The following is a 57671-nucleotide window of genomic DNA, read 5'->3' as shown; positions in this document are numbered from 1 at the left end:
AATATTCTCTTCCATATTCAGGCATCCATTGTGTATCAAAATAGAGTGCTAATTTTTCTGCCAAAGTTGTTTTGCCAGTTGAAGGTGCACCAAGTAGCACCACTTTCGTAATCAAATCCATATAGACTTTAGGATCAATGAATTTTCTACTTTTAAAGTGATTTTTTCTAATTTCTGTAGCGGATATAGGAATGATATTTCGACTAACATCAACCTGTCGATTTATGGCATTCAAGGCCGTACTCATGTGCTCGCCATAAGGTTCACTCGAATAAAAATGTGAGATGTTGCGATTACCCAAAATTGTTGAGACATACTCTTCTTGAATTTTCATAATCTCAGCAGTATAACCACTATCATTAGGCGAATTTACACCTTCAATGACAGTGATTTTTGGATATATTTCACGTATCCAACCAGCTCTGGTTGCTAAAGGAATATTTATTATAGGATCATCGTAAATAAGCACTATCAATTCATCAACCTCATTAATAGCTGTTTCAATTAATAGCTGATGACCTTTATGAAAAGGGGCAAACTTACCCAATGTCAATCCAATTTTATGTTCGTCTCTCATACGCAAATTCTTCATTATATGCTTTTTTCCATTCCAAGTAACCAATTATAGCCATAATCAAAAAAAGCACATACAAAACTGTTGTAAAGTATAAACCTTTATAACAATATATGGTAATGCCAACCACATCGACTACTATCCAAAATAGCCATGAAGCTAATACTTTTTTTATCATCAAATATTGAGCAACTAAGCTTGCAACCATTATAAAAGCATCCGCATAAGGATAGGACGCATCGGTTTTTGATTGCATACTATAGCCTAAAAATAGGGACGCTACAACTGTTAAGCCAATCCAAAAAGTTGCGTTTGTCACCAATGTTACGCGTAAAGCACTTTGATTGGAACCACCATACTTCCAATTGTACCAGCCGTATACTTGCAGAAATATATAAATAAAATGCAAAATCATATCTGAATATAATTTTGCTGTATAGAAAACAAAGCAATATAGTATCACCTGAATTAAACCAAAATACCAACACCAGATATTTTGTTTGATAGTAAAATAAACGGCCAAAAAACCGAAAACTGCGCCAAATAGTTCTAAAGTTGTATCCATAATATATGGTGATAAAGATATAATAATGAATCAAACTTTTAATGGATAACAAATAACATTTGAATAATCAGCACCATTTTATTGATGAACTTATTTAAATCATTAATTTCAATTGAATGCGAAAATAAAAAAGTTGGAAAGAATTAAGGTCCATTTTATGAATATTCAACATCTTTCTAAATATGGGCCAAATGACATGAATTCCTGAAAATATTTTTTTATGGAAAAAAAAATAAAAAAACTTCTCAATTTCTTGAGAAATTTTGTCGAGTGTCAAGGACAGCAATCGAACACTTACTAGCTGTTTTGACATTTTTTGAAGCCTTATGGTAATCCCGTTAAACATTTAAAAGCTAATTAGAACAAAGTAATTTTTATAATTAGTCTTGTTTGTCTTTCCTCAGACTTATAAGAACCCTTCGGGGAGTAGGTCATTTTAGTTAATCATTTCTTAATCCCTTAAGAAAGTCATCTGTATTGATATAAATTCGTTCTGTGAATTCGTATGAAATAAGTTATGTTTTAAAAAAACAACTAATTTTCATCGTATCCCAAAACAAATCTAAAGAATAACTTTTATAATAAAAAATTGATTTATACAACACTTTTAAATATTGCCATTTTTCAAGGAATAGTCTTGGGCTTAGTTATTTTAAGGTCTTCTTTATTTAATAGTAATTCAAATAAATATCTGGCATACTTGCTATTTACACTTTCTATTCTTTTACTGAATTATGTTTTTGAATTAGAAGAAGTATATACTCTCTATCCTTTTCTACACTTTATTGACAATGTTGAGTGGGCATTACTATTGCCTGCATTTCTATTCCTATATATTGTAAATCGGATTGATGATACTGTAAAAAGCAAACAAAAAATTTATTTATGTTTTATTCCATTTGCTTATTCCGCTGTACTTAACATTACAAACGATCTTGATCGTGTTGCAGGAATTTATACCATTCCAGAACCAGGTATCGTTATAATACAAATGCTTAGTCTAATTCATCTTTTTTTTGTCTTTATATTCATCCCTTTCCTGCTGATTTACTCTTATTTTATGATAAGACATTTAAAGGATTCAGAAGAAAAAAAATGGGTAGTAACCTTATTAACCCTTTTTTCTTCATTGTTATTCTTTTGGCTTATTACCTGGTTAGTCGGCATATTTCTTCAATATGACATTTCTTCTACTATGAGAATCGTGGCTATATCTGCAACATTCATTATTCATTGGACAGCATATATAGGTATTTACAAGTACAAACTTGCAAATAACAAGGATGCCATCTATACTTTTCTAAATAAAGATTTAGCTATTTCGTGCAGTAATTCGCAAATTATAGAAAATAACAGCCCAGAAGAATATCGGGAATCTATCTCGGTAGATAATCATTATTTTCAGAAACTTGATCTTCTTTGCAAGGAAGATCATATCTATACCGATTGTACATTGAATAGAGAAAAAATTGCTGAAAAACTAGGTATAAGTGCCGGATATGTTTCACAAATCGTAAACACGGTAACAGGAGACAACTTTGCCAATTACATCAATCAACATCGAGTTGAAGCTGTCAAGGAAATGATATCAAATTCTGAATATGAAAAATATAATCTATTGACGATGGGATTAGAATCAGGTTTTACTTCAAAAACCACTTTTTATAAAGCTTTTAAAAAAGCTACTGGTCAAACACCAAATGAGTATCGGAATTCTAACAAATAAGTACCGATTTATACAATTTGAAGTTTTTGGCACCTTTTCTAGTTCTTCTTGTGTGAATTTTGCAATTCAATAATTAAAATTCAATTTTTATGAAAAAAATTTTATTACTAGCTGTTGTTACAGTTTTAGGATTTACAAATGTTAATGCTCAAGAAATTAAATTTGGAGCTAAAGGAGGTTTAAACTTTGCTTCGATCAGCGGGAATAATTCCACTGGTAGTGATATGGTAACATCATTTAATTTTGGTGTTTTATCAGAAATTTCAATTTCAGATAAATTTTCTTTTCAACCTGAATTAATGTATTCTGGTCAGGGATATAGTTTCAATGATAATACAATTGCCTTAAGTTATCTCAACATTCCTTTAATGGGAAAATATTATTTAACAAAAGGATTGAGTATTGAAGCTGGACCACAAATTGGGTATTTACTTTCGGCCAAAAATGAAAGCACAAACGTAAAAGATACGTTTAAGAAAGTTGACTTCGCTGCTAATTTAGGAATTGGTTACAAACTAGAAAACGGACTTAATTTTGGAGCAAGATATAATTTTGGATTATCAAACATTAATAATTTAGATAATTCTTCCAGTAAATATAAAAACAGAGTATTTCAATTATCTGTTGGTTATTTCTTTTTCTAAAACTTAATGATTTCAACACTTTTATACCCTTGGACTGCCATAAAAACAGCAGCTTTTTTTTCGCCAATTTGATTTTTACCGGTTTTGCCTACTATAATTTTTTTAATATGGTAGAGGTTAAAAATTAAAAATGTAAATAATTAAACATAAAATCCTTATTCAAAAAAGAATAAGGATTTTCATCCTTTATGCCATTTCGTTTGATTTGCAAAATTTTAATTTTTCGGTTTAAAGCAAAAAAAAACTTCTCAATTTCTTAAGAAGTTTTGTGGGCGATGAGGGGTTCGAACCCCCGACCCCCTCGGTGTAAACGAGGTGCTCTGAACCAGCTGAGCTAATCGCCCTAAACAATGCAGTTATTTTCATTTCCTTATTGCGAGTGCAAATATACAGCTAGAAATCGTATCTGCAAGCAAAATAGTAAAAAAAATTAATAAAATATTGACTCTATTTGCTTTCATGCTCTACTATAGCACTTTATATTAAGCATGAAACGCTGCTATTTTTTTGTATTGATTAGTTATAGTCATACATTTGCGATATAAACAACATATAATGGCCAGGTTCAAAGAAAACGATTTACCAAAATCAAAAATTACTGCAAGTTCACTCCAAAAAGCAACTGTAATATTTCAATATGCAGGAAATCACCGTTGGAAATTTTATGTAGGTTTAATTTTTTTATTATTTACAGGAGCCACTGCTCTTGCCTTTCCTAAATTAATGGGAATGCTTATCGATTGTGTAAAAAATAAAGACAACTCTCAGGCTAACATGATTGCGGGAGGTTTAATTATAATCTTATTTCTTCAATCGATTTTTTCGTTTTTTAGATTGTATTTATTTGTCAATTTCACTGAAAATACATTGGCTAATCTTAGAGTAGCACTTTACAGTAATTTAGTAAAACTGCCAATGTCTTTCTTTTCCCAAAAACGTGTTGGCGAATTAAATAGCCGAATCAGTTCTGATATAACCCAAATACAAGATACTTTAACATCGACCATAGCCGAATTTTTAAGACAATTTATTTTAATTATTGGTGGCGTTCTTTTATTGGCAAACGAAAGTATCAAATTAACGTTATTGATGTTATCCGTAGTTCCGCTTGTTGCAGTTGCTGCTGTTATTTTTGGGCGATTCATCAGGAAATATTCAAAAAACGTTCAGGATAAAGTTGCCGAAAGTCAGGTAGTTGTTGAAGAAACTATGCAAGGCATCAGTATTGTTAAGGCTTTTGCCAATGAATGGTACGAAATTGCCCGCTACAACGGAAAAATAAAGGAAGTCGTTAAGATTGCTATTAAAGGTGGAAAATACCGAGGTTACTTTGCTTCATTTATTATCTTCTGTCTTTTCGGAGCTATTGTAGTTGTAGTTTGGTTCGGTGTTCGATTGAGCATCAGCGGTGAAATGAGTGTGGGACAATTGATTTCTTTTGTTTTGTATTCTACATTTGTAGGTGCTTCTTTTGGAGGAATCGCTGAACTTTATGCCCAAATCCAAAAAGCAATTGGAGCAACGGAACGTGTTTTTGAATTATTAGATGAAACTCCTGAAAAAATTAATTCAGTTCGTGATCTTGCTACAATTGAAAAAATAAAAGGAAATGTCACTTTCAAGAATGTAGCGTTCAGTTACCATTCGAGAAAAGAAATTAAAGTATTGAAAGACGTCAGTTTTACGGCTAACTTTGGTCAAAAAATAGCGATCGTTGGTCCAAGTGGAACCGGAAAATCGACTATTGCTTCGCTTTTATTGCGTTTTTACAATATTGATGAAGGAGAAATATTAGTTGACGGAAAAAATATTTATGATTTTGATTTAGAAAGTCTGCGAGGAAATATGAGTATTGTACCGCAAGACGTGATATTATTTGGCGGAACCATAAGAGAAAATATTGCTTATGGAAAACCAAATGCCACCGAAGAAGAAATTCTTACTGCTTCAAAACAAGCCAATGCTTATAATTTTATTGAAAGTTTCCCTGAAAAATTTGAAACAATTGTGGGCGAAAGAGGAATTAAACTTTCTGGAGGACAACGACAACGTATTGCCATTGCCAGAGCTTTATTGAAAAACCCAAGTATTTTGATTTTGGATGAAGCTACATCATCATTAGACAGTGAAAGCGAAAAACTGGTTCAGGAAGCACTTGAAATTCTGATGCAAGGAAGAACCAGTATCATAATTGCACACCGTCTTTCAACAATTCGTAGTGCAGATCAAATTTTAGTTTTGGATAAAGGAAAAATTACAGAGCAAGGAACACATCAAGAATTAATAGCTTTAGAAAATGGTATCTATAAAAATTTAAGCAATTTACAATTCAGCAATTCTTAAATTTTATTTCTAATTTGACAAAAAAAACTCCATTCAGTACATACTGAATGGAGTTTTTTTATGAATTTAAATTTACCTGAATAACTAAAAACTGATGTCTACTTCCCTTTTCTTCGGTTGCGTTCTGCTTTTATCATCTCTAATTCACGACTCGTTTGTCCCGCTACCGAAGTATTTTCTTCAGCACGACGAATCAAATACGGCATCACATCTTTAACTGGACCAAAAGGCAAATATTTTGCTACATTATACCCATTAGCAGCTAGATTGTAGCTGATATTGTCGCTCATCCCGTACAACTGACCAAACCAGATTCTGTCATCGTTTGTTTTAATTCCTTTTTCCTGCATCAATTCCATTAAAGTATACGTACTTAACTCATTGTGGGTTCCTGCAAAAATAGACATCAAATCTAAATTATCAATCATATAGTGAACAGCGGCATCGTAATTTTCATCAGTAGCTTCTTTTGAAGCGCATATTGGTGATGGGTATCCTTTTTCTTCGGCACGAACAACTTCTTTTTCCATGTAAGCACCACGAACTAATTTCATTCCAATGAAGAATCCGTCTTTTTTGGCTTGTTCGTGTAATTTTTTCAAGTAATCCAAACGATCCCAACGATACATTTGCAACGTATTGAAAACAATAGCTTTTTCTTTGTTGTATTTGCGCATCATTTCAGTCACCAAATCATCTGCAGCGTCTTGCATCCAACTTTCTTCACCATCGATTAAAAGAGCAACATTTTTGGAATGAGCATCTTTACAAACCAAATCAAAACGGGCCACTACTCTATTCCATTCTGCTTGTTCTTCTGGAGTTAATGTTTGTTTTTCTCCTAATTTCTCATATAATTCAAAACGACCAAAACCGGTTGGTTTAAAAACAGCAAAAGGTATAGCCAAACGTTCTTTTGCAAATTCGATGGTTTTTAACGTCATTTCAAGAGCCGCATCAAACTGATCTTCCTCTTCTTTTCCTTCCACAGAATAATCCAAAACAGATGAAACGCCTTTTGTATACATTTTATCCACAACCGAAAGACAGTCCACTTCATTTACACCTCCACAAAAATGGTCAAAAACAGTAGCGCGAATCAAACCTTCTACAGGAAGATTGGCTTTTAAAGCAAAATTTGTAACCGCAGTTCCGATGCGGACTAGAGGCTGATTAGCAATCATTTTGAAAAGAAAATAAGCTCTATCCAATTCGGTATCACTTTTTAATGAAAATGCAACTTGCGTATTATTGAATATTTTTTTCATTATTTGTTAATTTTTTATGCAAATATAATTAGAGTTTTGAATATTATTTTAAAAAACTATTATTAAAAAAAGAAAAACGCATTTTAAAAAAAGTCAAAAACTAATTCTCTCACTAAAATAACACTAATTCAATATTTAACCAATTTTTGATTTTTATCAACTTCAAAGCAATAAATATGATAAATAATTCTAAACAATTTACTATTCAATTACAATCGATTAAATTCTTTTTTTTGATTACTTGGCAACAATATGGTAATAAACCTTTTAAAATTTAGCAAATACACAACATCAAAGGATTATTATTAAATTTCTGTATTTTGAAAAAACTATCTTTAAATAAAATAAATAATCTATAGATTTGCTTTGAAGAAATAACAAATTAAAAAATATGAAAAAACAAATTAATGCAAGTATTCCTCTGAACTCAGAAGTAGCATCTCAAAATAATGTCTATTATGATTTTATGTCATTGTTGTTTTTAGCTTGCTATTTGTTAATGGATTTTTTACCGGATTTTAAGAGTATCGAAATTATTGGAACACAATACTTTTACATTTCAATATTAAATTTGATTATCGCTCTTTTTATATTTAAAAATCCTACTTTTATAAATCAAAGTTTATATACAATTTTACAGAAAAGTCATCTTCTTAAAATTTACATTTTATTTATTCTTTTAAGCGGAATTTCATTCTTTTCGACTAAAAATTTATCCTTAACTATAGTCAGCTTTATCGAAATATTGGTAGTTTTTATCATGTTTCTAAACGTATTAGCTATTGTATCTAATAGATTACATTTAATTTACAGAATTTCCATACTTGTCGGTATTAGTGTAGTACTTCAAACTGTACTACAACTTAGTGATATCCTAAAAGAAGCGGGGTCTGTCATCAATGCACTATCAAAACTAAAGGGTAATACCGGAAATATAAATATCTTCGCAGCTAGTTTAAATATAAAAATTCCTTTTCTTTTAATTGGAGCTATCCATTTTTCAAATTGGAAAAAATGGTTTCTAATTTTTTCATTATTTTTAGCAACATTTACGATTTTTTTGATAAGTGCAAGGGCTGCATATTTGGCTTTGTTTTTTGAGCTATTACTATTTATCATCTTTTATTTAAAACTATACTCCTTAAAAAAAATTACAGTTCTCAATGTAGTTTACTTGCTAATCCCAATGCTATTGAGTTTAATTTTCGCAAATATTGTTTTTAAAGTTAATAATGGTACTGGTCGATATGAGTCTGTTGGTAGTCGAGTTGTTCAAATAGCCAGTACGAATGAAGCGTCAGTAAGTGCCAGATTTACATATTGGAATAATGCGCTAATTCTAATAAATAAATCGCCTTTTACTGGAATTGGTTTGGGTAATTGGAAGATTGAAAGTATTCCTTATGAGAAGACATCAATTGATGACGGCTTCATCTCTTCACATACTCACAATGATTTTTTGGAAATAGCAGCTGAGACCGGTGTTTTTAATGGATTAGTTTATTTGTCATTATTTATAATTGCATTTTTTATAAACATGAAGGCGATTTTAAGTAAAAGTGATCCAAATAATAAGATTATAGCACTTTTAGCCGTATTAATTTTAACGGGATACTTTATAGATGCCTTTTTTAATTTCCCTTTGTACAGACCTACAATGCAATTTGGTTTTGTTTTGTTTTTAGTTTTTACAATAGTGAATACTTTAAAAACGGATGAAGTCAATACTGTGAGAATAACACGTCAATTTTCAATCGGAATTATCATATTAAGTTTGATTACCGTTTATATTACTTTTTTAACTTTAAAAGCATACCGTTTAGAATACGCAATTAAATACGATAAAAACCCGGTCCAAACATCAGAGGATATATTAAAAAATTTACCTCAATTACCGAATGTAGGAATTTATTCAGAACCCTTTTATGAGCATTTAGCAATAGCCTATTTTAGAGAAGAAAAGTATGAAAATGCAAAAAAATACTTTTATTTATCAAATAAAATAAATCCTTATATAGGTGTATCAAATTGGTATTTGCATAAAATTGAAAAAATAAATGGAAATTTTGACACCGCTTACGAATATATAAAAACAGCTTTTTATTCCAGACCGCGAACAACTAATTTTTATTTAGATGCCCTCAAAATGGCCTCATTAAAAAAAGATACCTCAGAAATATTCAAAATTCATGAATTATTTACTAAATATAGAAGTATGCCCAGTAATTGGAAGAATACCGCTTCTGCTTTATCAATATCTAAATACGATACAAATAAAATAATTACTTTTGTTAACCAAGGTTTAAAAATTTATCCTACCGATACTACTCTTTTAAATAGAAAAACAAGATTAATAAAACGTAAAGAATCTACTAACGCAAATAATACATTTATTAATGGACTACCCGCAGAATCTACCGCTAAAATAAATTATATGGTTGAAGCAAAAAAAATGGGTGATGCACAGCAATTTGAGAAAGCAATTGTATTATATAATAAAGCATTTAAGGAAAATCCTGAAAAAGTAGTAATTTTGCAGGATATTGCGGTTTGTTATTATCAACTCGATAAACCTGAAATTGCAATCAATTATTTAGAAAGAATATTAAATAATCCACGTTTAAATGATGGTAAAACAGAATACTTGTTATCTGGATGCTATTTCAAAATAAAGGATAAAACAAATGGATGCAATTATTTAAATATTGCTTTTAACAAAAAATACCCTAACACAGAACAACTACTAAATCAATTCTGCAAATAACTACAAAACTAAGATGCAATCAATTCAAGCCAACAGTTACCCAATACATTTCAACGAAAAAGGATACGAAGCATTAAACCTTCATTTAAAAGAAAATAAATACTCCAACCTATTTATAATTGTAGACAGCAATACTAATGAGTTTTGCTTACCTAATTTCCTACCATATCTGGAAACAGAACTTACTATTGAAATTATAGAATTTGATGCCGGTGAAGAAAATAAAAATATTGAGACTTGCGTCCAAATTTGGAATGTACTCACGGAACTTGGTGCTGACAGAAAAAGCCTTGTGATTAATCTTGGTGGAGGTGTTGTTACTGATTTAGGTGGTTTTGTAGCTTCAACATTCAAGCGTGGAGTTGATTTTATTCATATTCCTACTACGCTACTATCAATGGTTGATGCTTCTGTTGGAGGGAAAAACGGGGTCGATTTAGGGAATTTAAAAAACCAAATTGGTGTTATAAATGTTCCAATAATGGTTCTTATTGACACCCAATATCTTGAAACGGTGCCTCAAAATGAAATGCGTTCCGGTCTTGCCGAAATGTTAAAACACGGTTTGATATATGATAAGAAATATTGGGTGCAATTTTTAGATTTAAAATCTATAGATTTTGCTGATTTTGATTCGTTAATTTACCGTTCTGTTGAAATAAAAAATGAAATTGTAATTCAAGATCCTACCGAAAAAAATATTCGAAAAGCATTGAATTTTGGTCACACCTTAGGACATGCCATTGAAAGCTACTTTCTAGAAAATGAAAATAAAACTACTCTGTTGCACGGAGAAGCCATTGCTGTTGGGATGGTCTTGGAAAGTTTTATTTCATTGGATAAAAAACTAATCAATAAAGCAGAATATTCTGAGATAAAATCCTGTATTAAGGCTGTATATGACGACATCCTTTTTGAAGAAAATGATATTGAACCAATCTTGGAATTACTGATTCACGACAAAAAAAATGAGTATGGTAACATTCAGTTTGCATTAATTGAAGGTATCGGAAAAATAAAAATCAATCAATCAGTTGAAAATGAATTAATTCTTAGGGCTTTTGAGGATTATAAATCTTAATTATTTTTTATAAAAAGCATTGCATTGCGTATATAATATTTTTTACATTTGCACCAATGAAAAAAAGTCAAAACAAGCGAAATTATAGTTCTAATAAAACTCGAAACAATATGTCTTTTCTAAGGATATTGAAGCGGTTTTATTCTATTAAAGGAAACTTTAGTTTTGATGTTTTCCAATACTTAAAAGCAGACCACGAGAAGCTTCAAATCGTATATGCAAATATTCGGGTTTGAATTATAGGTTACTTTATTTTTACAATATTCTAATCTATAATTATGACATCTAATGAATACAAAATATTCTGATTTAATCAATCAAACCTACTATTTTCCGCAAGAAGAATTTACATTAAACAAAGATAATCTTCAATTTCACAATATCGATTTGATGAAATTGGTGGAACAATACGGGACACCATTAAAATTCACTTATTTGCCTCAAATTTCCAACAACATTAACAAAGCCAAAAGTTGGTTTCGTAAATCGATGGAAAAAAATAAATATGAGGCAAAATATTATTACTGTTATTGCACTAAAAGTTCTCATTTTGAATATATTATGAACGAAGCGTTCAAAAATAACATTCATATTGAAACTTCTTCTGCTTTTGATATTAACATCGTAGAAAACCTTTTGGCAAATGGTAAAATTAACAAAAGTACCTATGTAATTTGTAATGGTTTCAAAAGAGATCAATACATCGATAATATTGCACGATTGATTAATAATGGTCATAAAAACACCATTCCAATCATTGATAATTTTGAAGAACTTGATTTACTTCAGGGACAAATAAAAAGTAAATTCAAAATTGGAATTCGTATTGCGGCTGAAGAGGAACCGAAATTTGAGTTTTACACTTCCAGACTAGGAATTGGTTACAAAAATATTGTTCCATTTTATAAGAGAGAAATTAAGGAAAATAAAAAATTGGAACTGAAAATGTTGCACTTTTTTATCAATACAGGAATTAACGACAATGCTTATTACTGGAATGAATTAGTAAAATGTATTAAGGTTTATGTAGCATTAAAAAAAGAATGTCCTTCCCTTGACGGATTAAATATTGGTGGTGGTTTTCCAATAAAGAACTCATTGGCATTTGAATACGATTATCAATACATGATTGATGAAATCATCAATCAGATCAAAATAGCTTGCGACGAAGCTGAAGTTGATGTTCCTAATATTTTTACTGAATTTGGCTCCTATACTGTAGGCGAAAGTGGTGGAGCGATTTATCAGATTTTGTATCAAAAACAACAAAATGACAGAGAAAAATGGAATATGATTGATTCCTCTTTCATTACTACTTTACCAGATACTTGGGCAATCAACAAACGTTTTATCATGCTGGCAGTCAATCGCTGGAATGATACCTACGAGCGGGTTTTATTAGGCGGAATGACGTGCGACAGCGATGATTATTACAATTCAGAGCAAAATATGAATGCTATTTATTTGCCAAAATACAACAAAGAAAAACCATTATATATTGGATTTTTTAATACAGGAGCTTACCAAGAAACCATTGGAGGTTATGGTGGTTTACATCACTGCTTGATTCCGCAACCTAAACATATTTTAATAGACAGAGACGAAAATGGTATTTTGGCCACTGAGGTTTTTTCAGAGCAACAAACCTCTGAAGACGTTTTAAAAATATTGGGTTACGACAAAAAATAAATTACCAACGATTCAATTATTCAATATAAAAATTCGTTAAATTTGAGATTATAATTTTAACGTTTTGATTTCTAAGCATTTAAATTTTAAAAAATGAGCAAAGGACCAATCAGTCAGTTTATAGAAAAGCATTATTTGCATTTCAATTCTGCATCTTTAGTTGACGCAGCTAAGGCATACGAAGAACAATTAGCCAATGGTTCAAAAATGATGGTGAGCATGGCTGGCGCTATGAGTACTGCCGAGATTGGAAAAATATTTTCTGAAATTATTCGTCAGGATAAAGTCCATATCATTTCGTGTACTGGAGCAAATCTAGAGGAAGATATCATGAATCTTGTAGCTCATTCTCATTATGAAAGGGTTCCAAATTATCGTGATTTGACTCCGCAAGATGAATGGGATTTATTGGAAAGAGGTTTAAACCGTGTAACAGATACTTGTATTCCGGAACATGAAGCTTTCCGTCGTTTGCAAAAGCATATTTACAAAATCTGGAAAGATGCTGATGATAAAGGAGAAAGATATTTTCCTCATGAGTTTATGTACAAAATGTTACTTTCAGGTGTTCTTGAAGAATATTATGAAATTGACTTAAAAGACAGTTGGATGTATGCAGCTGCTGAGAAAAATTTACCTATTATTGTACCGGGATGGGAAGACAGTACCATGGGAAATATATTTGCATCGTATGTAATTAAAGGAGATTTGAAAGCTTCTACAATGAAATCCGGTATTGAATATATGGTTTTCTTATCAGATTGGTATCCAAAAAACAGTACCAATGGTGTAGGTTTCTTCCAAATTGGTGGTGGTATTGCTGGAGATTTTCCAATATGTGTGGTGCCAATGTTGTACCAAGATATGGAAATGCATGACATTCCTTTCTGGAGCTATTTCTGCCAGATTTCAGATTCAACGACCAGTTATGGTTCGTATTCTGGAGCAGTGCCAAATGAAAAAATAACTTGGGGTAAATTAGACATTAAAACTCCTAAGTTTATTATTGAGTCAGATGCTACCATTGTAGCACCTTTAATTTTCGCTTATTTATTAGATCTATAGAATAATTTTATGAAAAGAGTAATTGTTGATTACGCAAAACTTACCAATGAAATTTTAAACCTATTGGTGGACAAATTTCCAGATGGTTATGATGATTCAAACATTATTAGTTTTAGAAACGCTAAAAATGAATTGGTTGAAGCGGTTGAAGTTCGAACTGAAGACACTATTTATTTAGTAAAAGTGAGCACTAAACTTGCTGATAGAATTGAAAATTATGATGAAGATGATGAAATCCTTATTGATGAAGTTGTTGAACCGATCAAAGGTCTAGATTTAGACGATGATATTGATGACGACGATGAAGACGACGCTGTCGACAAACCGGATTCTGATTCAGGAGATGATGAGGATGACGAAGATGCTGATGAAAAAGATTTTTCAGATGAAGATGATGATGAAGATGAGGATTAATTAATCCTGTTTTAAATATACTTATAAAAAGGAACTCATTCACGAGTTCCTTTTTTTATAACTTTAGACTTCTAAATATACGCCAAAATGACTCAGCAAATTTTATATGCCAAACTCAAAGAAAACTTTGGTTTTGAAAAATTCAGACCCAACCAAGAGGAAATAATAAACTGTGTTCTCTCTGGGCAAGATACATTGGCAATTATGCCTACAGGTGGTGGGAAATCAATTTGTTTTCAATTACCAGCATTACTTTTTCCCGGAATTACAATCGTAATTTCCCCGCTTATCGCTTTGATGAAAGATCAAGTTGATGGCTTGAAAGCAAATGGAATTGAAGCCTGTTTTATCAACAGCAGTCAAACCGAAGACGAACGTCAATTTTATATCGAAAGCTTAAAATCGAATACAATTAAGCTCGTTTACATTGCTCCAGAAAGCTTGTCATTTCTGGATAATATTTTCAATAGTTTAACCATAAGTCTTATCGCTATTGATGAAGCGCATTGCATTTCATCTTGGGGACATGATTTCAGACCAGCATATACAAATCTTGGATATCTAAAAAATCGCTTCCCTTCTACTCCAATCTTAGCTTTAACTGCCACTGCTGATAAAGCTACACGTAAGGATATTAGCGAACAATTAAATCTAAAAAACCCGAAATTATTTGTTGCTTCTTTTGATCGAAAAAATTTAAGTTTAGAAGTGCGTCCCGCTTTAGACAGAGTCAAACAAATAATAGATTTCATCCAAGAAAAACCAAACGAATCCGGGATTGTATATTGCTTGAGCAGAAAAACAACCGAAGAATTAGCCGAAAAATTACAAAAAATCGGCATTAGTGCTAAGGCCTATCACGCCGGTTTAGACAATAAAATTCGCTCGAAAACACAAGATGAATTTATCAATGATGATTGCAAAGTAGTATGTGCAACCATTGCTTTTGGGATGGGAATTGATAAATCAAATGTTCGTTGGGTGATCCATTACAACTTGCCGAAAAATATTGAAGGTTATTATCAGGAAATTGGTCGTGCAGGTCGCGATGGTTTGCCATCAGAAACCGTATTGTTCGAAAGTTATGGCGATGTGATTCAATTGCAAAAATTTGCTTCTCAAGGTTTAAACGCCGAAGTACAACTTGCCAAACTGGAGCGAATGAAACAATATGCCGATGCGTTGAGTTGTCGCAGAAAAATATTGCTCTCCTATTTTGGCGAACTCGTTACAGAAAATTGTGGAAATTGTGATATCTGTAAAAATCCACCGCTTTTTTTCGATGGAACCATAATTGCTCAAAAAGCATTGTCGGCAATTATTCGATTACAGGAAACAGAACCATTACCTGTAATCATTGACTTTTTGCGCGGTTCCAAAAATGCGTATATCTATGAAAAAGAATACCAAAACCTTAAAACATATGGTGTTGGTGTTGATCTTTCATGGTTTGACTGGAATCAATATTTAATACAATTGATAAATCTTGGGTACTGTGAGATTGCTTTTCATAAACAAAATAAAATTCGACTTACTTCTTTAGCTAAAAAAGTATTGTTTGAAGGCGAAAAAGTACAGCTGACTACGGTTCAAAAAATCAATATCGAGAAGCAAGAAATCAAAGAAACAAAAAGCAAATCAGTAGCTAATTCGCTTTTTGAAACATTGAGGAAATTACGCTACGAAATTTCCAAAGAAGAATCTGTTCCAGCTTATGTAATTTTCAGTGATGCGGCTTTGCGCCAAATGGAAACTGAAAGACCGATGAGTGAGAATGAATTACTGGCAATTGATGGTGTTGGTAAAGCAAAATTGGAAAAATATGGTGATGCTTTTATAAAAGTTATTCAAGATTTCCAAAAAGCAAAAGGTACTAAAAAGAAAAAAGAAGCCACAACCTACAAAGAAACATTGGAACTTTATAAAAACGAATTTTCTGTCGAGGAAATTGCTCAAAAAAGAAAATTAGGATTAAGTACGATTATGTCCCATTTAGCGAAACTGTATGTTGACGGAGCAGACATAGATTTAGAATCGTTTATCTCAAAAGAAGAAGTTTCGCAAATTGCAGAAGCACAAATAAAACTTGAATCACCAAATGCCTTGAAGCCCTATTTTAATTATTTTGAAGAAAAAATAGATTATGGAAAAATCCGATTGGCATTAGCTGTAATAGAAAAAGAGAATGCTGTACTTTAATTGAATGATATGATATGATATGATACAATCCTTTCCTCCTTTTATAAATTCTCAAACCAAAATTTTGATTTTAGGAACTATGCCTGGCATTGCATCACTGGAAAAGCAGGAATATTATGCACACAAAAGAAATCATTTCTGGAAAATAATGTACACGTTGCTGGATAATTTACCAATATCTGAAATCTTCGAAGAAAAGATACAATTACTCCAAGCAAACAACATTGGGCTTTGGGATGTTTTAGAAAATTGCGAAAGAAAAGGAAGCTTGGACATCCATATCAAAAATCAAAAAGAAAATGATTTTGAAACATTATTCAAACAATTCCCCGGAATCACTACAATCATGTTTAACGGAAAAGAAAGCCATAAATACTTTCTGAAAAAATTTGGACAAATAAAAGGCATCACGTATTATGTGATGCCTTCTACTAGTCCTGCAAATACTATGTCATTTGACAACAAGCTAAAAATCTGGTCAACCGGTTTTCAATAAATTATAAATACCTTTCCTGAAAAACCTTTTGATGGTGTTTCTGATGCCCAATCATAATAAAACCGATCGCACGAACCGACACAGCAGCATTTGAAGCAGTTCCAATTCTCTTTAATTGTTCTTCAGATAAACTTTTAAAAAGAAACAAATTCGAATGTCGCACAGCTGAAAATTCAGTTAGCAAATCTTGAATACTTCTATTGGTAGCTTGAGTATTGTTTACATAATCATTTTCATCAAAACCTGGTAAAGGCGTTTGGTCATTTCGGGAAATACGCAAGGCACGATACGCAAAAATACGCTCGGTATCTATGACATGCTGAATAATTTCTCTGATATCCCACTTCCCTTCTGCATACCTATAATCAAATTTATCCATTGGGATATTTTGCACAAAACGGATAAAATCATGCAATGAAATTTCTAATTCTTCTATCAAATTCACGTCTCCCAAAGCGTTTACATAAGGAGCATAAAAAGGAGCATATTCATTTGTTGGCAATTGTGTTGACATCATTTTTTTATCGTTTAAGCAGAGTTTCTACTAGCATTTGTATTTCCAAAAAGAGAACGAGTCACTATTTTTTCGTACACTTTTATTAACGCTTCATCTGGTTGAGCTTCTTTGTTTAACTCATTAATTCGCAATAAAGCATATTGTTGTATTGTCAACAATGGCAATACAATACGCTCTCTTATTTGTATTGATGCTTTACCATCAGGATAATTTTCCATCAATTCTTTATGGCCCGCAATTTTCAAAAGTAATCGTTTTGTTTCTAAAAATTCGTCATAAATAATTTGCCAAAAAGCACCAAACTGAGGGTCTTTTTTCATGTAAGCTGTCAGTGGGAAAAATGACTTAGCCAATGACATCATACTATTTTCTAACAAGGTTTTAAAGAATAATGAATTGTCATATAAGTCCTGAACTTTACTCCATTGATTTGTATCCTCAAAATGTTTGAGCGCCGTACCTACACCGAAAAATCCGGGTACATTCTGCTTCAACTGGCTCCAAGAACCCACAAAAGGAATCGCACGTAAATCAGCGAAATCTAAATGTTCTGATTTACTTCTTTTGGATGGTCGGCTTCCAATATTCGTTTTAGCGTAATATTTCAGCGTACTCATTTGTTCCAAATAAGGAATGAATTTTGGATGATTTTTAAAGCTCAAATACTTTTCATAACCAAATCCTGCCAATTGATCCAATATATTTTTTTCGTCTAAGGTCAATTCATTTTGTCCTTTGCTAAAAACCTGATTGGTTACACCAGCACTTAATAAATTCTCCAAGTTATAACGACAAGAATCTAAAGTTCCAAAATTAGAACTAATCGTTTGTCCTTGAACTGTAACTTGAATTTCATTGTTTTCAATATTTGGCCCCAATGAAGCATAGAATTTATGTGTTTTTCCACCACCACGAGCTGGAGGTCCACCACGACCGTCAAAGAAAATTGCTTTTACACCATATTTTCTGGAAATCGCAGTAAGTTCTTCTTTTGCCTTATAAATACTCCAATTCGCCATTAAATAACCTCCGTCTTTTGTTCCGTCAGAGAAACCAAGCATGATGGTTTGTTTGTTGTTTCTACTGGCTAAATGTGCCGCATAAGTTGGATTCGTATACAATTTCTCCATGATTTCATGCGCATTTTGTAAATCATCAACCGATTCAAAAAGCGGAATAATATCAACTGGAGGATTCTCCCAATTACTCAAACGGAATAACGCAAAAGTTTCCATAACATTCAATGCGCTTTCATTATTGCTAATTATGTAGCGGTTGGCACCAAATTCACCATTATTTTCCTGAATTGTTTTTATCGCCTGAATGGATTCGATTGTCAAACGAGTCATCTCATTCGGAAAAACAGCCGCATCAAGATTTCCGCTTACATTTGATAAGACCTTTAGCTTATCTTCTTCTTTTAATTCAAAATAATTTTTCGGAAAAACATCAGGATCAGCTTTCAGATAAAATTCAACAACGTCATTAAACACAGCATCATGAATTTTACTATTCTGACGAATGTCTAAAGATGCAAAATGAAACCCAAATAAATTTACTTTTATCAGAAGCGCTTCCAATTCATCTAAATATAACGATTGATGTTGATCAATAATAATTTGTTTTATTTTACTCAACTGTGATTTAAATTCGTCAAGAGTAATGAAAATTTCTCCTTTGGAATAAAATACAGACCTGTAAAGTTTTTGTTCCAGTTCAGTAACCAAAGTATCTACACCAGAGAAAGTTAGTTTTCTTTTTAAATCCCTCATTTCGATGTAATAACATTTCAAAATCGAAGTTCGCAAGCGTTCCGCTACTTTCAAAGTTATTTCGGTTGTTACAAATGGATTCCCATCACGATCACCACCAGGCCAAAAACCAAGCTTAATCAAAGGATTTTTTATGGAGTTTCCGTTAAAAATATTTTTTTGAAGATAGTGCACCATCTCACCGGAAGTATGATAAAATACATTTTCAAGATACCAGATCAAACTTACTGCTTCATCAAAAGGATTTGGTTTTTCGTTTTGAATAAAAGGAGTTTTACCTAATTGAGCCAGCAATTGCTTAATGTTCAGTAAGTCATTTTTACGAATCGCTTCTGTCAAATCATTGATAATTCCAAGCACAGCACCAGGATAAAACTGTGTAGGATGCGCAGTTAAAACTGTTCTAACATTGAAATCTTCCAGAAAATCGACCAATTCGTCTTCTTTGTCTTTTGCATCTGATTTTTCCTTAATATCTCTCAACGATCCTCTTCCCTCCATATTATTAACAACCGGAAAAGCAGCATCTTCAATAGCATCAAACAGAACAATCTGACGTTCGATATATTGAATAAAACGAAACATGATATCAATCTTATCTGATTCTGAAGGATCGTGTAAATACCTTTTTGCAAAAAAATCAACAATCTCCTTAGGAGTTTCTTGTTTTTTGAATCCTGTATCGCAAATATCTGTAAATAAAGGCAGTAAAGCTCCCGTATTATCTATGGATTGAAAGGGCAATGTAATAAATACACTATTATAAATGTTGTATTTAGAGAGAACATCCTGGTTGAAACGTTCAATTTTAGGTAATGTGTACATAGTCTAGTTGTAGTTGGTTTAGTTAATTTCTCATAAAAAAACCCCAAGAATTAACTTGAGGTTATATTTATATATAGCGCATTCAAGATTAATTACATATTTTTGAAAATAGTATGCATCAACCGCTTCTTATCATTTATGCTTTCCTCTAGTGAGATCATCGTTTCAGTTCTGTAAACTCCATCAATATCGTCAATCATAAAGATAACATCTTTAGCATGTTTAGTATCTTTTGCTCTAATTTTACAAAAGATATTAAATTTCCCTGTAGTAACAGAAGCTACCGTTACAAAAGGAATTTCATTGATTCGTTCCAAAACAAATTTTGTTTGTGACGTATTGTTTAGAAAAACACCTACATAAGCGATAAAAGAATATCCCAATTTGTCATAATCAAGCACTAATGAAGATCCCATTATGATACCGGCGTCCTCCATTTTTTTAACTCTGACATGGACAGTTCCTGCAGAAATCAATAATTTTTTTGCAATATCCGTAAATGGAACTCTTGTATTGTCTATCAACATATCTAAAATCTGGTGATCTACTTCATCTAAACGAAATTTACTCATAACTCTTTAATTAATATTATTAATTGCTTTAACAAAGTATAAAAATATACATAAAAACAATAAAAAGACAAAAATATTATATTTTTATCATTCCGTTAACAATTTTTATGTTATTATCTAAATAAAAATCAGCTTTTTGGTTTAATTTAGGAATTGAATCAAAATCATCTTTATAAAGTGCTCCTTCAGCATCGTATTCAAAATGACCAAAATAATTTTCTAAATCGCCTATCTGTGATACATAAGCATTAAAACAAATCTGATTTTCAATTAACTCTTCTTTGTATTGTGCTGCAAAATTGGTGATTATTTCGATACCATCATAATTTATTTTGATGTTTTTATACATTAAATCATAAAAAACGACTTTATTTTGAGGAATATTCAAATATTTGTCAATTCCGTTGCTAACTATATCGTTTTCGCTAAGTATGGTAAAACTTGAAATTAGCGCCATAAAAACATATTTACGCGTCTCCTCTCTTTGATAATCGTTTGCAAAATGACCCGCTTCAAACAATAATGTAGGTACGCCCAGATATTGAAATGTATCACCAATACAGTTTATGTTGAAAGAATCATCAAAACGACCAATTTGATTCGGTAAATACTTCTGAAGCTCTTCATTTATACTTGCAATCAAATTAATAGCCTTTAATCTCGATTCGTTTACTTCTCTTTCTTCATTATAAGAAGGCGCCAAAAATGATAAAGTAGCCGGCTTACCAGTATCGCTTACGCCAAAAATAGTGCGCTGATCATGAAGATTAAAGCAATAATCTGGTTTAAAAGATTCAAAAACTTCTCTTAAAATCTTACTTTCTGGCTGTGTAAGCGCTTGCGAATCGCGATTTAAATCAACTTTATTAGCATTTTCTCTGGTATATAATGTGGCACCGTCAGGATTCAACATTGGAATACTGCAAAAAGTAAAAGTATTTAATAATAGTTGTGCCAATTGTGAACCGCTTTGCAACACATTCAAAAAATCAAATAGTGCCTTTGTAGTCGTACTTTCATTACCATGCATTTGTGACCAAAGGAAAATTTTAGTTTTACCTTCTCCAATTTCATATGAATAAATCGACTTTCCTAAAACTGATTTTCCAATAATTTGAAGTTGATTATTGGTATTTAATTTTTGTAATAACGGTTCAATAGAATCTAAAGTAATGTAACGACCGTGAATAGTTTCTTCTTTATATTGACTAAATAATTGTTCTAAATCCATGCTGTTTTATTTGATTTACAAAAGTAAACATCTTTATATTTACATTTGTAAACAAATAAGATTTCAACTATTTCAATCCTGTAAACACATCTTTGCCTTTTAAGTGAGTCCTTTTACTACTTGCGGTTAACAAATGTTATATAATAATTAATTAGTATCTAATTAACATATTATCAATTACTTATAATTAATCACATTATCTTATACTTTATGTTAATTAGTATAATAAATGCTATTTACACTTGTAATATTGGTTATTTGACAACTTTTGATTACATTTGTAAATAGTTAATTCATATCAATAATTTACAATGGTAAACATCGAGGATTTTATAAAAAGATTAGAAATCATACTGGATTACTACAGCTTGAATGCTTCTTCTTTTGCGGATAAAATTGGTGTACAGCGCTCCAGTTTGTCTCACCTACTCTCAGGAAGAAACAAACCTAGCTTGGATTTTATTCTTAAAATATTAGAGGTTTTTCCTGATGTAGATTTGTATTGGATATTGAACGGAAAAGGAACTTTTCCTAAAAACTCGGAGCAGTTTGATAAAACAGTAAACAACGTTGAGCAAGTTGTAAAACAAAATATTCCTGCTCCAGCTTCTGCTGATATAATTCCTGAGAATCTATTTTCCGAAATAAAAATTCCAAATCCGATTCCTGCATTGGAAACAAAAAAAATAGAAAATAAAAATAGCCCTAAAGAATCCGATTCAACTGAAATAGATAAAATCGTAATTTTTTATAAAAATGGAACTTTTAAAAGTTATGTTCCCGATTAAAAAAAGAACCCCAATTCGGAATTTCGAATTGGGGTTCTCATACATTATTTTGCCATAACAATTATTTTTACAATAAATTGAATTTATTGTTTACACTGTCATTTATTCAAATGAATATCCGTTTTCCGGAATTTTACCTTTTACACCTTTATAGTGTTTCTTCAAAACTGCCATATCACTTTCGAGATCGCCAGTTGGTAAAACTGGATTTCCTAAGTTCACTTCTTTTCTTCCAAAATCAAATGTGACCGGAATTATAGGAACATTTGCTTTTAAAGCGATATAATAAAATCCTGTTTTTAGTTCGGTAACTTTTTCACGAGTTCCTTCTGGGGCAACAGCCAAACGAAAAATTTCTTTTCTTTGAAAAATAGCAGCGATAGAATCCACTTTATTCAAACCGCCAGAACGGTCTAATGGTTCGCCACCCATATATCTAAAATAAAATCCGAAAGGAAAACGAAACAATTCCTTTTTACCCACCCAATTCATTTCTAATCCGGTGATGCCTCTGGTAAAAATACCCAAATAAAAATCATGCGCACTCGTATGCGGCATCACCATCATGACACATTTTTTAATATTTGCGTCAATTCCTCCCACTATTTTCCATCCCATGAGCCTGAAAAATATCCATTTGTAAAATTGTTTCTTCATTCTTTCTTATTTCACACAAAATAAATAATTTAAATCTTATTTTTGAGTAAAACTGCCAATAATGATTAAAAAAATATTCAGTTATCTCATTCCAATAAAAATTTATGAAACAAAATCTTCATTGAGCAAATCGATTGAAGTCACTTGGGCAAATGGTGAATTAGTTTTAGACTCGGAAAATGCCAATTATTCGTATGGCAGTTTACAACGTATTTTAAGATTGGGGTTAAAAAATATTGGCTTCGAAAAGATAGTTCCCATGAAACATATTCTTGTTTTGGGAGTTGCAGGCGGAAGTGTGATTAAGACCTTGGTGGACGAAATAAAATATAAAGGGAAAATTACCGGAGTTGAAATTGACCCCGAAATAATTAAAATAGCCAATACCTATTTTAAATTAGACGAAATTGAAAATCTTGAAATTGTAATTGATGATGCTTTCGAATTTGTTCTAAAAACCAAAACCAAATACGATTTAATTATTATTGATATTTTTCAAGATATAACAATGCCTAATTTCTTGTTTGAAACTTTTTTTATCAATAGAGTTTGCTCTCTTTTAAAAAGTCATGGTTTTATACTTTTCAATACCATGTTATTAAATGAAAGCCAAAATTTAAGAAATAAAAAATACGTTTCCGAGTTTTACAAAGATAAATTTCAGATTAAGACCATTCCCAGACTTGAAGTTCATAACGAACTAATTCTAATTGAGAAACTGAGTTAAATCATTAATTTTTTTTGTCAAAATTCACAATGGAATTCTGGTCAAGCAACACAATTATTTTGTAACCTTACATAGCGTTATTTAACACTTTGCTGGAATGAAAAAAAATTTAAAAAAACTACTTCTGGGAAAAACGTCAAAGGGCGTGCAACCTAAATTTAATCCTATCCAAAAACGGATTCAGAATATTCAATCCATTTGGAATAACGATCATCAGGAAGACAACGGGATTGAAAAAATTGTCCGTTTAATATTGGCTTCGTCCCAATTACTTTTTCCAGGGATTTACATTAAATATTGGGCCAGCAAGAAGGGAGTTGAATACCAAGATTTAGCTTTAGACTTTTATGTTTTATTAAAAGTAATTTTTCCAATAATGATTTTAGTAAATCATTGGCAAAGCCATCAGTGGATTATTTGGATTCTTGTTTATGTTTTTTTGGAAACTGTTTTTTATATTCCAACACTGATTTTTGCTTCTGATTTATTTTCAAAACCACGCTCATACAAGAGATCCATGTTGTTGCTTTTCTTTAACTATTTAGAGATTGCATTTGCGTACGCAGTCTTTTATTCTGTTGGAAATTATATGAACAAACCGTTTTTCCATTGGTTTGATTCTATTTATTTCAGCATTGTAACTTCCTCTTCCATCGGCTATGGCGACTACCATCCCATTACACCAATAGGGAAATTTCTAGTTACTACACAAGCCTTACTATTTCTGTTTTTCATTGTGCTTTTCTTGAATTTCTTTTCCACCAAAGTAAAAACGAAAGGCTATTTCGATCATGAAAATCTGGAATAATTACAACATTTTTCGCGCTTTTTCCAAATCCTCCGGAGTATCAATTCCGATTCCAACATGAGTCGTTTCGACCATTTTAATTCTTTTTCCAAATTCCAGATAACGCAATTGTTCCAATTTTTCGGATGCCTCCAAAGATTGCATTGGTAAACTATAAAAATCCAATAATGCTTGTTTTCTAAAAGCATAAATCCCGATGTGTTGCATGTAGCGAACGCCTACATTTTTCTCTCTTGGATATGGAATTACCGAACGTGAAAAGTATAATGCGAATCTATTTTGATCCACGACCACTTTTACATTGTTCGGATTATTGATGTCGTCTTCATTAGTGATTTCGCGCATCAACGAAGCTAAATCTACTTTTTTATCCAAATCATTTCTAAAAACTTCAATCACTTTTGCCAAAGGTTCCGCATCGATAAATGGTTCGTCTCCTTGCACATTAATCACAATATCAACGTCCAGATTTTCGACTGCTTCCGCAATTCGATCACTTCCTGATTCGTGTTCTTTGATGCTTTTGATGGCTTTTCCACCGTGAGAAACGATTTCGTCATAAATTAAATCAGAATCTGTTACCACAAAAACATCATCAAACAATTGCGTGTTTATGGCTGCTTCATAAGTTCTTAAAATGACCGTTTTACCTCCCAAATCCTGCATTAGTTTTGCGGGAAATCGTGTCGAAGCGTAACGTGCGGGAATGACTGCTATTATTTTCATTTTATATGGAATTGCTAAAGCGCTAAGTTAGTATGTTTTTAGGATTTACAAAATTGTTCTCAATCCTTAAATTTGCTTCGTGATATTCCAAAAACTAATTTTTCGCCTGGTTGAAAAACCTAATTTCTCGTACAATTGTATTGCACCTTTATTGTCTTCAATCACATGTAAATAAGGAATCTTATTTTGCTTGAAAATTTCATTTACGGTATGGATCACTAATTGTTTGGCGTATCCTTTTCCGGTATGATTGGGATGTGCGACTACTGCGCTTACTTCAATAAAGTCATTCATTTGCATGCGCTCACCAGTCACGCTAACAAGTTCTTCATTTTTGAAAATGCCATAATAATTACCTAATAAAGCGGTTTTCTTTTTAAAATATCCTGGTTGCACCAAATTCACCAACTCATATAAAGCATCAATATGTTCGTCAGTCAGTTTTACAATTGGGTCATTAATGGCAATATCGATTCGATTGTAAACAATCATTTGAAGACAAACCAATTCTTTATTTACCTTCAATAGATTTGAAAGTTCCGGCTTTTCTCCAACAATAAAAAAACTATCAACCATCTCAGAATATTCATCAATAGACTTTGCAATCGCATTTCCCTTTTCAAAACCGCCAAACGGACAATAATCCGAATGATAGAATTTTACACTGCCATAATCTACCGCAAAACTTTGATCCGTTTCTGATAACGAAAACCAAACCGGATTATCTAATTTTTTATCGTCTCGTGTTTTCACAATAATTGGTTTTGATGTTAGTGATAATGATTTACTTTGTTGTCACGAGCGAGACGCTGGCGCTAGTTGGGGAAAAATGACTTCGTCATAAATTAAATCTGAATCTGTTACCACAAAAACATCATCAAACAATTGCGAGTTTATGGCTGCTTCATAAGTTCTTAAAATGACGGTTTTACCACACAAATCCTGCATTAGTTTTGCGGGAAATCGTGTCGAGGCTTAACTTGTGGAAATGACTGCTATTATTTTCATTTATATCTTTTTAATTTGCCACGAAGACGTTAAGTAGCAAAGTTTTAGTTTTTAATTGCTGGTTCGAGGGACTCGCTAGTATCTAACAAAATATATCTTTTATCGATTTATTATAATTGCGATTTGCTATAGTTGTACTTATTAAATTTGACCGTGATTAATAAATTGACCCTCTTTATCTATCAAGAAATTCCTTTTTCCTTCACCTATTTCATTAATGATTGTCTCTCTATTATTAATATTACCTATCAATTCATTAACATAAAGTTTTAAAAATTCTCCTGGTGAGGAAATCCTTTTTGCTTCTTCAATTAAGCAAATATCTTCAGGAATTATTGAAGTGATATAATAATTCCCATCAGATTTAATATTTGATTGATAAACTGGTCTCTCTTTCAAATTAATATTGATATAATTCAAATGAGCTAGAATTTCCCTTAACTGAAAGGAACTTAGTGATCCTTCAATTTTATCAATAAATTCTTTGAACATTATATAACTAAAGGAAGAATCATTTAATACAACAATAATACTAAATTCATTTAATTGTAATAAAACTGATTTAGCTGTTTCACTATCAACATAATCAAAATTTTCTCTATTTCCAATTTTTAATGCTGGAAGAATTAAAACTGTACCATAAACATTTTCGTCTATTTTAGCTTTTGTGTAATGACTTCTTGCAATACAGTGAATATGATGCATATCTTGCCAATAATAATTATCAGCAATAAACCCTGATTTTTTACTTTTATCTCTTTCTAGTAAAAATGAATTATCTTTCAGATGAGTTTTTAGATATATAAGAGCTGCCCATCTAAATAAAAGTTTAAATAAACTTGGATTTTTTTTTAGTTCATCACAGATATCATTATAAGACTTATTTAGTAATTTACTAATTGGAAGCTCGTACGTTTTACCTAATTCAGTATTACATTCTTGACAACATGAAACTTTATAATGTCCATAATTTATTTTTGTACCATTTGGTAGGGTAATTTTTTGAGAGTGTAGTTTGTATTTTTTTAGAATCCAATCAGGAATTATATGCTCATCATTGAATTTTTTTAAATTTGGATTTGCTCCACAAATGAAACAATATTTATTTTCAATAATATTTTTGATAAAGTCTTGCAAACCAAAGAATAGAATTTCTCCTTTAGAATTTATTATTGATCTACTAATATTTTTGTTCATTATGTTTTAATTATTGACAAAAAATTGAATTGACTTTCCAAATAATATTTCTAAAATTATCTGTTGATATACCAAATATAAGATTTATTCCACAAAACCTTCCTACATAATCTTCACCGAAGTCATACTCAACGAACCCGCCAATAACTTGTCATTAAACAAACTCAGTTCTTCGGATTTTCCTTTTAATCCCAAAGTATAAATTAAAGGTAAATAGTGTTCTGGCGTAGGAATAGCTAATTGAAACGCCTTGCTTTGTTTCTCAAAATCAATCAATGGTTGAAAATTCCCATCCAATAAATAGTTGTTCACCGATTCTCTTGCTTCAATTGCCCAATCGTAACCATAATTGTCTTTTTCGAAATTATGAAAATCGACCAATCTCAAATTATGCACAATATTTCCGCTGCCTACAATCAAGATTCCTTTGGTACGCAACGCACTTAATTTTTGAGCCAAGTCAAAATGGTATTGCCCAGATTTTGTATAATCAATACTCAACTGAATCACAGGAACATTCGCTTCCGGATATAAATGCTTAATTACACTCCAAGCACCGTGATCCAAACCCCAATGTTCGTCCAGCTCTACTTCTACCGGAGTCAATAATTGTTTGGTTTCTACTGCTAATTCCGGACTTCCTTTTGCAGGATATTGCACATCGAACAATGCTTGCGGAAAACCGCCGAAGTCGTGAATCGTTCGGGGCATTTCCATTGCAGTAACCTTTGTCCCTTTGGTAAACCAATGCGCCGAAATACATAAAATGGCATTTGGTTGCGGTAACGTTTTAGCCAAATTTCGAAAACCCGTCACAAACTGATTTTCTTCAATTGCGTTCATCGGGCTTCCGTGTCCCAAAAACAAAACCGGCATTTTTTCGGTATTCGAAAAAGAGCCAGATATTTTATGTAAGTCGTTTAATGTGTTCATGTGAATAAAATTTATTTATTCTAATTATCAGCTCGTTCTATTAAATCCCAAAGATTGCCGTAAATATCAGCAAAAACAGCTACTTTGCCATACGCTTCCAAAATAGGTTCTCTAATAATTTCAACTTTATTATCCAATAAATTTTGATAATCTCTTTCAAAATCATCAGTATTCAAAAATAGAAAAACGCGTCCACCCGTTTGATTTCCCACTTTTTCTGACTGTTCTTTAGTTGCTGCTTTTGCCAGAAGCAAACTGAATCCAATGGCACCTTTTGGCGCAACCAAAACCCATCGCTTTATATCATTTAAAACGGTATCTTCAATTAAATCAAAATGTAATTTTTGAGTATAAAAAGCTATCGCCTCATCATAATCAGCAACTACCAAAGCAATATGTGCTATTCTTTGTTTCATTATTTTTAAAATTATTCTACAAAATTCTCATCTTTAAAACCTATCAAATATAATTTATTTTTGGCTCGGGTCATAGCGGTATATAACCAGCGGATGTAATCTCGATTGATTCCATCCGGCAAATACGGTTGTTCTATAAAAACAGTATTCCACTGACCACCTTGTGATTTATGACAGGTTATTGCATACGAAAATTTAACTTGAAGGCCGTTGAAATATTCGTTGGCTTTCACTTTTTGGAATTGTTTGAATTTGGTTTCGCCTTCGTAATCTTTCAACACTTCCTGATACAATCGGTTGGATTCTTCATAGGTCAACGATGGTGATTCACTTTTTATGGTGTCCATTAATAATACCGTTTCAAATGGAATCTGATTGGGGTAATCAATCATTCTAATTTTTACTTTGGCAAACTTAAAACCATACAATTCTTTGATATTGAAAATTTCTAATATTTCGAGAATATCACCATTGGCAATAAAACCCGCTTCATCCGAATCTTTCAACCAAAAATAATTGTTCTTCACCACCATCAGAAAATCGCCAGTGGAAAGTTCGCTTTCTTTATCCAGAATTTTGGTCCGGATTTGCTCATTATATTGATTCGCTCTTTTATTCGAACGAACAATAAAAGCGGTGTCTTCTATACTATAATTACTGTAGGCGGAATTTATGGCATCCTGAATATCATATCCATCGGTCAACCGAACTATATCTTTGAATTTCTTGACATCAAATTTGAATTCATCGATAAAAGAATCTTTCAATAATTCCCGAAGCTCCGTTGCGTTATGCAAAATCCCGGAATTTTCTTCCTGACGCATGACTTCATCCAATTCAATATGTTCTACTTCCTTATCATAATTCATTCCCAAAGTGCGAATGTCAAGTGCGGGACTAATATCTAAATTCACCGGAGGCAACTGAGCCGTATCTCCCAATAAAATCATTTTGCAATTGGTTCCAGAATATACATACGAAATCAAATCATCAAGTAACGAACCGTTTTCATACAACTTAGAATCAGAATTGGTATCCGAAATCATCGATGCTTCATCGACTATAAATATGGTATTCTTGTGTTTGTTTTGTTGTAACGTAAACGAAACGCCTCCACCGGAAGATTTCTTTGGAAAGTATATTTTTTTATGAATTGTAAAAGCCGGTTTGTTCGAATAATTGGCAATTACTTTAGCCGCACGACCCGTTGGCGCCAACAAGACATATTTTTTATTAATGTCTAATAAACTATTTACAATAGTAGATATCACAGTTGTTTTTCCAGTTCCCGCATATCCTTTTAAAACAAAAATGGTTCTATTATCAGTTTCGGTTAAAAAAATAGCGATTTTTTGAAAAAAAATATCCTGTTTATAGGTGGGTTGAAAAGGGAATTTTTTTTGTAAAAGACTATAAAACAGGGAGGAATTCATTTAGCGAAATTTTAATACAAAGTAAGTGAAAAATATCAATTGCAATGGCAAAATTCAATTTCAATAGCAAAGTCTAATGAAAATAAAAATGCTACACCACAATTAGAAATACAAAGCAAAAAAGAATCCCTTTGCCATTTATGAGAAAGTCTATAATTTAAATTGGGTTAATAAATCTTCTGTAAATTGAACTTTGCTATTGTCATTGCAATTGAGTTTTGTAATTGATTTTTGCCATTGCAATTGAATTTTGATAATGAAATTGATTTTTAAATTTGTAAGTTTGCGTTGTTGAAAAAATCAATAGTATGATAAACATAGCCGAAAAAAAATATAAAAAACTTTCCATTCAAGTTTCCTTGACAGGACTTTCTTTTTGTTGTTTTGATACGCTAAATAATACGGTAACTTCATTTAACGAAGTTCATTTTGATACCTTTCATAAAGCCACAAAAATTGAAGAATTGTTTGGTGATGCTTTTAGAGATCATCCGGAATTGAAGGATTCGTATGATGAAATTCTGGTAATTCACAATAATAATCTATCAACGTTTGTTCCTGAACCGTTATTTGATGAGAACTTTTTAGGCAGTTATCTGCAATACAACACAAAAGTTTTTGAAACTGATTTTTTCGCTTTTGATGAAATTCCAAACTATCAAATGAATACGGTTTATATTCCGTATGTGAATATCAATAACTTTTTCATTGACCAATTTGGAGCTTTCGATTACAAACATGCAAATAGCATTTTGGTTTCGAAACTTTTAGTTGCTTCCAAAAATAATGATGATAAAAAAATGTTTGTACATATTAATACAGGTCATTTTGAAGTCATTGTGGTTCAGAACCAAAATTTATTACTTTTCAATTCTTTCGATTACAATACACCAGAAGATTTCTTATATTATATTTTATTCACGGCAGAGCAATTGAACTTAAATCCCGAAAACTTCGCATTGGAATTAATCGGAAATATTAATACCGAAAGTGATTATTTCAAAATCGCTTACAAATACATTCGCAACGTTTCCCTTATTGATGTGGAAGATTTGCGATGGAACAATTATTTTTCTGAGGCCGAAAACAGAAATCATTTTATACTTTTCAACTCATGAGAATCATTTCAGGAAAATACAAAGGAAGACGCATTTTTCCGCCAAAAGGTTTACCCGTTCGTCCTACTACCGATATGTCTAAAGAAGCATTATTCAATGTTTTGAACAACCATTTCAGTTTTGAAGGACTTAAAATATTAGATTTATTCGCAGGAACAGGAAATATCAGTTACGAGTTTGCTTCTCGCGGAAGCACGCCAATCACATCTGTTGATGGTGATTTTGGTTGTGTAAAATTCATCAAACAAGTGGCAGCCGAATATGATTTTAATATTGCAGCTACAAAAAGTGATGTATTCATGTATTTAGAAAGATGTAAAACATCTTACGATATTATTTTTGCAGATCCACCGTATGCTTTAGACCAAAAAACTTTTGAGAAAATTATCTTATTAGTTTTCGAAAAAGAATTGCTTAATGAAGACGGAATGATGGTAATTGAACATTCGAAATATACCAAACTGGATCACATGACGCATTTTTCGTTCCAGAAAAGTTACGGAGGTTCCATTTTTAGTTTTTTCGAAATTGGTTCTGGTGATTCAGAAGATGCTGAAAACGAATCAGAACAAAACGAAGGTGAAGAAGAATAGTCTTGATAGAATATAAAAACAAAAAAGCTCTTGTAATTCCAAGAGCTTTTTTGTTTTTAGCAATCATTTAAAGTAACTTTTTTCCAATTACCAAAAGTAAAGTTTAAAACGGGAACTAATTCGCTGTCATTTTTGTCATAATTTTAACCAACACCTAAATTCAAATCAAGATTAAAATTTCGTTTGTGCATTAATCGAAAACCTTAAACCGGGGCTACAGTAATCGATGCATAAACCTGAACTTAATTCTGAGTAAAGTATATTTTATAACTTTGTCGCAATTTGTAAACAAATCCTAAAAGTATTTAATTCATTTTAAATTGACTTTTTGATATAGCTGGTTTTTCTTTTGCGTTAGCGTTTGAAGTTATGAAATAGAATACATTAAGTAAGAAAAACTATTTTACATTCTTAAAACCGATACTTTCACAGATTCTAGTTTATTTAGTTTGTCGAAATGTAATTCGATTTTTATCGGGAACCAATATCATAATTTAAATTCTGATTTGTAAGAATTTGATCTTTTTTTTATATAATTATTACTTTTTTTACATAAAAAAGCAGGTCAATTGACCTGCCCTTTATGTATCCTTAATTTTTCTTTAACAACCAATTAAATATAATTAAGAATAGCATGTGTATATCATTAATAATCAGTAAGTATTTTAATTTTAGGTAAATATAAAAATTAATATTAATTAAGCAAATATTTTGCCAAAAATTTAAATTTTACAAAATATCTAAACTTCCTTTTCCTTCTCTAACTACAATTGGTTCGTCACCCGATAAATCAATAATAGTAGATCCAACATTATCACCATAACCACCGTCAATGACTAAGTCAACCAAATTTTGCCATTTCTCAAAAATAAGTTCCGGATCAGTCGTGTATTCTATCACATCATCATCATCATGAATCGAGGTAGAAACAATTGGATTCCCTAGCAACTTTACAATTTCTAAAGCAATAGCATTATCAGGAACCCTGATTCCCACAGTTGTTTTCTTTTTGAATTCCTTAGGCAAGTTATTATTTCCCGGTAAAATAAAGGTATATGGTCCTGGTAGCGCTCTTTTTAAGATTTTAAAAGTGGTTGTGTCAATTTGTCTCACATAATCAGAGATATTACTTAAATCATGGCAAACGAAGGAAAAATTAGCTTTGTCGAGCTTCACTCCTTTGATCTTTGCAATTCGTTCCAACGCTTTCGTATTGGTAATATCACAACCCAAACCGTAAACGGTATCCGTTGGATATATCACCAAACCACCTTCTTTTAGAACCTTAACCACTTTAGCAATTGCAGCTTCATTGGGTTTGTCTTCGTATATTTTTATAAATTGAGCCATTTTTTTTAGTTTAAAGTTTAAAATATTTAAGGCTTAAAGTTCTTTTAACTGACAACTTTAAACCTTAAACTTGAAACAAATTTTTATCCTATGATATCCAGTTTCGCAAAACGCAAAAGCAATTTTTTGATTCCGCCAACTTCAAATTTGATTTCGGCTTTTTTGTCTGCTCCTACTCCTTCAAGGTTTAAAACTTCGCCTTTACCAAAACGTTCATGCATTACTATATTCCCGGCAACGAGTTTATTATCAAATAAATTTGCACTTCCTGAAGCAGCATTATTGCTGACAGGCTTCAATTTACGAATATTTATCTCTGCTTTTGCTTCATTATCTGAACTATATTTGGTCGGAGGAGTTCCATTCGCAGGTTTTGCCAGACGCAATTTGGACTTATCCACATCTCCAAAAATATCACTGTCAATCATAGGTTTGTACCTGTAATTATTTTCAGGAGGTGTCATATATTCCAGATATTGACTGTCGATTTCCTCAATAAAACGGGAAGGTTCACTGTCGGTCAATTTCCCCCAACGGTAACGTGATTGTGCATACGTCAAATACGCTTGGTGTTCTGCTCGGGTCAAAGCTACATAAAACAAACGACGTTCTTCTTCGAGTTCGCTTCTCGTACTCATACTCATGGCACTCGGAAACAAATCTTCTTCCATTCCTACTACAAAAACATGAGGAAACTCTAATCCTTTTGCCAAGTGAATGGTCATCAACGCTACGCGATCTTCATCACTAGTATCTTTATCCAAATCGGTTGCCAAAGCCACATCTTCCATAAATTCAGACAAAGCGCCACGAGCTCCATCTACTTCTTTTTGGCCATCGGTAAAATCTTTGATCCCGTTTAATAATTCCTCAATATTCTGAATTTTAGCCATTCCTTCCGGAGTAGCATCTTTTTTTAATTCCTGAATCAATCCTGTTTTTTTGGCAACATGATCAGCAAGATAGAACGCATCCTGGTTTTCATTTATAGCCTGAAAACTCTGAATCATCGTAACAAAATCGAGTAGTTTTTGCTTGGTTCCCGAATTCAGTTTCAAGTCGATTCGTTCTATGTTTTGCATGACTTCAAAAATCGAACGCTTGTAGTGATTGGCTGCAATAGTCAGTTTTTCGATCGTTGTATTCCCAATTCCACGCGCCGGATAATTAATCACCCGAACCAACGCTTCTTCATCTTTTGGATTAATAACCAATCGCAAATAGCACAAAACATCCTTCACTTCTTTTCTTTGGTAAAATGAAAGTCCGCCATAAATTCGGTACGGAATATCTCTTTTTCTCAACGCATCTTCCATCGCACGAGATTGTGCATTGGTACGATACAAAATAGCAAAAGCGCCATTAGGCAACTGATTTTGCATTTTTTGTTCCCAAATGGTACTGGCTACAAAACGGCCTTCTTCATTATCTGTTAAACTGCGATGTACTTTTATCTTTGGACCAAAATCATTCGCGGTCCAAACTATTTTGTCCAGTTTTACTTTATTTTTATCAATAATCGTATTTGCAGCCTCAACTATATTCTTTGTCGAACGGTAATTTTGTTCCAATCTGAAAGTTTTTACGCCTTCATAATCTTTCTGGAAGTTCAAAATGTTATTGATGTTTGCACCACGAAAGGCATAGATACTTTGCGCATCATCCCCTACCACACAGATATTTTGAAATTTATCAGATAAAGCTCGCACGATTAAATACTGAGAGTGATTCGTATCTTGGTACTCATCTACTAATATATAACGAAAACGGTTTTGATACTTGGCCAAAACTTCTGGAAAACGAGTCAGTAATTCGTTGGTTTTTAATAATAAATCGTCAAAGTCCATAGCACCTGCTTTAAAACAACGGTCTACATAATTTTGATATATTTCACCCATTCGAGGCTTTTTCGACATCGCATCCGCTTCTTGTAAATCTGGATTATTGAAATACGCTTTTACGGTAATCAAACTGTTTTTGAAATTTGAAATTCGGCTTAAAACCTGTTTGGGTTTGTACACATCTCGATCCAATTGCATTTCTTTGATGATCCCGGAAATGGCACGCAATGAATCCTGAGAATCATAAATGGTAAAGTTAGAAGGATAGCCAAGATGTTCCGCTTCCGAGCGTAAAATTCGAGCAAAAACCGAGTGAAATGTTCCCATCCAAAGATTTTTTGCCTCACCAGCACCTACGATATCCGAGATACGTTTTTTCATTTCTCGGGCCGCCTTGTTGGTAAATGTAAGAGATAGGATACTGAACGCATCGATACCTTGACTCATCAAATAAGCAATTCTAATAGTCAACACCCGCGTTTTACCGGAACCTGCACCCGCAATAATTATCATGGGTCCGTCTTTTTGGAGAACGGGTTCGCGTTGGGCTTCATTAAGTTGATCGATATATTTGTGCATGGAAATTTTTATAGTATTGTATGCAAAAATAAGCATTAAAGATGTAAAATTATACTTTTATATGAAGCTAAAAAACCATTCTTTATTTCTTGAACCAGATAAGAAATAGCAATACGTTTTAGGACTATATTTTATAAAAAACCATGTTTGATTTTCAACATATAAGTCATGTAAGTTAAAGAAACTAATTTTTAAATAATTGATTTTATTGGTAATGTAAGCTAAATCGCTCTTTGCAAAGGGTTGTTTTGTCACAATAAACTACTAGAATTTGTAATCTACATTCAAATTAAAAACTTATCTGACTTATAAGTTTAACAACTGTACTCATTTAAAAAACACATCATACGCAAAACGGATTAAAGTCCCCACAACCACAACCAAAAAGAAAATCCGAATGAAGCTGTTTCCTTTGTTAATGGCCAGTTTTGCACCTATCCAACCACCCAAAGCATTACTGGCAGCCATTGGCAATGCTATTGCCCAAATGATTTTTCCTTTTAAAACGAACAAACAAATAGAACCAAAATTTGTCGCCAGATTCACCATTTTAGCATTTGCAGAAGCATGCAAAAAATCGAAACCCATAATAGCAATAAAAGCCACAACCAAAAAACTTCCGGTTCCCGGTCCGATAAATCCATCGTACAAACCAACTACAAAACTGATTCCAATCGCATTAAAAATTTGGGTTCTGGAAGAATGATTTTTTTCAATGTGCTGCCCGAAATTTTTCTTGGCGTAGGTATAAATCACTAAAAAAGAAAGAACAACCAGCAATAACGGTTTCATAAAATCATTACTGACATACGTCAACAAAGTTGAACCCAAAAATGCCGAAGGAAATGCCAAAAGCATCATAATCGACAATAGTTTCCAGTTCATATCTACCTTTTTCAGATATTGATATGCAGCAAAGGAAGTACCACTAAAAGCAGGAACTTTCAAGGTTCCAATTACGGTTGAAACAGGAAGATTAGGTAATAAAATCAATCCCATAGGTGTTTGTATCAATCCGCCTCCGCCAACAATTGCATCAATAAATCCTGCAGCAAAGGCCGCTAAACAAAGTAAAACTAGAACATAAGTCTCCATTATAATATTCAATTTAAAGTAATGCTGTTACGATGAGCAAAAATACTATTCGGATTGATTTATTGCTATTAAATAGAAATTGATTTGTACTCAAAAAAGTATATTTTTGCTTTTTAAATTTTTACAACAAAATGGACTCAACAAAAATCATAGAAATTCTGGCCTATACTATACCTTCATTAATTACTGGAGGAGTAGCTTATTATTTGTTCAACTCTTATTTTAAAGACCAACAAAATACAAGACGCTGGTTGTTGCAAAAAGACGCTCAAAAAGAGGCTTTACCATTGCGTTTACAGGCCTACGAGCGCATGGTTTTATTTATGGAACGCATCAATCCCACTAAATTATTGATTCGAATTAGTCCTATTTCTAATGACAAAAGCGATTACGAAAACCTGATTATTGCACAAATCGAACAGGAATTTGAGCATAATTTAACGCAGCAAATCTATATGTCAGACGAATGTTGGACGATCATTGTCACGGCAAAAAATAGTACTATTCAAATGATTCGAAAAGCAAATATGAGTGATCGTGTTGACAATGCCGATACATTGCGTGAAGTACTTTTAAGTGATTTGCTGGAAAAACAATCTCCTAGTAATGCGGCTTTAGCTTACATCAAAAATGAAGTGAGCCAAATGTGGTAAACATATAACGTTACAAAAAAAATAAAATTCACTAATTTCTATAAGAATGATCTTTTGAAATTAGTGAATTAGCGGTTATTAAATCCGTATTGATTCAAAACTTATTCTTTTAACAATCGGTTCAGCTGAAATTGTTCGGCTTCATTTAAATCTAGGACAATTTCTTCGAAAGAAACTCTCATTTCAGGATTTTTAAGTAATATTCTAATGTTATCTCTCCCAAATTTAGCGAATTGCCACATGTGATGCGTAGTAGCATTTACAAGGTTTTTCAAAACAATATCATTTATTATTTTGAAAGCAAGCAATTTCTCCAAAGCATTTTGCCTGGTATTCGCTTCATAATCAATTGATGAATATTGCATTAATTCGGTTTCCAAAGCTTGTTTATCAACCGTATAATTTGGCGTTGAAAGTGCTAAAGACAGCCACAAAGTCCTCAAATTGTAATCATTGAAACCTACCCAGGTTTTTGATTTATCCAAATACAGAATGCGATTTTTTGGAAAATTATTCCATAAATTATAGAGCGCCAGTTCTTGTGTTTGATATGATTTATCCTTTAATAAAGTTTCATATTGCGTTCTGAAACCCTTCGGAATTTCATTCAATGCTGCCGCAACTGTTTGACGTAATTGTACATTTTTAGTTGCTAAAGCTAAAATAAAAAGACTCTTTTTATCCTTCCATTTTTCATTTTTCACTTGATCCAGAATCGCTTCTTTTACCGAAAAATAAACGTCAGATTGCATTATTTTTTCCAGAAAATCTCTTTTCTCTGATAACGGTTTATTTTTCAATTTATCAACTTCAAACAGCATCTGAATTGCTTTATTTTTTAGCAATAAACTATTGGCTTGTTGTGTATTGAAAACCGTAGTTTCAAGCCATACTTTACTAAAATTATTCAAATTATAATCTGATACTTTTTTGATTTCAGCAAAGAAATCTGGTGTATTCACACTCTGAAACGCCTGTTTTTTCAAATAGTTTTTCACCGCTTTTTTAAACGCCTTATCTCCTATTTCTTCATGTAAAACAAAAAGTGCCCAAGCGCCTTTTTGATAAAAAGTCAGCGAACTGGCTTTGGCATTCAAAACAGGAATGGTATCCGTTCGGGAAGCGTATTTTAATTGTGATGCCGACTCATATAATTTGGAATAAAAATAATCTTCTCCATAAATTTCCTTTTCTGCTAGCAACGCATAATAGGTCGCGAAACCTTCCTGCAACCAATGGTGTTTTCCGCTTTCGGCAGTGACTAAATTTCCAAACCACTGATGCGCTAATTCATGCGCATTGACATTTGTGTAACTTCTGTCCTCAAAACCTGTAGAATCGACCACATAACGCGTGTTGAAAAGCGTTGCTGATGTATTTTCCATTCCGGCATACAAGAAATCTCGAACAGGCGCTTGTTTATAAATTTCCCAAGGATACTTTACTCCTATTTCCTTTTCTAAGAAATCAAACATTCTTTTAGAATCACGATACGTTGGTTCAAATTTAGTTGCGTCTTTTGGTTCCAAATACATTTCTAAAGGAATTCCCGAATTTGATTGCTGTATTTGTTTTTCAAATTTCCCGATGCCAAGCATTAGTAAATAAGAACTCATTGGTTTTTGCATGTTGAATCTCCAATAGGTCATTGAATCATTATTAACCTTACTTTTTAAAATTCCGTTAGAAATTACTTGGTATTTTGAATCAACTACTACTTCCAAACTAAAAATCAATTTCTCATTGACATCATCAAAACTTGGCAGCCAATTGCTGGTGTTTTTTCCTTGTCCCTGCGTCCAAATTTGCACATTATCTTTTTCTTCAGAACCAACAAAATACAAGGCTTGCTTTGGTTTGGCAAAATAATTAAAACTAACATTATTTTTTCCTTTTTTGAAATGTGAAATCAATACAATTTGCTTTCCATTTGTAGTAAATTGAATTTTTTTCTGATTTAATTCTACATCAGAAAAATCCATATTTTGCGCGTCAATTTTAATGGTATCTGTTTCTTTTACAACAGTAAACCAATAACTGACTGCTCCGCTAACAGATTTAGCCTTAGAATTAATTGTTATCTGTCCACGAACAGATTTAAAATCGACAAATTTAGTTTGTTGCGCAAAAGTGATGGCAGATATTAAGAGAAAAAGGTATTTCATGAATTTCAAAGGTTAAAACTGAGATTTTCAAAGTTACAAACGTTTCCCCAACTAATCCGAGTAATTTTGTAAGTTTACCTCCAGAAAATCAGAAGATAATTACATTGAAAAAGAAAGCCTTATTTAATTGGAGCAGCGGAAAAGATTCTGCACTTGCCTTATACAAAGCCCTACAAAATCCAGAAATTGAAATTGCCTGTTTACTGACCAGTGTGAACCAACAACATCAGCGTATTTCGATGCATGGCGTGCGAGTGGAATTATTGCAGCAACAGGCCGAAAGCATTGGATTGCCGCTTGAAATTATGCAAATCCCTGAAATGCCCACGATGGAAGTATACGAAAATGTGATGCGCAAAACATTGGATAAACTAAAAAAACAAGGCGTAACCCATTCTATTTTTGGAGATATTTTTCTGGAAGATTTACGTAAATACCGTGAAGATAAATTAGCCGAAATAGGTTTTGAAGGTGTTTTTCCGCTTTGGAAGATCCCAACTCATGAAATTTTTCAAGAGTTTATCAGTTTAGGTTTTAAAACAATTGTAGTTTGTGTCAATGAACGTTTTTTGGATAAAAGCTTTGTTGGTCGTGTTATTGACCAGAATTTCATCAATGATTTACCTAAGAATGTAGATGTTTGTGGCGAAAACGGTGAATTCCACACCTTCACATTTGACGGACCTATTTTTTCGAAACCAATTGATTTTGAAATTGGTGAAGTCGTGTATCGAAAATATGAAAAGCCAGAAAAAGAAGATACCTCAGATAACACTTGTGATACGAGCGCTTCTGATGCTTTTGATTATGGATTTTGGTATTGTGATTTGGTTAGGAAATAATCAATTTAGTGGCTACTAAATTCATCGTTTTAGGATTGATTTAATTTTTTATAGTTAGGGCTTTAAAATAGAAAAAGAGCATCAAAAATTTTTCAACTTCTGAGTACTCTTTAGCAAAAGTGCTTCATAATCCTAAAATTAACCAAAACTAAACCTTATGAAAATGTTCAATAAGCACTTATAATTTACTTTTTATATTCTAATCCGGGACCATCGCAATAACTCCATGTACTGGATAAAGAATTATTGGCATTCAAAAACAGTACTTCTTTTTGGTTTCCATAACAGCTGCCTATAATTTTGCTGTCATTGGGATATGTTAATTCAAAAAATATTCCGTCAGATTGAGTTGTGGTCGTATAAGTTCCCGAAAGTGTTGTTTTTACAGAATTTTCCTCTCTGGATTTTGTAAAAGTTCCATTGGTATTGAACAAATAAAATTCTTGCCAAGCCATAGCTGCGCCTGTAGTTTCAGAATTAGGAATAGAACCCGACATCGCAACCAAAGTCCATTTTCCATAATAACCACTGTTATCTATTGTTACACCATCATCTTTAGAACAGGAACTGAAAATAGTAAGGAAAACAACAAAAATGATTAGTATTTTCATGTGTCAGATTTTATAGATATTCTTAAGACGCTACTTCTTACAAAAGGTTGCGTCAAATTACAATTATTTTTTTCTAAAATAAAAAAAGTTAAAATAGTTTCTGAAACATCCTTGTTTTGACAATAAAAAAACACCGCCAATTCGCAATTTTCAAATGGATGATAACATTTAAAAATTAGGAAATTAGCGGTCAAAACAGACTTAAGTCTTATTATCTTTCCTCGTACATTTTAAGCAGTTGCGTAACTGTATTCCAATTGCGGATTGTTGCAATAACATTCAGTTTTTTCTCGATGTATTTTTGGTCGAATCGGGTTTTTCCTGCACCAACAGCATATTTTATAAAAATTCTGTTACCATCAATACTGGCTTCATCCGGTTTGAATTGACTAATTTTTAAATCATTCATACTATTGCTTTGCAAAGTGGTCGAAATGAAAGCCACATATAACTTCTTAGTATCAATATCTTTTTCCTTCATGAAAGGATTGTTCTTGAAACACGCTTCCAAATCTGCAGAACCAATAACCACAACTGGTACTTCATGACCAAAAGCCTTGAAAATTTCCTGCTTTATTTTGAAACCAACAGCAGCAGGATTCTCCTCCTCAGTGTCTACGAAAACATTTCCGGATTGAATATACGTTTGTACATTTTGAAAACCAATGGCTTCTAAAGTCGTTTTTAACGCCTCCATTTTTATCATACTGTGACCGGAAACATTGATACCACGAAGTAATGCGAGATGAGTTGTCATGATTTAATTCTTTTTTTGCAAATGTATTATCTATTTAGCATAAACAAAAGGTTCTGCAAATCAATATTCCAAATTGCTTTTTGAAATAACAATTAATGATGCTAAACTCTTATTTAAATTGAATTGGAATCCATACTTCCTCCTCAGAAGTGGGATTGTTTTTTTGATATTTTTCTCCAAGAATTTCAAAATGCGGACGATCTGCCAATTCATAAATAGAATTTGGCAACCAACTGCTATAAATCGATTCAAAGAAAGAGGGTGCCGTTGATCCGTCTCCTTTATACATAAATACAGCATACAAGCCAGCTGGAATGATTAATGTATCCATTTCGGCGGGAATGTCTTCTAAAACACTTACCTCGACCGCGGCCCATTTCTGAAAAGTATTTTCTGCATTAAAAGTATTCCAATACGAGTTCCCAAATACCTGAATGGATAGATAATCAAGACCTACTCTATTTTTGATTTCATTGCGCCTTGGCATAAAACGTTTCCAAATTTCTTGCGCTTTATAATCAGCATAGGACATGTTTTGGTTCAGACCAATACATTTTTTTTCAGTGAGTCTAGTTATAGTTGGATTCATCTATTAAGCGATTTATTTGTAGGTAACATCAAGAAACCATTTGTATTTCAAACTATTATTTAAAGCAAAAGTAACTAACCTCAATGACAACAAAAGAACATTGCTTCTTTTGTTTTTTTTTTGATCTTATATTTTATATTTGACGAAATAAGGTTGGATCTTTTAAGTGTTTTTTCTTCAGATCGACTGAATTCAAGAGTTAGCTGTTCTTCAGTGTAAAGTGCCTCATAGTCATTGTTTGACACGATTTGTGCGACACCACTTTCAGTAACAAAATAGGGAGCTAAATAGGTATATTTAGAAAGGTAATTTTGAAAAAATTGTTTGGATGCAGTATTAATTTCTTTGTCGGACCAATAAAAAATAAAAAATCTGCTCGATAAACACCTGGATTGAATTCTTCTATTACTCCTAACTCAGTTTGAGGATAGACGGTTTGACCTAATTTTACAAATATTAGATTTTTTTTAAATCCATTGTATATCGCTATTGTTCCATCTGAATGTTCCACAGTGATAGAATTTGTTTTACTTGTCTACATCACAGAGCGCTCACCTCTAAAGTCAGGAAACAAATAGCTATTAGCAGGATAATTTTATTTCGCATGGAATTTAAAATAATTTAATTTTTGGATTCCAAATATACCAATCCTTCGTGAATGCCCCATACGGTATCCCGTAAATACAAAAAAAGCCTAAAACAAAATATGATTTTGATTTAGGCTTTTTGTTAGTAGCCATACTATAGTATTGTATGACAGAACTTAATTCATTATTTTACTTGTACGCTACTACAAACTCTTCGGTTGGTACTCTTACTTTTTTCATAGGAGCGATCCAGTCGTTTGGAGTATCAGCATAACCAACGTACATTAGTGAAACACTTTTTAGCCCTAATTTGTCTAATTCTAGTATTTCATTTACTACACTGTTTTCAAATCCTTCAACAGGTGTACTGTCAACTTTTAACTCTGCAGCTTGAGCCAATGCCAATCCTAATGCAATATAAGTTTGTCTGGCAATGTGCGCAAAGTTCTCCTCAGGTGCTTGTCCCAAATAAATTTTCTTCAACATATCGGTATAACTATTAAAGCGACCTTGTGGCAATCCGCGTTCAGTAGTAGTAAAATCGTATACTTTATCAATTCGTTCTGCTGTGTAACGATCCCATCCTGCAAAAATAATTACATGAGAACAATTGCGCATGCATTCTGGATTAAGAGCACCTTGTACTAATTTTTCTTTCAACTCTTGATTTTCGACAACCAAAACCTGAAAAGGTTGTAATCCTGAAGAGGTTGGTGCCAAACGAGCAGCCTCGATAATCTTATCAATTTTGTCCTTGCTTACTTTTTTTGTAGGATCGTATGCTTTTACAGCATGTCTCCAATTTAAATCCTCTATTAAAGCCATTTTTTTATCTTTTTTTAGTTTTGAACCTCGTCATTTGATACCGTTAATGTCACTTCCATATTTCCTCTAGTAGCATTAGAATACGGACAAACCTGATGTGCTTTTTCTATTAAATCTTGAGCAATATCTAGTGTCACACCCGGAATATTGGCATGTAAAGCAGCTTCGAGAGCAAATCCTCCAGTTGTGTTTGGACCAATTCCTACCGTGGCACTTACGCTTGTTTCACCAGTTTCAATTTTTTCTTTTTTGATTACTAAATTGAGTGCACTATCAAAACAAGCGGCATAACCTGCTGCGAATAACATTTCGGGATTCGCAAAATCATCGGTTGCTCCGCCTAAGGCTTTTGGATATTGAACAGCCAAGTCTAAAATTCCGTTTTCACTTTTTACTTGTCCATTTCTGCCTCCTAGGGCAGTTGCTTTAGTATTGTATATTGTTTTCATTTTTTATTATTTTTATTTGAAATTTTTGAAATAATGTTTTTTAACTCCTGTAACTCTTCTACCGTTACATTCATGGCTTCGATTAGTTGTGCGGGAACATTTGCTGCTTTTATTTGCAAAGCTTTACCATTTTGCGTCAAGGCAATGTTTACAATACGCTCATCACTGCTACTCCTAGTGCGTGTTACCAATAATTTTGATTCCATACGTTTTAGCAAAGGTGTTAGTGTACCACTATCTAGTTTTAACTTTTCACCTAATTGATTTACGGTTTGTGACTCAAATTCCCACAGGACTAGCATTACTAAGTACTGGGGATAGGTCAATCCAATCGCATCTAATAAAGGTCGGTATTGATTGATAATTTCCTTTGCAAAAGCATAAATAGGAAAGCAAACTTGCTGACTTAAAATTTGTTGCTTTTTCATGTTCTAGTTTTAATGATACAAAGATATTAGTTAAATAAATTGTACACAATTTAATTGTTTACAATTAATATTACTTTAACATTTGAGTCATAATGCACAACAACCTCCTTTTGAAGATCATGATTGCAAATGGTTCTAAAAATAATCAGTAATAGGATATGGAATGTATACTTTTACGTATTTATCCTTGATGGCAAAGAAAAGCCTTTGAGAGAAAAAAAAAGTTTTGTGCCGCAAAGCTTGTAATGCATAGCGAGAACGGTTACTAAAAAAAGGTAGTACAGCATCACGTTGTTAATCCTGCCGTGAATGACGCTGCAACAAGAATATTTTTTTGCCTTTCCTCTATTTTCGATTTACCAAACAAAAAACTATCTTCGCTTCATCAAACTAAAAATCCGTTTTGATCCGCGTTTTTGCTTTTGCAAATCCGTTTTTTATCCGTGTCCAAAAAAATCTAAATGCAAAACCTCCTACTTACTCCAATAGAATACCTCAAAGGCGTTGGTCCCAATCGGGGCGAATTACTGCGTAAGGAATTGGGAATTTATAAGTATCAGGATTTAGTTAATTTTTTTCCAAACAGATACATTGACCGGACACGGTATTATAAAATTAACGAACTGCAAAACAACATTGCCGAAGTTCAGATTATCGGTAAAATAATCAATATCAAAACTGTGGAATTTGGCAAAAACCAGAAACGATTGGTAGCGACTTTTGTGGATGATACAGGTCAAATGGAACTCGTTTGGTTTCAAGGTCACAAGTGGATTCGGGAGAGTTTAAAGTTGAACGAAATGTGTGTGATTTTCGGAAAATGCACTTCTTTTGGGAGCACCTTTAATATGGCGCATCCGGAAATTGAGTTGATGAGCGAGCATGAAAAAAGTCTTCGTTCAGCCATGCAACCAGTCTATCCTTCTACCGAAACCTTGACAAATCGCGGGATTTCAAACCGAGTGATTAATAAATTGATGCAGCAATTGTTTTTGGAAACGCAAGCGTTATTCACGGAAACTTTACCGGATTATTTAATCAACGAATTAAAGCTGATTCCTAAAAAAGCGGCTTTATTCAATATCCATTTTCCAAAAAGTGCAGACGTTTTGGCGAAAGCCAAATTCCGATTAATATTTGAAGAATTATTCTTTATTCAGTTGCAATTAATCACAAAGAATCTCATCCGAAAACATAAAATAAAAGGACATCCGTTTGCAACCGTAGGAGAATATTTCAATGATTTTTATCAGCATCATTTGCCTTTTCAATTGACTAACGCCCAAAAAAGGGTCATCAAAGAAATACGGACGGACATGGGAAGCAACGCCCAAATGAACCGATTGTTGCAAGGCGATGTAGGTTCCGGGAAAACAATTGTAGCGTTTATGAGCATGCTTTTGGCACTTGATAATGGCTTTCAAGCGTGCTTGATGGCGCCCACGGAAATCTTGGCAAATCAGCATTTCATTGGTTTGTCTGAATTGGCACAAACGCTAAATATAAATATCCGAATCCTAACGGGTTCCACCAAAATAGCACAACGTAGAATTATCCATGAAGAACTGGAAAACGGAACGTTACACATTATCATCGGAACGCATGCTTTACTAGAAGACAAAGTAAAATTTAAGAATTTAGGACTGGCCGTGATTGATGAACAACACCGTTTTGGCGTAGAGCAACGCTCTAAATTGTGGAAGAAAAATGTGATTCCTCCACACGTTTTGGTAATGACCGCCACGCCTATTCCGCGAACTTTGGCGATGAGTTTGTATGGCGATTTAGACATCTCAGTGATTGATGAATTGCCTCCAGGACGAAAACCGATTCAAACCGTACACCGATTTGACAGCAACAGATTGAAGGTTTGGAAATTCCTTCGGGATGAAATCGCTTTGGGTCGCCAAATCTATATTGTGTATCCGCTCATTCAAGAATCAGAAAAAATGGATTTCAAAGATTTAATGGACGGCTACGAAAGTGTTTCCAGAGATTTTCCATTGCCACAGTATTCGATTTCAATCCTTCACGGAAAGATGAAACCAGCAGAAAAAGATGCTGAAATGAAACGTTTTTCGGAAGGGAAAACCAATATTATGGTAGCTACAACTGTAATTGAAGTTGGCGTGAATGTTCCTAACGCAAGTGTGATGATAATCGAAAGTGCGGAACGTTTTGGATTATCGCAACTCCATCAGCTTCGCGGTCGTGTGGGTCGTGGTGCAGAGCAAAGTTATTGTATTCTGATGACGAGCCATAAATTGAGTTCAGACAGTAAAACCAGAATGGAAACGATGGTGCGAACGAACGATGGTTTTGAAATTGCCGAAGTCGACTTAAAGCTTCGTGGTCCCGGTGATTTAATGGGAACGCAACAAAGCGGCGTGCTTAATCTTCAAATTGCCGATTTAGTTCGAGACCGAGATACTTTGGCTTTAGCCAGAAATTATGCTTTAAAACTTCTAAAAGAAGATGCAGGTTTGCAAAAACCGGAACACGCATCTTTAAGAGCTGTTTTTATCGAAATGACCAAAAAGAAGAACATTTGGAATTATATTAGTTAGTTTAATTTTATTCATTCCTTTTATAATATAAAAAGTCATTTGAGAAATTATAATTTGATAATTTCTCAAATGACTTTTACGATAAAAGCGCTTATTATTTATAGTTTACTGATAAAGCTACCGTAAATATCCTTGAACTGATATCCTTCGGAAAAGCGGTCTTTGCTCAGTTTTTTATATTCAACCAATCCCCAAAGAATAAATTCCTTCATGAAAAATTTATCTTCATTTTCCAGTTGAGGTTGGTATTTTTTGATTAAAATTTCAAGTGGAACAATACTTCCTAGGATTCTTTCGTATTCTTCATCAGAACAATCGTCTAATAATTCAAAACCGCTTTCGGCAAAAAACCATTCGATGATATCCGTATAGGCATTTTTTACGCCTTCTTTCTCTAATTTTTCAATTTTTGGAAAATAAGCAGGAAAAAAAGTATGAATTGCGTCACCCAATAAATGTTGTGCTACAGCGGCAGCTCCCTCCTGCTCTCCTTCATAAACCAATTCGACTTTTCCAGTAATAGCAGGAATAATTCCCATAAAATCAGACAAACGCAAAGTTGTTTTGTCAGCCCCGGACTTCAAAGCCCTTCTTTCTGCAGTACTTAATAAATTCTCAAAAGCGGTTATGCTCAATCGCGCACTTACACCGCTTTTGTTATCAATATATTCGCTTTCTCTTGCTTCAAAACTAATTTGTTCCAACAAATCCCTTGCTAATGACGGCACGTAAACCATATCATTTTGCGTCACATCCAGTTTTGCTTCTTGTTCTGTAATTGTTCTGGCAATTTTAATGGTTTCAGGATAATGCGTTAATATTTGAGACCCAATTCTGTCTTTTAATGGTGTTACAATACTACCACGATTCGTATAATCTTCTGGATTTGCCGTGAAAACAAATTGCATATCGAGCGGCATTCTTAATTTGAATCCACGAATTTGAATATCGCCTTCCTGCAAAATATTAAACAATGCTACTTGGATTCTCGCTTGTAAATCAGGTAATTCATTGATTACAAAAATACAACGATTCGCTCTTGGAATCATTCCAAAATGAATCACACGATCATCCGCATAAGACAATTTTAAATTGGCTGCTTTTATTGGATCGAAATCTCCAATTAAATCCGCAACGGTAACATCCGGCGTAGCTAATTTTTCGAAAAAACGCTCGCTTCTGTGCAACCAAGAAATTGGAGTTTCATCGCCTTTGGTTTCAATAATGTCTTTTGCAAAACGTGAAATCGGTTGCAACGGATCATCATTGATTTCGGAACCCGCCACAAATGGAATGTACTCGTCTAACAATTCAATCATTTTACGTGCCAATCTGGTTTTGGCTTGACCACGAAGACCTAACAAATTGATGTTGTGACGTGATAAAATAGCTCGCTCTAATTCAGGAATTACGGTATTTTCAAAACCATGAACGCCATCGAATGTTGGTTTTCCCGATTTTATTTTTTCTCTAAGATTAGAACGCAATTCATCTTTAATGCCTTTGCTTTCGTAACCTGATTTTTTTAATTCTCCGAGTGTTTTTATATTTTCTATTTTCATTTTTTTACTTTATTGTTATTTATTGGATCAACTGAACACTAAAATCTGAATACTGATCACTTATTTAATTCTCTTCTTTCGATTGGTTTCATAATCCTCAAAAATCATTTCGCCCAGTCCTTTTAATCCGGTATAAAATGCTTTACCCTGATTTGATTCCGTGAATTTATTTACGAATTTTTGCAGATACGGATCATTTGCAATCATAAAAGTAGTGATTGGAATGTGCAATTTTCGTGCTTGTTGCGCCTGATTGTAGCATTTGTCAACGATGTATTCGTCGAGCCCGTTACTGTTCATGTAATAGGAACCGTCTTTTTCGCGGACACAACTTGGTTTTCCATCCGTAATCATGAAAATTTGCTTGTTGGTATTTCGTTTACGGCGCAAAATGTCCATGGCTAATTGTAAACCTGCAACCGTATTAGTGTGATAAGGACCCACTTTTAAATACGGTAAATCCCGAATTGCAATCGTCCAAGCATCATTACCAAAAACTAAAATATCTAAAGTATCTTTTGGATAACGGGTCGTAATCAATTCAGCTAGAGCCATTGCTACTTTTTTGGCAGGAGTGATTCTATCTTCGCCGTACAAAATCATACTGTGACTGATGTCGATCATCAAAACCGTACTCATCTGCGATTTATACTGTGTTTCTTCGACAACCAAATCATTTTCGGTCAACATAAAATCCGCTACTCCATTATTGATTTGGGCGTTACGTAAACTTTCGGTCAATGAAATTCTTTCGAGCCCGTCACCAAAATGAAACTCCCTAAATTCACCGGTATGTTCGTCACCGTTTCCGGAATGCTTCGTTTTGTGATTCCCGCTTCCTGAACGTTTTAGATTACCAAAAATGTTATCTAAAGCTTGTTGTCTAATGGCGCGCTCCGTCTTAGCAGTAATTCCAATTCCCGAAGTTCCATCCTCTTTGAGTTCGTCGCGGATGTATCCTTTTTTCTTTAAATCTTCGATAAAATCATCGATTGTGTAGTGTTCATCGGTGAGTTTATATTCTTTATCTAATTCCCGCAACCAATCGATTGCTTCATCAAAATCTCCAGAAGTATGCGTAATTAACTCTTTGAAAATACCAAAGAGTTTATCAAACGGAGATTGAAATGGGGCTTCGTATTGCTTGAAATAAAATCCTTTTTTATTGTCATTTTTCATAGACAATAAAATTACATTAATAAAAAATGTACTCTGTACAAACGTTTATTAATTTTTAGTTAAAACAATACTGTGAAAAGGATACTCTGAAGCTAATTAAAAAATTGTCCATCAACATAGAACCAACTTCCATTTTCGAGTTTGAAAGTCGAAAGCTCATGATGAATTTGTTTTTGAAGTTTGCTGTCTAAAAAATAAGCTTTGAATTCAACCGTATTTTCTGTAGCATTAACAATCTCTAATTGAAGCCAATGATTGTTGGTTGCCCAATTTAAAATTTCGGATTTCGAATAGTATTTCCGTTCTGGAATATGAGTGGTTTCCATCAAATAATCTGCCTGATGTGTTGCATAAGCAGAATATCGGGAACGCATCAAGCATTGAGCTGTTGTCGCTTTTTGAATGCCTTTTATAATTGGTTCGCAACAATCCTGAAAAATTATATTTGAACCGCAATAACACTTATTTACCATTAATTTTTGATAATAATCGTTTAAAGAGATTCCGTTGCCTGACCATTTAGACCTACTATTCGTTGATGCAGCTGATTCAATAATACCTGATAGCGACTAATTTCCATTAGATCTTCATCTTGCTCTGCAAAATCGAGTAATTCATCCAATTCTTCGCTAACTTCTGCTAATTTATTATTGGCTTCTTTGGCATTTTTCTGTGCTATAAAATCAATTATTTCCTGAACACCACTTTTTACTTCGTCAAATCTATTTTTTTCCATGATATGAATATATATTTTATTCTTCTGAAGCCTTATCTTCATTGAACTTTTTAGTAATTTGTTTTAGTTTTTCCTTGCGCAATAGCACGGCTTGTTTGGCTTTATCTTGTGCTTTATGCAACTTATCATTATGCTTCTTGATATTTCTTTCGTTATTTCTGCTCATGTGTTTATTTTTAAATAATCAAATCACTTATTAGATTCGAAAACCGCAGCAAAGTTCGGATTTATTATCGAAATTATATTCATTTAGTTTGTTAGTTTCTTTCTTGTTTAAAATTGAAGCTATGATTTGGTAATTAAATATTTGGAGAATAAAAAAATATTTATTTTAAAACCATTAAGGCTTAAATTATGAGTTTTGACAAAAGTTTGCCTACTTCACAGATTCATTAAAAAGTATTTTAAAAACTATTAACTGAGAATAAAACTATAATTCACAAATAAGTATGGTCATATATTTATTTTTTATATATTTATTTTTTGAACCAAATTGCCGCCCAAACCTACTAATAAATTAAATGAAGTCTGAAAAAAAATACCCTAAGTTCATCAGATGGTTCTTAAGAAGGCCGAAAACAACTGGTTTTGTAGTATTCCTATTTTTAAGTTATGTTGTAGGTTTTATACTCTTACAGCAATACAAACTAATAAAAGAAGATGAGCAACGTGAAATGAATAACATTTTGAATGTTGTTCATCAAAATATAGAACAAGCGCTAAAAAACTGTTATACGACCACTTTAACGCTGGCACTAACAATAAATGATAAAGGCATTCCTGAAAATTTTGACTACGTGAGTGAAAAATTAATGGAATCAAATGCAAATATTAGTACGGTCCAATTGGTTCCAGATGGCATAATTAAGTATATTCATCCATTGAAAGGTAATGAACCCGCTTTAAATTTAAATATTTTAACTGAACAGAACCTTAAGACAGAAGCTTTAAAATCAATCGCTAAAAAAAAGATGTATTTTGCTGGTCCTTTTGAACTAAAACAAGGCGGAGTAGGCATTGTTGGGAGGTTTCCGGTTTTTCAAAATAATAAATTCTGGGGTTTTTCTGCTGTTATCATCAAATTAGAAACTTTTTTAAAGGCCTCGGGGATCAAAAATGTAGATGATTCAAAGTATTACTTCCAATTTTCAAAATATGATGTTGAGAAACAAAAAGAAATCTTTTACCTACCCAATCAAACTGATTTCTCAAAAAAATACAGCATCATCAGAACAATCCCTGATGGCGACTGGAAGTTATATTTGATCTCAAAAAACAACAATTATATATATTTCCAAATTATAATTCCTGGGATTATTGGAATTATTCTTGCTGGACTTTTTGGTATCCTAATTTATTTTCTTGTAAAAACACCCGAAGAATTGCAATCTTTAGTTACCGCACAAGCTACTAAATTATTGAATTCTGAAATCAAGTTTAAAATTATTTTTGATCAAGCAGCAATTGGGATTGCTAGTGTAGATCTTTCGACAGGGACTTTTTTGGAAGTAAATAACAAATTTTGTGATCTTTTGGGCTATACTCAAAACGAAATTAAACAAAAAAATTTTCAGTCCATAACTCATCCTGACGATCTTGAAACAGATTTAATATATGTAAGCAAACTGAAAAATGGAATAATCAATGAATATTCCATGGAAAAAAGATATTACACAAACAATGGAAAAATTATTTGGGTCAATTTGACGGTTACACCAATAATAGACAGAAAAAACGAACAAATTACTGCTATTTCAATTATTGAAGATATTACTTTAAAAAAAGAAGCTGAAGAATTAATCAAAAAAAGTGAAATTCGATTTAAAAGTTTATTTGATGATTCGCCTTTACCATTAAGAGAAGAAGATTTTTCTAATGTTAAAAAATACCTTGAAGAACTTAATTTAATGCATGAAGATATAGAAGTTGTTAGAAACTACTTTGAAAAAAATCCAAATATTGTTGATAAATCCCATTCGTTAGTTAAATTAATTGATGCAAACAAAGCCTGCCTTAAACTACATAAGGTTAAGACTAAAGAAGATTTAATCCAAACAAAATCTAATTTATTCAACAACAAGGCATTATATTGTTTTACCGAGCATCTTATTGCAATAACTCAAGGTGAAAATAAATTTATTTTAGATACGATTATAAAAAATTCAGAGGGAGAATATCGTAATATAAATTTGCGTTGGAATACAATCCAAGGATATAAAAATTCATTAGCAAGAATTATAGTTTCTACCGAAGATACTACTGACAGGAAAGCTGTAGAAAAGATTATTCTTGAAACAAATCAAAGAATGGAATCCTTGATTAATACAATTGATGGGATTGTTTGGGAATGTGACGCAGTAACTTTTAATTTTAATTTTATCAGTCAGAAAGTACAGAATATATTAGGTTACAGCCCTGAAGAATGGCTCGAAAGTCCTACTTTTTGGCTAGACCATATTTATGTAGAAGATACTGAATGGGTTCAGAATTATTGCAGGATAAAAACTAATGAGAAGGCAGACCATGATTTTGAGTATAGAATGGTCGCCAAAAATGGAACTTTAGTTTGGCTCCGTGACATCGTAAATGTTGTCATTGAAAATGGCAAAACAAAAAGTTTACGAGGTATCATGATTGATATCACTAAAACAAAGGAAGCTGAAAAGGAACTGAATAACTCCTTCAACCTGGTTACCGAACAAAATAAAAGACTACTAAATTTCTCCTATATCGTTTCTCATAATCTAAGATCGCATACCAGTAATATTTCCTCTATTGTAACTTTGATTGAATCCTCGGAAACTGAAGAAGAAAGAGAACAAATGATGGAGTTATTAAAAACAGTTTCCTGTTCGTTAAACGAAACCATGCTTCATTTAAACGAAGTCATTAACATTAGAACAAATATTGGTTTAGTATCGGAACCTTTAAATTTAGAGCATTACATTACAACAGTAAAAAATGTACTTTCGGAACAAATCACAACCAATGAAGTTACGATTTTAACAGAAATACCCGATGAAGCTATAATTAATTATAATCCTGCATATCTGGAAAGCATCCTTTATAATATCATTTCAAATTCAATCAGATACAGACATCCATCACGCAAACCAATTATAACAATTAAATTTTTGATGGAGAATGACATGAAAATTCTACAAATTTCGGATAATGGGATTGGGATTGACCTAGTCAGAAATGCAGATAAAATTTTCGGGATGTACAAAACATTTACAAACAATTCCGACTCAAAAGGAATTGGATTATTTATCACCAAAAATCAAATAGATGCAATGGGAGGAAATATTACAGTAGAAAGTGAACCCAATATTGGCACTACATTTAAAATCTATATTCAATGACAAAAAAAGCAATCTGGATAATAGACGATGATGCAATTTACCAAATCATCGTTAATAAAATAATTCAAAGATCCGAAATGTTTTCAGAGAGTTCCTCTTTCAAAAATGGAAAAGACGCTATTGATGAATTGCATAATGCTTTGGAAAATAACGAATCCCTTCCGGATATAATTTTATTGGATATCAATATGCCAATAATGGATGGTTGGGAATTCATGGAGGAAATGGGAATGATTAAACCTAAGTTTCCAAAAGAAATAGTCGTTTATATTGTAAGTTCTTCCATTGCGGTAGAAGATAAAAACAAATCAAAATCGTACTGCAATATCTTAGGGTATCTATCTAAACCACTTACAGTAAACGATTTGATATTAATTGCTTCAAATGATTAAAAGTTTAAGCTTAATTATAAATAGCAGAAAAGACAGGAATTAGAAACCTTAGATGAATTCTTTTTTTATTTCCTCCAAAGTTTTAGTGGTAAAAATTAGTTCCTGGATAATTTTTTTCCTCAAATCATCTATGTCTTCATATTCAAAATACTTGGCCCAAGAAGTAAGACTGAATAAATTCCGAATTTGTTTGATGCGTTTAGTGGTTTCAAAGCTGGTTCTTAATATTGCCCTTTTATCGTAGTTTGGATTATTCTTGTGTTGGTAATTGACCGTTCGGTTTTGGTAATTTGCTTCTAAATAATATAGTTCTTCAACAGCATTATCGGGATAAAAATTTTCCCAAGAGGCATAGCCCAACTTAATTTTGGATATGGTTTCAGGTTCCAAAGGTTCTAAACGCCATTTGCTATTAGCCAAGCGGCCCCAATGATTTGATAAGCGATACATACCTGTTTTTGTATAGTAATATTTACTTCCAGATTTACTGTCGTACTGAATTTTCAATCCATTTATAGACTCAATAGCCACTTCATCAAAAACACAGAACGTATTTTTAAACGAATTGGGATTTGGTCGAAAAAATTTTTCCATGATACAAAGATAATCAGAAAGCCTAATTCATAACAAGACAAACTATATTTGATTAACTTTGCGAACTGGAATTATTAAAATAAACGGATTATGACTAAAGCTTCTGAAGAAAGAATGTTACAAAAAGGTGTTTTCACCGGAATTATGGAAAAAGATGAAAACAACAATTTTTTTTGTGGTGAATACCTTTTAGATTACAAAATGGCTCAAAAACATGCTATTGGAGATTGGATTACTATTAAATCAATCATAGAAAATCCAAGCGATATCAGTTATAACAAATATCCAAAAAAATCTAAAAACTTCGATAAAGCAAATAATAAGCCGCAACAATAGCTTTTTTTAACTTCAGTAGTATTCAAATAAGAACTTTAAAAAGTACTTTTTGATTAAAATTTATTGGTCTGAAACCAAAAAAATAAAAAAAAGTGTACCTTTGCAAAAAATTGTCGATTTTGAAATCAAATTATATTGATTTTATAGTAAAAGACAAGTAGTTACCTTATTTATGAAAAAAATAGTTGAATACCGCAAACTGCTAAATGTAGACAAAACTGCAGAGCTGAAAGATTTGAAAACAATTTATCGCAATGCGATGAAAGAATCACATCCTGATAAATTTTCAGGTGACGAGGATGGATTGAAAGCTGCAGAAGAAAATAGTAAAAAAATTATTGAAGCCTACCACTTTTTGGTGAGCATCAATCCTGAGACTATAAAAGCAAATTTACCAGAATATACTGAAACAATCTCTACATCAACAATTACAGATTACAAATTTGTTGAAGGACGATTAATAATTAATTTTTCTAACGGCAGCGTTTACGAATATATTAGTGTTCCTAAAGCAACGTATGTAAAAATGGTCAATGCTGATTCTCCTGGCAGATTTGCAAAAAGACACATTTTGAATTCATTTACTTGGAGAAAAACTATCAATCAAGATTAATTTTCTACAGATAGAATACATAAGCATCCTAATCAAGGATGCTTTTTTTGTTTAAAATAATTTGATAATTAAATTAAAAAATCATTTAAGCAATTCAGATAATAAATTATGTTGCGTAATAAACTTGATTATACTAAATTAGCATCTCAAAATTATACAAACTTACCTTACATATTATGATAGACTTTTGCAAGATATACAAGTCGCAATATAAAAAAGCAAAAGAAATACTTGATGTATTAAAAGAGCAAAGAAGTCAAATTGATTTTAAATTACAATCAAATTCATCTTGCGCAATTCTTCATAAAGAACTAAGGGATATAAACTTAGATATTAGAATTACAGAAAATGAAATAGAACATGCTGAATCCGTCATAATTAGACACAACCAAAGCAGCGTAATTTAACTGTAAATAATTTCTTAGCATTACAACGCTTTACATCCTTAAGTTGCAACTTTACTTTTTACAAGCAACAAACAATTCCGCTACCGAACATAATAAGTTTCGATATTTTTGAAATTAAAATCCTATTTCGAATACGATTCAAAAATCCTTTTTCCGAATCTTGTTTGGTGCAATCTATAAATCTCTTGACTTTTTAAATAGTATTCAATTTCGCTATCAGCCGAAGACTATAATAATAAGGGTGAATTATTTCATAATTAATTCAAAACAATACATAATTATTACTAAATTATAACAAAAATTTAGGTTCTAAAATTATTTGTATTTTATATTTTTTAAATACTTTTGCACACTTAACTCAATTAACTAATTAATAATGAAAAAAATAATTTTATTACTTTCGGCTGCTGTTGTTTTAATTTCTTGTAACAAAGTTGGCAAAGATGAATACCTTATTTCAGGAACTGCAACAGGAATTGATAATGGTAAAACGATTATCTTAGAAACACAAGATGCAACAGGAATGATGTTGCCAAAAGATACTGTAAAAGTTGAAAATGGTAAGTTTGTAATGAAAGGAACTATTACAGAGCCTGCCTTTTATACGATTCAATTAGAAGGAGCACAGGCTAAAATACCTTTCATATTAGAAAATGGCGAAGTTACTATCGCTATTAACAAAGACAGTATTCAAAAATCTAAAGTTTCTGGTACGTATAATAATGATGAGTACGTATCTTTCAACGAAGAAATCACTAAAGTTCAAAAGAAACTAATGGATTTCCAAACTAAGAATATGGAAGCCATGAATGCTGCACAACAATCTAAAGATACTGTTGTGATTAATAATTTGATGCAAGAATTCTCTAAAATTCAAGAAGAAGTTGGTGTTGCTTCAAAAGCAAAATATGTTGCTTATGCTGAATCACACCCAAAATCATTTATTACTGCTTTGATTATTCAAGGTATGTTAAACGATCCAACTGCTGACATTGCAAAA

Annotated in this window: 53 protein-coding genes, 1 tRNA gene and 1 pseudogene (2 of these 55 only partly in view); 23 read left to right on the top strand and 32 right to left on the bottom strand. The window is 32.4% G+C overall.

The window, feature by feature from the left end:
• Nucleotides 1–592, bottom strand: partial view of an AAA family ATPase gene (locus G7A72_RS01630; protein WP_206531520.1) — the 5' portion only. The gene continues 422 nt to the left of window position 1, outside the view; the window shows 592 of its 1014 coding nt (coding positions 1–592); it begins with the start codon at nucleotides 590–592; its stop codon lies beyond the left edge, outside the window.
• Complete coding sequence (gene pnuC, locus G7A72_RS01625; RefSeq protein ID WP_165151172.1) at nucleotides 561–1139, bottom strand: nicotinamide riboside transporter PnuC; 579 nt, start codon at nucleotides 1137–1139, stop codon at nucleotides 561–563. The genes G7A72_RS01630 and pnuC overlap by 32 nt, the downstream gene beginning before the upstream one ends.
• A gap of 589 nt (nucleotides 1140–1728) precedes the next feature.
• Here pnuC and G7A72_RS01620 point away from each other — a divergent pair.
• The gene (locus tag G7A72_RS01620) at nucleotides 1729–2865 is read left to right on the top strand and encodes an AraC family transcriptional regulator (protein WP_165151171.1); all 1137 of its coding nucleotides are present in this window, start codon (nucleotides 1729–1731) and stop codon (nucleotides 2863–2865) included.
• An 89-nt stretch (nucleotides 2866–2954) separates the two neighbouring features.
• Nucleotides 2955–3509 carry a porin family protein gene (locus G7A72_RS01615; RefSeq protein WP_165151170.1) on the top strand — a complete coding sequence of 185 codons (555 nt, stop codon included), beginning with the start codon at nucleotides 2955–2957 and terminating at the stop codon, nucleotides 3507–3509.
• 269 nt (nucleotides 3510–3778) lie between these two features.
• On the opposite strand, the gene G7A72_RS01610 is transcribed toward G7A72_RS01615, so the two are convergent.
• Nucleotides 3779–3853, bottom strand: a tRNA-Val gene (locus G7A72_RS01610).
• A 211-nt stretch (nucleotides 3854–4064) separates the two neighbouring features.
• Between G7A72_RS01610 and G7A72_RS01605 the strand changes: the two genes are divergently transcribed.
• Nucleotides 4065–5852 carry an ABC transporter ATP-binding protein gene (locus G7A72_RS01605; protein ID WP_165151169.1) on the top strand — a complete coding sequence of 596 codons (1788 nt, stop codon included), beginning with the start codon at nucleotides 4065–4067 and terminating at the stop codon, nucleotides 5850–5852.
• 98 nt (nucleotides 5853–5950) lie between these two features.
• Here G7A72_RS01605 and G7A72_RS01600 read toward each other — a convergent pair whose 3' ends face one another.
• On the bottom strand, nucleotides 5951–7120 hold the full coding sequence (locus G7A72_RS01600; protein ID WP_113665821.1) for a proline dehydrogenase family protein: 1170 nt from the start codon (nucleotides 7118–7120) through the stop codon (nucleotides 5951–5953).
• 391 nt (nucleotides 7121–7511) lie between these two features.
• On the opposite strand from G7A72_RS01600, the gene G7A72_RS01595 reads away from it, so the two are divergent.
• The 7 genes from G7A72_RS01595 (at nucleotide 7512) to G7A72_RS01565 (ending at nucleotide 16828) form a co-directional block, all read left to right on the top strand.
• Nucleotides 7512–9884 (top strand): O-antigen ligase family protein, encoded by a 2373-nt coding sequence (locus tag G7A72_RS01595; RefSeq protein ID WP_165151168.1) that lies wholly within the window; start codon nucleotides 7512–7514, stop codon nucleotides 9882–9884.
• A 13-nt stretch (nucleotides 9885–9897) separates the two neighbouring features.
• Nucleotides 9898–10965 (top strand): 3-dehydroquinate synthase, encoded by a 1068-nt coding sequence (aroB, locus tag G7A72_RS01590; protein ID WP_165151167.1) that lies wholly within the window; start codon nucleotides 9898–9900, stop codon nucleotides 10963–10965.
• 288 nt (nucleotides 10966–11253) lie between these two features.
• Complete coding sequence (locus tag G7A72_RS01585) at nucleotides 11254–12654, top strand: arginine decarboxylase (RefSeq protein ID WP_113665824.1); 1401 nt, start codon at nucleotides 11254–11256, stop codon at nucleotides 12652–12654.
• 93 nt (nucleotides 12655–12747) lie between these two features.
• Nucleotides 12748–13719 (top strand): deoxyhypusine synthase family protein, encoded by a 972-nt coding sequence (locus G7A72_RS01580; RefSeq protein ID WP_165151166.1) that lies wholly within the window; start codon nucleotides 12748–12750, stop codon nucleotides 13717–13719.
• Nucleotides 13720–13728: 9 nt separating this feature from the next.
• Nucleotides 13729–14133 carry a DNA primase gene (locus G7A72_RS01575; RefSeq protein ID WP_165151165.1) on the top strand — a complete coding sequence of 135 codons (405 nt, stop codon included), beginning with the start codon at nucleotides 13729–13731 and terminating at the stop codon, nucleotides 14131–14133.
• A gap of 87 nt (nucleotides 14134–14220) precedes the next feature.
• Nucleotides 14221–16332 (top strand): DNA helicase RecQ, encoded by a 2112-nt coding sequence (recQ, locus tag G7A72_RS01570; protein WP_165151164.1) that lies wholly within the window; start codon nucleotides 14221–14223, stop codon nucleotides 16330–16332.
• A gap of 19 nt (nucleotides 16333–16351) precedes the next feature.
• Nucleotides 16352–16828 carry a DNA-deoxyinosine glycosylase gene (locus tag G7A72_RS01565; protein WP_165151163.1) on the top strand — a complete coding sequence of 159 codons (477 nt, stop codon included), beginning with the start codon at nucleotides 16352–16354 and terminating at the stop codon, nucleotides 16826–16828.
• 1 nt (nucleotide 16829) lies between these two features.
• On the opposite strand, the gene G7A72_RS01560 is transcribed toward G7A72_RS01565, so the two are convergent.
• The 4 genes from G7A72_RS01560 to G7A72_RS01545 form a co-directional block, all read right to left on the bottom strand.
• A complete protein-coding gene (locus G7A72_RS01560; protein ID WP_165151162.1) occupies nucleotides 16830–17345 on the bottom strand; it encodes a DinB family protein in 516 nt (171 codons plus the stop codon).
• Between the two features lie 11 nt (nucleotides 17346–17356).
• A complete protein-coding gene (locus G7A72_RS01555; protein ID WP_165151161.1) occupies nucleotides 17357–19942 on the bottom strand; it encodes a phosphoenolpyruvate carboxylase in 2586 nt (861 codons plus the stop codon).
• 92 nt (nucleotides 19943–20034) lie between these two features.
• Nucleotides 20035–20514 (bottom strand): Lrp/AsnC family transcriptional regulator, encoded by a 480-nt coding sequence (locus G7A72_RS01550; protein ID WP_072943262.1) that lies wholly within the window; start codon nucleotides 20512–20514, stop codon nucleotides 20035–20037.
• Between the two features lie 76 nt (nucleotides 20515–20590).
• Nucleotides 20591–21745: a M14 metallopeptidase family protein gene (locus tag G7A72_RS01545; protein WP_165151160.1), complete on the bottom strand. Its 1155-nt coding sequence runs from the start codon at nucleotides 21743–21745 to the stop codon at nucleotides 20591–20593.
• 311 nt (nucleotides 21746–22056) lie between these two features.
• On the opposite strand from G7A72_RS01545, the gene G7A72_RS01540 reads away from it, so the two are divergent.
• On the top strand, nucleotides 22057–22533 hold the full coding sequence (locus G7A72_RS01540) for a helix-turn-helix transcriptional regulator (RefSeq protein ID WP_113665831.1): 477 nt from the start codon (nucleotides 22057–22059) through the stop codon (nucleotides 22531–22533).
• Nucleotides 22534–22635: 102 nt separating this feature from the next.
• On the opposite strand, the gene G7A72_RS01535 is transcribed toward G7A72_RS01540, so the two are convergent.
• On the bottom strand, nucleotides 22636–23190 hold the full coding sequence (locus G7A72_RS01535) for a 1-acyl-sn-glycerol-3-phosphate acyltransferase (protein ID WP_165151159.1): 555 nt from the start codon (nucleotides 23188–23190) through the stop codon (nucleotides 22636–22638).
• A 61-nt stretch (nucleotides 23191–23251) separates the two neighbouring features.
• Here G7A72_RS01535 and G7A72_RS01530 point away from each other — a divergent pair, with 61 nt between their 5' ends.
• Nucleotides 23252–23917, top strand: a complete 666-nt coding sequence (locus tag G7A72_RS01530) for a spermidine synthase (protein WP_165151158.1) — start codon at nucleotides 23252–23254, stop codon at nucleotides 23915–23917.
• 97 nt (nucleotides 23918–24014) lie between these two features.
• The gene (locus G7A72_RS01525; RefSeq protein WP_165151157.1) at nucleotides 24015–24725 is read left to right on the top strand and encodes a potassium channel family protein; all 711 of its coding nucleotides are present in this window, start codon (nucleotides 24015–24017) and stop codon (nucleotides 24723–24725) included.
• Here the strand turns inward: G7A72_RS01525 and kdsB are convergent, their stop codons facing one another.
• From kdsB to G7A72_RS01490, 7 genes and pseudogenes are all read right to left on the bottom strand, one after another.
• Nucleotides 24726–25451: a 3-deoxy-manno-octulosonate cytidylyltransferase gene (kdsB, locus tag G7A72_RS01520; protein ID WP_165151156.1), complete on the bottom strand. Its 726-nt coding sequence runs from the start codon at nucleotides 25449–25451 to the stop codon at nucleotides 24726–24728. It lies immediately after the preceding gene.
• 66 nt (nucleotides 25452–25517) lie between these two features.
• On the bottom strand, nucleotides 25518–26204 hold the full coding sequence (locus tag G7A72_RS01515) for a GNAT family N-acetyltransferase (RefSeq protein WP_113665836.1): 687 nt from the start codon (nucleotides 26202–26204) through the stop codon (nucleotides 25518–25520).
• A gap of 75 nt (nucleotides 26205–26279) precedes the next feature.
• Nucleotides 26280–26459: pseudogene (locus G7A72_RS01510) on the bottom strand (cytidylyltransferase domain-containing protein); the annotation flags it as partial.
• A gap of 141 nt (nucleotides 26460–26600) precedes the next feature.
• Nucleotides 26601–27656 (bottom strand): hypothetical protein, encoded by a 1056-nt coding sequence (locus G7A72_RS01505; protein ID WP_165151155.1) that lies wholly within the window; start codon nucleotides 27654–27656, stop codon nucleotides 26601–26603.
• A 102-nt stretch (nucleotides 27657–27758) separates the two neighbouring features.
• The gene (gene ygiD / locus G7A72_RS01500; RefSeq protein WP_165151154.1) at nucleotides 27759–28589 is read right to left on the bottom strand and encodes a 4,5-DOPA dioxygenase extradiol; all 831 of its coding nucleotides are present in this window, start codon (nucleotides 28587–28589) and stop codon (nucleotides 27759–27761) included.
• A 20-nt stretch (nucleotides 28590–28609) separates the two neighbouring features.
• Nucleotides 28610–29005 (bottom strand): VOC family protein, encoded by a 396-nt coding sequence (locus G7A72_RS01495; RefSeq protein ID WP_165151153.1) that lies wholly within the window; start codon nucleotides 29003–29005, stop codon nucleotides 28610–28612.
• Nucleotides 29006–29016: 11 nt separating this feature from the next.
• Nucleotides 29017–30438, bottom strand: a complete 1422-nt coding sequence (locus G7A72_RS01490; RefSeq protein ID WP_165151152.1) for an ATP-dependent RecD-like DNA helicase — start codon at nucleotides 30436–30438, stop codon at nucleotides 29017–29019.
• A gap of 308 nt (nucleotides 30439–30746) precedes the next feature.
• On the opposite strand from G7A72_RS01490, the gene G7A72_RS01485 reads away from it, so the two are divergent.
• Together G7A72_RS01485 and G7A72_RS01480 are read left to right on the top strand one after the other, a co-directional pair.
• Complete coding sequence (locus G7A72_RS01485) at nucleotides 30747–31556, top strand: DUF3822 family protein (protein WP_165151151.1); 810 nt, start codon at nucleotides 30747–30749, stop codon at nucleotides 31554–31556.
• Nucleotides 31553–32149 (top strand): RsmD family RNA methyltransferase, encoded by a 597-nt coding sequence (locus G7A72_RS01480; RefSeq protein ID WP_113665843.1) that lies wholly within the window; start codon nucleotides 31553–31555, stop codon nucleotides 32147–32149. The genes G7A72_RS01485 and G7A72_RS01480 overlap by 4 nt, the downstream gene beginning before the upstream one ends.
• A gap of 729 nt (nucleotides 32150–32878) precedes the next feature.
• Here G7A72_RS01480 and G7A72_RS01475 read toward each other — a convergent pair.
• The 3 genes from G7A72_RS01475 to G7A72_RS01465 all read right to left on the bottom strand — a co-directional run bounded on the left by G7A72_RS01475 (nucleotide 32879) and on the right by G7A72_RS01465 (nucleotide 37014).
• Entirely contained in the window at nucleotides 32879–33499 is a 621-nt protein-coding gene (locus G7A72_RS01475; protein WP_113633899.1) for an L-threonylcarbamoyladenylate synthase, read from the bottom strand.
• A gap of 83 nt (nucleotides 33500–33582) precedes the next feature.
• The gene (locus G7A72_RS01470; RefSeq protein ID WP_165151150.1) at nucleotides 33583–35919 is read right to left on the bottom strand and encodes an ATP-dependent helicase; all 2337 of its coding nucleotides are present in this window, start codon (nucleotides 35917–35919) and stop codon (nucleotides 33583–33585) included.
• A 327-nt stretch (nucleotides 35920–36246) separates the two neighbouring features.
• Nucleotides 36247–37014 (bottom strand): TSUP family transporter, encoded by a 768-nt coding sequence (locus G7A72_RS01465; RefSeq protein ID WP_165151149.1) that lies wholly within the window; start codon nucleotides 37012–37014, stop codon nucleotides 36247–36249.
• 131 nt (nucleotides 37015–37145) lie between these two features.
• Between G7A72_RS01465 and G7A72_RS01460 the strand changes: the two genes are divergently transcribed.
• Entirely contained in the window at nucleotides 37146–37667 is a 522-nt protein-coding gene (locus G7A72_RS01460; RefSeq protein WP_165151148.1) for a hypothetical protein, read from the top strand.
• A 101-nt stretch (nucleotides 37668–37768) separates the two neighbouring features.
• Here G7A72_RS01460 and G7A72_RS01455 read toward each other — a convergent pair whose 3' ends face one another.
• On the bottom strand, nucleotides 37769–39832 hold the full coding sequence (locus G7A72_RS01455) for a M1 family metallopeptidase (RefSeq protein ID WP_165151147.1): 2064 nt from the start codon (nucleotides 39830–39832) through the stop codon (nucleotides 37769–37771).
• A gap of 104 nt (nucleotides 39833–39936) precedes the next feature.
• Here G7A72_RS01455 and G7A72_RS01450 point away from each other — a divergent pair, with 104 nt between their 5' ends.
• A complete protein-coding gene (locus tag G7A72_RS01450) occupies nucleotides 39937–40674 on the top strand; it encodes a diphthine--ammonia ligase (RefSeq protein WP_165151146.1) in 738 nt (245 codons plus the stop codon).
• 185 nt (nucleotides 40675–40859) lie between these two features.
• Here G7A72_RS01450 and G7A72_RS01445 read toward each other — a convergent pair whose 3' ends face one another.
• The 6 genes from G7A72_RS01445 to G7A72_RS01420 form a co-directional block, all read right to left on the bottom strand.
• A complete protein-coding gene (locus tag G7A72_RS01445; RefSeq protein WP_165151145.1) occupies nucleotides 40860–41285 on the bottom strand; it encodes a hypothetical protein in 426 nt (141 codons plus the stop codon).
• Between the two features lie 211 nt (nucleotides 41286–41496).
• Nucleotides 41497–42042: a DUF1697 domain-containing protein gene (locus tag G7A72_RS01440; protein WP_165151144.1), complete on the bottom strand. Its 546-nt coding sequence runs from the start codon at nucleotides 42040–42042 to the stop codon at nucleotides 41497–41499.
• A gap of 109 nt (nucleotides 42043–42151) precedes the next feature.
• Nucleotides 42152–42631 carry a GyrI-like domain-containing protein gene (locus tag G7A72_RS01435; RefSeq protein WP_165151143.1) on the bottom strand — a complete coding sequence of 160 codons (480 nt, stop codon included), beginning with the start codon at nucleotides 42629–42631 and terminating at the stop codon, nucleotides 42152–42154.
• A 776-nt stretch (nucleotides 42632–43407) separates the two neighbouring features.
• On the bottom strand, nucleotides 43408–44043 hold the full coding sequence (locus G7A72_RS01430) for a nitroreductase family protein (protein WP_165151142.1): 636 nt from the start codon (nucleotides 44041–44043) through the stop codon (nucleotides 43408–43410).
• Between the two features lie 14 nt (nucleotides 44044–44057).
• On the bottom strand, nucleotides 44058–44492 hold the full coding sequence (locus tag G7A72_RS01425) for an organic hydroperoxide resistance protein (protein WP_113665855.1): 435 nt from the start codon (nucleotides 44490–44492) through the stop codon (nucleotides 44058–44060).
• Complete coding sequence (locus G7A72_RS01420) at nucleotides 44489–44920, bottom strand: MarR family winged helix-turn-helix transcriptional regulator (protein ID WP_165151141.1); 432 nt, start codon at nucleotides 44918–44920, stop codon at nucleotides 44489–44491. The genes G7A72_RS01425 and G7A72_RS01420 overlap by 4 nt, the downstream gene beginning before the upstream one ends.
• A 461-nt stretch (nucleotides 44921–45381) precedes the next feature.
• On the opposite strand from G7A72_RS01420, the gene recG reads away from it, so the two are divergent.
• Entirely contained in the window at nucleotides 45382–47487 is a 2106-nt protein-coding gene (gene recG, locus G7A72_RS01415) for an ATP-dependent DNA helicase RecG (RefSeq protein ID WP_165151140.1), read from the top strand.
• A 98-nt stretch (nucleotides 47488–47585) separates the two neighbouring features.
• On the opposite strand, the gene G7A72_RS01410 is transcribed toward recG, so the two are convergent.
• From G7A72_RS01410 to G7A72_RS01390, 5 genes are all read right to left on the bottom strand, one after another.
• Complete coding sequence (locus G7A72_RS01410; RefSeq protein WP_165151139.1) at nucleotides 47586–49049, bottom strand: magnesium chelatase; 1464 nt, start codon at nucleotides 49047–49049, stop codon at nucleotides 47586–47588.
• Between the two features lie 60 nt (nucleotides 49050–49109).
• A complete protein-coding gene (locus G7A72_RS01405) occupies nucleotides 49110–50228 on the bottom strand; it encodes a VWA domain-containing protein (protein ID WP_113637414.1) in 1119 nt (372 codons plus the stop codon).
• Nucleotides 50229–50320: 92 nt separating this feature from the next.
• On the bottom strand, nucleotides 50321–50701 hold the full coding sequence (locus G7A72_RS01400; protein WP_165151138.1) for a YchJ family protein: 381 nt from the start codon (nucleotides 50699–50701) through the stop codon (nucleotides 50321–50323).
• A 20-nt stretch (nucleotides 50702–50721) separates the two neighbouring features.
• The gene (locus G7A72_RS01395) at nucleotides 50722–50964 is read right to left on the bottom strand and encodes a hypothetical protein (protein WP_165151137.1); all 243 of its coding nucleotides are present in this window, start codon (nucleotides 50962–50964) and stop codon (nucleotides 50722–50724) included.
• 16 nt (nucleotides 50965–50980) lie between these two features.
• On the bottom strand, nucleotides 50981–51130 hold the full coding sequence (locus tag G7A72_RS01390; RefSeq protein ID WP_165151136.1) for a hypothetical protein: 150 nt from the start codon (nucleotides 51128–51130) through the stop codon (nucleotides 50981–50983).
• Between the two features lie 355 nt (nucleotides 51131–51485).
• Here G7A72_RS01390 and G7A72_RS01385 point away from each other — a divergent pair, with 355 nt between their 5' ends.
• A complete protein-coding gene (locus tag G7A72_RS01385; protein ID WP_165151135.1) occupies nucleotides 51486–54329 on the top strand; it encodes a PAS domain S-box protein in 2844 nt (947 codons plus the stop codon).
• Nucleotides 54326–54721, top strand: a complete 396-nt coding sequence (locus G7A72_RS01380; RefSeq protein ID WP_113665862.1) for a response regulator — start codon at nucleotides 54326–54328, stop codon at nucleotides 54719–54721. The genes G7A72_RS01385 and G7A72_RS01380 overlap by 4 nt, the downstream gene beginning before the upstream one ends.
• Before the next feature lie 48 nt (nucleotides 54722–54769).
• On the opposite strand, the gene G7A72_RS01375 is transcribed toward G7A72_RS01380, so the two are convergent.
• On the bottom strand, nucleotides 54770–55315 hold the full coding sequence (locus tag G7A72_RS01375; protein WP_165151134.1) for a hypothetical protein: 546 nt from the start codon (nucleotides 55313–55315) through the stop codon (nucleotides 54770–54772).
• A 90-nt stretch (nucleotides 55316–55405) separates the two neighbouring features.
• Here G7A72_RS01375 and G7A72_RS01370 point away from each other — a divergent pair, with 90 nt between their 5' ends.
• The 3 genes from G7A72_RS01370 to G7A72_RS01360 all read left to right on the top strand — a co-directional run.
• A complete protein-coding gene (locus G7A72_RS01370; protein ID WP_113665864.1) occupies nucleotides 55406–55651 on the top strand; it encodes a hypothetical protein in 246 nt (81 codons plus the stop codon).
• A gap of 172 nt (nucleotides 55652–55823) precedes the next feature.
• Entirely contained in the window at nucleotides 55824–56264 is a 441-nt protein-coding gene (locus tag G7A72_RS01365) for a KTSC domain-containing protein (RefSeq protein ID WP_113665865.1), read from the top strand.
• A gap of 783 nt (nucleotides 56265–57047) precedes the next feature.
• Nucleotides 57048–57671, top strand: partial view of a DUF4369 domain-containing protein gene (locus tag G7A72_RS01360; protein ID WP_113665867.1) — the 5' portion only. Its footprint extends 138 nt past the window's final position; 624 of the gene's 762 nt are visible here — the first part of the coding sequence; the start codon lies at nucleotides 57048–57050; its stop codon lies beyond the right edge, outside the window.

Source organism: Flavobacterium sp. Sr18 (assembly GCF_011064265.1).
Lineage (GTDB): Bacteria > Bacteroidota > Bacteroidia > Flavobacteriales > Flavobacteriaceae > Flavobacterium > Flavobacterium petrolei.
The sequence above is the reverse complement of the archived record's forward strand: the minus strand, read 5'-3'. Positions and strand labels throughout refer to the sequence as shown.

What these genes read in the sequence shown, in the direction of transcription:
- pnuC (WP_165151172.1), bottom strand. Translation starts at nt 1,139, where the DNA reads ATGGATACAACTTTAGAACTATTTGGCGCAGTTTTCGGTTTTTTGGCC.
- G7A72_RS01615 (WP_165151170.1), top strand. Translation starts at nt 2,955, where the DNA reads ATGAAAAAAATTTTATTACTAGCTGTTGTTACAGTTTTAGGATTTACA.
- G7A72_RS01605 (WP_165151169.1), top strand. Translation starts at nt 4,065, where the DNA reads ATGGCCAGGTTCAAAGAAAACGATTTACCAAAATCAAAAATTACTGCA.
- G7A72_RS01600 (WP_113665821.1), bottom strand. Translation starts at nt 7,120, where the DNA reads ATGAAAAAAATATTCAATAATACGCAAGTTGCATTTTCATTAAAAAGT.
- G7A72_RS01595 (WP_165151168.1), top strand. Translation starts at nt 7,512, where the DNA reads ATGAAAAAACAAATTAATGCAAGTATTCCTCTGAACTCAGAAGTAGCA.
- aroB (WP_165151167.1), top strand. Translation starts at nt 9,898, where the DNA reads ATGCAATCAATTCAAGCCAACAGTTACCCAATACATTTCAACGAAAAA.
- G7A72_RS01585 (WP_113665824.1), top strand. Translation starts at nt 11,254, where the DNA reads ATGAATACAAAATATTCTGATTTAATCAATCAAACCTACTATTTTCCG.
- G7A72_RS01580 (WP_165151166.1), top strand. Translation starts at nt 12,748, where the DNA reads ATGAGCAAAGGACCAATCAGTCAGTTTATAGAAAAGCATTATTTGCAT.
- G7A72_RS01575 (WP_165151165.1), top strand. Translation starts at nt 13,729, where the DNA reads ATGAAAAGAGTAATTGTTGATTACGCAAAACTTACCAATGAAATTTTA.
- recQ (WP_165151164.1), top strand. Translation starts at nt 14,221, where the DNA reads ATGACTCAGCAAATTTTATATGCCAAACTCAAAGAAAACTTTGGTTTT.
- G7A72_RS01565 (WP_165151163.1), top strand. Translation starts at nt 16,352, where the DNA reads ATGATACAATCCTTTCCTCCTTTTATAAATTCTCAAACCAAAATTTTG.
- G7A72_RS01560 (WP_165151162.1), bottom strand. Translation starts at nt 17,345, where the DNA reads ATGATGTCAACACAATTGCCAACAAATGAATATGCTCCTTTTTATGCT.
- G7A72_RS01555 (WP_165151161.1), bottom strand. Translation starts at nt 19,942, where the DNA reads ATGTACACATTACCTAAAATTGAACGTTTCAACCAGGATGTTCTCTCT.
- G7A72_RS01550 (WP_072943262.1), bottom strand. Translation starts at nt 20,514, where the DNA reads ATGAGTAAATTTCGTTTAGATGAAGTAGATCACCAGATTTTAGATATG.
- G7A72_RS01545 (WP_165151160.1), bottom strand. Translation starts at nt 21,745, where the DNA reads ATGGATTTAGAACAATTATTTAGTCAATATAAAGAAGAAACTATTCAC.
- G7A72_RS01540 (WP_113665831.1), top strand. Translation starts at nt 22,057, where the DNA reads ATGGTAAACATCGAGGATTTTATAAAAAGATTAGAAATCATACTGGAT.
- G7A72_RS01535 (WP_165151159.1), bottom strand. Translation starts at nt 23,190, where the DNA reads ATGAAGAAACAATTTTACAAATGGATATTTTTCAGGCTCATGGGATGG.
- G7A72_RS01530 (WP_165151158.1), top strand. Translation starts at nt 23,252, where the DNA reads ATGATTAAAAAAATATTCAGTTATCTCATTCCAATAAAAATTTATGAA.
- G7A72_RS01525 (WP_165151157.1), top strand. Translation starts at nt 24,015, where the DNA reads ATGAAAAAAAATTTAAAAAAACTACTTCTGGGAAAAACGTCAAAGGGC.
- kdsB (WP_165151156.1), bottom strand. Translation starts at nt 25,451, where the DNA reads ATGAAAATAATAGCAGTCATTCCCGCACGTTACGCTTCGACACGATTT.
- G7A72_RS01505 (WP_165151155.1), bottom strand. Translation starts at nt 27,656, where the DNA reads ATGAACAAAAATATTAGTAGATCAATAATAAATTCTAAAGGAGAAATT.
- ygiD (WP_165151154.1), bottom strand. Translation starts at nt 28,589, where the DNA reads ATGAACACATTAAACGACTTACATAAAATATCTGGCTCTTTTTCGAAT.
- G7A72_RS01495 (WP_165151153.1), bottom strand. Translation starts at nt 29,005, where the DNA reads ATGAAACAAAGAATAGCACATATTGCTTTGGTAGTTGCTGATTATGAT.
- G7A72_RS01490 (WP_165151152.1), bottom strand. Translation starts at nt 30,438, where the DNA reads ATGAATTCCTCCCTGTTTTATAGTCTTTTACAAAAAAAATTCCCTTTT.
- G7A72_RS01485 (WP_165151151.1), top strand. Translation starts at nt 30,747, where the DNA reads ATGATAAACATAGCCGAAAAAAAATATAAAAAACTTTCCATTCAAGTT.
- G7A72_RS01480 (WP_113665843.1), top strand. Translation starts at nt 31,553, where the DNA reads ATGAGAATCATTTCAGGAAAATACAAAGGAAGACGCATTTTTCCGCCA.
- G7A72_RS01475 (WP_113633899.1), bottom strand. Translation starts at nt 33,499, where the DNA reads ATGGCTCAATTTATAAAAATATACGAAGACAAACCCAATGAAGCTGCA.
- G7A72_RS01470 (WP_165151150.1), bottom strand. Translation starts at nt 35,919, where the DNA reads ATGCACAAATATATCGATCAACTTAATGAAGCCCAACGCGAACCCGTT.
- G7A72_RS01465 (WP_165151149.1), bottom strand. Translation starts at nt 37,014, where the DNA reads ATGGAGACTTATGTTCTAGTTTTACTTTGTTTAGCGGCCTTTGCTGCA.
- G7A72_RS01460 (WP_165151148.1), top strand. Translation starts at nt 37,146, where the DNA reads ATGGACTCAACAAAAATCATAGAAATTCTGGCCTATACTATACCTTCA.
- G7A72_RS01455 (WP_165151147.1), bottom strand. Translation starts at nt 39,832, where the DNA reads ATGAAATACCTTTTTCTCTTAATATCTGCCATCACTTTTGCGCAACAA.
- G7A72_RS01445 (WP_165151145.1), bottom strand. Translation starts at nt 41,285, where the DNA reads ATGAAAATACTAATCATTTTTGTTGTTTTCCTTACTATTTTCAGTTCC.
- G7A72_RS01440 (WP_165151144.1), bottom strand. Translation starts at nt 42,042, where the DNA reads ATGACAACTCATCTCGCATTACTTCGTGGTATCAATGTTTCCGGTCAC.
- G7A72_RS01435 (WP_165151143.1), bottom strand. Translation starts at nt 42,631, where the DNA reads ATGAATCCAACTATAACTAGACTCACTGAAAAAAAATGTATTGGTCTG.
- G7A72_RS01430 (WP_165151142.1), bottom strand. Translation starts at nt 44,043, where the DNA reads ATGGCTTTAATAGAGGATTTAAATTGGAGACATGCTGTAAAAGCATAC.
- G7A72_RS01425 (WP_113665855.1), bottom strand. Translation starts at nt 44,492, where the DNA reads ATGAAAACAATATACAATACTAAAGCAACTGCCCTAGGAGGCAGAAAT.
- G7A72_RS01420 (WP_165151141.1), bottom strand. Translation starts at nt 44,920, where the DNA reads ATGAAAAAGCAACAAATTTTAAGTCAGCAAGTTTGCTTTCCTATTTAT.
- recG (WP_165151140.1), top strand. Translation starts at nt 45,382, where the DNA reads ATGCAAAACCTCCTACTTACTCCAATAGAATACCTCAAAGGCGTTGGT.
- G7A72_RS01410 (WP_165151139.1), bottom strand. Translation starts at nt 49,049, where the DNA reads ATGAAAATAGAAAATATAAAAACACTCGGAGAATTAAAAAAATCAGGT.
- G7A72_RS01405 (WP_113637414.1), bottom strand. Translation starts at nt 50,228, where the DNA reads ATGAAAAATGACAATAAAAAAGGATTTTATTTCAAGCAATACGAAGCC.
- G7A72_RS01400 (WP_165151138.1), bottom strand. Translation starts at nt 50,701, where the DNA reads ATGGTAAATAAGTGTTATTGCGGTTCAAATATAATTTTTCAGGATTGT.
- G7A72_RS01395 (WP_165151137.1), bottom strand. Translation starts at nt 50,964, where the DNA reads ATGGAAAAAAATAGATTTGACGAAGTAAAAAGTGGTGTTCAGGAAATA.
- G7A72_RS01390 (WP_165151136.1), bottom strand. Translation starts at nt 51,130, where the DNA reads ATGAGCAGAAATAACGAAAGAAATATCAAGAAGCATAATGATAAGTTG.
- G7A72_RS01385 (WP_165151135.1), top strand. Translation starts at nt 51,486, where the DNA reads ATGAAGTCTGAAAAAAAATACCCTAAGTTCATCAGATGGTTCTTAAGA.
- G7A72_RS01380 (WP_113665862.1), top strand. Translation starts at nt 54,326, where the DNA reads ATGACAAAAAAAGCAATCTGGATAATAGACGATGATGCAATTTACCAA.
- G7A72_RS01375 (WP_165151134.1), bottom strand. Translation starts at nt 55,315, where the DNA reads ATGGAAAAATTTTTTCGACCAAATCCCAATTCGTTTAAAAATACGTTC.
- G7A72_RS01370 (WP_113665864.1), top strand. Translation starts at nt 55,406, where the DNA reads ATGACTAAAGCTTCTGAAGAAAGAATGTTACAAAAAGGTGTTTTCACC.
- G7A72_RS01365 (WP_113665865.1), top strand. Translation starts at nt 55,824, where the DNA reads ATGAAAAAAATAGTTGAATACCGCAAACTGCTAAATGTAGACAAAACT.